Source organism: Pseudaminobacter soli (ex Li et al. 2025), assembly GCF_003012705.1.
GTDB lineage: Bacteria > Pseudomonadota > Alphaproteobacteria > Rhizobiales > Rhizobiaceae > Pseudaminobacter > Pseudaminobacter soli.
This window is the reverse complement of sequence record NZ_PXYL01000002.1, coordinates 341432-398734: the sequence shown is the minus strand read 5'-3', so window position 1 is coordinate 398734 and position 57303 is coordinate 341432. Positions and strand designations below refer to the sequence as shown.

General features: G+C 64.1%; 51 protein-coding genes and 2 riboswitches (2 of these 53 only partly in view). Of the genes, 28 read left to right on the top strand and 23 right to left on the bottom strand.

The window, feature by feature from the left end:
• From C7I85_RS05430 to exbB, 5 genes are all read right to left on the bottom strand, one after another.
• On the bottom strand, positions 1-498 hold the 5' end (the start) of the coding sequence (locus tag C7I85_RS05430; RefSeq protein ID WP_106723093.1) for a hybrid-cluster NAD(P)-dependent oxidoreductase. It extends 600 nt beyond the left edge of the window; only the first 498 of its 1098 coding nucleotides appear in the window; it begins with the start codon at positions 496-498; its stop codon lies off the left edge, out of view.
• A 23-nt stretch (positions 499-521) separates the two neighbouring features.
• The gene (locus tag C7I85_RS05425) at positions 522-1769 is read right to left on the bottom strand and encodes an aromatic ring-hydroxylating oxygenase subunit alpha (RefSeq protein WP_106722914.1); all 1248 of its coding nucleotides are present in this window, start codon (positions 1767-1769) and stop codon (positions 522-524) included.
• A gap of 124 nt (positions 1770-1893) precedes the next feature.
• A riboswitch (cobalamin riboswitch) is annotated at positions 1894-2097 on the bottom strand.
• Positions 2098-2192: 95 nt separating this feature from the next.
• Positions 2193-3155: an energy transducer TonB family protein gene (locus tag C7I85_RS05420; RefSeq protein ID WP_106722913.1), complete on the bottom strand. Its 963-nt coding sequence runs from the start codon at positions 3153-3155 to the stop codon at positions 2193-2195.
• Positions 3152-3586: a TonB system transport protein ExbD gene (gene exbD / locus C7I85_RS05415; RefSeq protein ID WP_106722912.1), complete on the bottom strand. Its 435-nt coding sequence runs from the start codon at positions 3584-3586 to the stop codon at positions 3152-3154. The genes C7I85_RS05420 and exbD overlap by 4 nt, the downstream gene beginning before the upstream one ends.
• An 11-nt stretch (positions 3587-3597) precedes the next feature.
• Entirely contained in the window at positions 3598-4575 is a 978-nt protein-coding gene (gene exbB, locus C7I85_RS05410; protein WP_106722911.1) for a tonB-system energizer ExbB, read from the bottom strand.
• Between the two features lie 153 nt (positions 4576-4728).
• Positions 4729-4845, top strand: a riboswitch (TPP riboswitch).
• A gap of 124 nt (positions 4846-4969) precedes the next feature.
• Here exbB and thiC point away from each other — a divergent pair.
• From thiC to thiD, 6 genes are read left to right on the top strand one after another with little or no spacing between them, the layout of a single operon-like run.
• A complete protein-coding gene (gene thiC / locus C7I85_RS05405; RefSeq protein WP_106722910.1) occupies positions 4970-6796 on the top strand; it encodes a phosphomethylpyrimidine synthase ThiC in 1827 nt (608 codons plus the stop codon).
• The gene (gene thiO / locus C7I85_RS05400) at positions 6793-7782 is read left to right on the top strand and encodes a glycine oxidase ThiO (RefSeq protein ID WP_106722909.1); all 990 of its coding nucleotides are present in this window, start codon (positions 6793-6795) and stop codon (positions 7780-7782) included. Before thiC ends, thiO begins: the two co-directional genes overlap by 4 nt.
• Entirely contained in the window at positions 7766-7963 is a 198-nt protein-coding gene (gene thiS / locus C7I85_RS05395; protein WP_106722908.1) for a sulfur carrier protein ThiS, read from the top strand. The genes thiO and thiS overlap by 17 nt, the downstream gene beginning before the upstream one ends.
• A 3-nt stretch (positions 7964-7966) precedes the next feature.
• Positions 7967-8740 carry a thiazole synthase gene (locus C7I85_RS05390; RefSeq protein WP_106722907.1) on the top strand — a complete coding sequence of 258 codons (774 nt, stop codon included), beginning with the start codon at positions 7967-7969 and terminating at the stop codon, positions 8738-8740.
• Complete coding sequence (locus C7I85_RS05385; RefSeq protein WP_106722906.1) at positions 8737-9342, top strand: thiamine phosphate synthase; 606 nt, start codon at positions 8737-8739, stop codon at positions 9340-9342. The genes C7I85_RS05390 and C7I85_RS05385 overlap by 4 nt, the downstream gene beginning before the upstream one ends.
• Complete coding sequence (gene thiD / locus C7I85_RS05380) at positions 9333-10100, top strand: bifunctional hydroxymethylpyrimidine kinase/phosphomethylpyrimidine kinase (RefSeq protein WP_106722905.1); 768 nt, start codon at positions 9333-9335, stop codon at positions 10098-10100. The genes C7I85_RS05385 and thiD overlap by 10 nt, the downstream gene beginning before the upstream one ends.
• Here the strand turns inward: thiD and C7I85_RS05375 are convergent.
• The 4 genes from C7I85_RS05375 to C7I85_RS05360 are packed head-to-tail and all read right to left on the bottom strand — an operon-like array spanning position 10088 to position 16013.
• Positions 10088-11704 (bottom strand): 5-guanidino-2-oxopentanoate decarboxylase, encoded by a 1617-nt coding sequence (locus C7I85_RS05375; protein WP_106722904.1) that lies wholly within the window; start codon positions 11702-11704, stop codon positions 10088-10090. The two genes, thiD and C7I85_RS05375, sit on opposite strands and share 13 nt — an antisense overlap.
• Entirely contained in the window at positions 11705-12670 is a 966-nt protein-coding gene (locus tag C7I85_RS05370) for a CobW family GTP-binding protein (protein ID WP_106722903.1), read from the bottom strand.
• On the bottom strand, positions 12664-14391 hold the full coding sequence (locus C7I85_RS05365; protein WP_106722902.1) for an amidohydrolase: 1728 nt from the start codon (positions 14389-14391) through the stop codon (positions 12664-12666). The genes C7I85_RS05370 and C7I85_RS05365 overlap by 7 nt, the downstream gene beginning before the upstream one ends.
• A 41-nt stretch (positions 14392-14432) precedes the next feature.
• Positions 14433-16013: a peptidase M20 gene (locus C7I85_RS05360; RefSeq protein WP_106722901.1), complete on the bottom strand. Its 1581-nt coding sequence runs from the start codon at positions 16011-16013 to the stop codon at positions 14433-14435.
• A 184-nt stretch (positions 16014-16197) separates the two neighbouring features.
• Here C7I85_RS05360 and C7I85_RS05355 point away from each other — a divergent pair, with 184 nt between their 5' ends.
• The 8 genes from C7I85_RS05355 (at position 16198) to C7I85_RS05320 (ending at position 24747) form a co-directional block, all read left to right on the top strand.
• Complete coding sequence (locus tag C7I85_RS05355; protein WP_106722900.1) at positions 16198-17133, top strand: LysR substrate-binding domain-containing protein; 936 nt, start codon at positions 16198-16200, stop codon at positions 17131-17133.
• A 70-nt stretch (positions 17134-17203) separates the two neighbouring features.
• Positions 17204-18310, top strand: coding sequence for an ABC transporter ATP-binding protein (locus C7I85_RS05350; protein ID WP_245444816.1), 1107 nt, complete (start codon positions 17204-17206; stop codon positions 18308-18310).
• 29 nt (positions 18311-18339) lie between these two features.
• Positions 18340-19449: an ABC transporter substrate-binding protein gene (locus tag C7I85_RS05345; RefSeq protein ID WP_106722898.1), complete on the top strand. Its 1110-nt coding sequence runs from the start codon at positions 18340-18342 to the stop codon at positions 19447-19449.
• Positions 19450-19506: 57 nt separating this feature from the next.
• Entirely contained in the window at positions 19507-20334 is an 828-nt protein-coding gene (locus tag C7I85_RS05340; RefSeq protein WP_245444815.1) for an ABC transporter permease, read from the top strand.
• Between the two features lie 5 nt (positions 20335-20339).
• Positions 20340-21173: an ABC transporter permease gene (locus tag C7I85_RS05335; protein ID WP_106722896.1), complete on the top strand. Its 834-nt coding sequence runs from the start codon at positions 20340-20342 to the stop codon at positions 21171-21173.
• Between the two features lie 265 nt (positions 21174-21438).
• Positions 21439-22359 (top strand): sulfurtransferase, encoded by a 921-nt coding sequence (locus tag C7I85_RS05330; protein ID WP_106722895.1) that lies wholly within the window; start codon positions 21439-21441, stop codon positions 22357-22359.
• Positions 22360-22468: 109 nt separating this feature from the next.
• A complete protein-coding gene (locus C7I85_RS05325; RefSeq protein ID WP_106723092.1) occupies positions 22469-23683 on the top strand; it encodes a YeeE/YedE family protein in 1215 nt (404 codons plus the stop codon).
• A gap of 455 nt (positions 23684-24138) precedes the next feature.
• Positions 24139-24747, top strand: coding sequence for a DUF6969 family protein (locus C7I85_RS05320; RefSeq protein ID WP_106722894.1), 609 nt, complete (start codon positions 24139-24141; stop codon positions 24745-24747).
• A gap of 52 nt (positions 24748-24799) precedes the next feature.
• Here C7I85_RS05320 and C7I85_RS05315 read toward each other — a convergent pair whose 3' ends face one another.
• The 5 genes from C7I85_RS05315 to C7I85_RS05295 form a co-directional block, all read right to left on the bottom strand.
• Positions 24800-25984, bottom strand: coding sequence for a M20 aminoacylase family protein (locus tag C7I85_RS05315; RefSeq protein ID WP_106722893.1), 1185 nt, complete (start codon positions 25982-25984; stop codon positions 24800-24802).
• Positions 25985-26138: 154 nt separating this feature from the next.
• A complete protein-coding gene (locus C7I85_RS05310) occupies positions 26139-26921 on the bottom strand; it encodes an amino acid ABC transporter ATP-binding protein (protein WP_280954346.1) in 783 nt (260 codons plus the stop codon).
• Complete coding sequence (locus C7I85_RS05305; protein WP_245444814.1) at positions 26918-27859, bottom strand: amino acid ABC transporter permease; 942 nt, start codon at positions 27857-27859, stop codon at positions 26918-26920. Before C7I85_RS05305 ends, C7I85_RS05310 begins: the two co-directional genes overlap by 4 nt.
• The gene (locus tag C7I85_RS05300; RefSeq protein WP_181257093.1) at positions 27856-28743 is read right to left on the bottom strand and encodes an ABC transporter substrate-binding protein; all 888 of its coding nucleotides are present in this window, start codon (positions 28741-28743) and stop codon (positions 27856-27858) included. The genes C7I85_RS05305 and C7I85_RS05300 overlap by 4 nt, the downstream gene beginning before the upstream one ends.
• Before the next feature lie 35 nt (positions 28744-28778).
• Entirely contained in the window at positions 28779-29741 is a 963-nt protein-coding gene (locus tag C7I85_RS05295; protein ID WP_106722891.1) for a nitrate ABC transporter substrate-binding protein, read from the bottom strand.
• A 102-nt stretch (positions 29742-29843) separates the two neighbouring features.
• Between C7I85_RS05295 and C7I85_RS05290 the strand changes: the two genes are divergently transcribed.
• Positions 29844-31178, top strand: a complete 1335-nt coding sequence (locus C7I85_RS05290) for a PLP-dependent aminotransferase family protein (protein ID WP_106722890.1) — start codon at positions 29844-29846, stop codon at positions 31176-31178.
• Positions 31179-31237: 59 nt separating this feature from the next.
• Here the strand turns inward: C7I85_RS05290 and C7I85_RS05285 are convergent, their stop codons facing one another.
• Together C7I85_RS05285 and C7I85_RS05280 are read right to left on the bottom strand one after the other, a co-directional pair.
• On the bottom strand, positions 31238-32044 hold the full coding sequence (locus tag C7I85_RS05285) for an SDR family NAD(P)-dependent oxidoreductase (RefSeq protein WP_106722889.1): 807 nt from the start codon (positions 32042-32044) through the stop codon (positions 31238-31240).
• A gap of 11 nt (positions 32045-32055) precedes the next feature.
• On the bottom strand, positions 32056-32898 hold the full coding sequence (locus C7I85_RS05280) for an NAD-dependent epimerase/dehydratase family protein (RefSeq protein ID WP_106722888.1): 843 nt from the start codon (positions 32896-32898) through the stop codon (positions 32056-32058).
• A gap of 278 nt (positions 32899-33176) precedes the next feature.
• Between C7I85_RS05280 and C7I85_RS05275 the strand changes: the two genes are divergently transcribed.
• Genes C7I85_RS05275 through C7I85_RS05265 form a run of 3 tightly spaced genes read left to right on the top strand, consistent with a single transcriptional unit; the run spans position 33177 to position 35664 of the window.
• A complete protein-coding gene (locus C7I85_RS05275) occupies positions 33177-33821 on the top strand; it encodes a cysteine hydrolase family protein (RefSeq protein ID WP_106722887.1) in 645 nt (214 codons plus the stop codon).
• Positions 33822-33875: 54 nt separating this feature from the next.
• Positions 33876-34406 carry a MarR family transcriptional regulator gene (locus tag C7I85_RS30895; RefSeq protein ID WP_181257092.1) on the top strand — a complete coding sequence of 177 codons (531 nt, stop codon included), beginning with the start codon at positions 33876-33878 and terminating at the stop codon, positions 34404-34406.
• Positions 34407-34461: 55 nt separating this feature from the next.
• On the top strand, positions 34462-35664 hold the full coding sequence (locus C7I85_RS05265; protein ID WP_106722886.1) for an amidohydrolase family protein: 1203 nt from the start codon (positions 34462-34464) through the stop codon (positions 35662-35664).
• 53 nt (positions 35665-35717) lie between these two features.
• Here C7I85_RS05265 and C7I85_RS05260 read toward each other — a convergent pair whose 3' ends face one another.
• Both C7I85_RS05260 and C7I85_RS05255 read right to left on the bottom strand, forming a co-directional pair.
• Positions 35718-36302, bottom strand: a complete 585-nt coding sequence (locus C7I85_RS05260; protein ID WP_106722885.1) for an amino acid synthesis family protein — start codon at positions 36300-36302, stop codon at positions 35718-35720.
• Positions 36299-36883 (bottom strand): amino acid synthesis family protein, encoded by a 585-nt coding sequence (locus tag C7I85_RS05255; protein ID WP_106722884.1) that lies wholly within the window; start codon positions 36881-36883, stop codon positions 36299-36301. Before C7I85_RS05255 ends, C7I85_RS05260 begins: the two co-directional genes overlap by 4 nt.
• A 270-nt stretch (positions 36884-37153) precedes the next feature.
• Between C7I85_RS05255 and C7I85_RS05250 the strand changes: the two genes are divergently transcribed.
• The 6 genes from C7I85_RS05250 (at position 37154) to C7I85_RS05225 (ending at position 43821) form a co-directional block, all read left to right on the top strand.
• Positions 37154-38158 carry a BMP family lipoprotein gene (locus tag C7I85_RS05250; protein WP_106722883.1) on the top strand — a complete coding sequence of 335 codons (1005 nt, stop codon included), beginning with the start codon at positions 37154-37156 and terminating at the stop codon, positions 38156-38158.
• Between the two features lie 113 nt (positions 38159-38271).
• On the top strand, positions 38272-39834 hold the full coding sequence (locus C7I85_RS05245; protein ID WP_181257091.1) for an ABC transporter ATP-binding protein: 1563 nt from the start codon (positions 38272-38274) through the stop codon (positions 39832-39834).
• The gene (locus tag C7I85_RS05240) at positions 39831-40871 is read left to right on the top strand and encodes an ABC transporter permease (protein ID WP_106722881.1); all 1041 of its coding nucleotides are present in this window, start codon (positions 39831-39833) and stop codon (positions 40869-40871) included. The genes C7I85_RS05245 and C7I85_RS05240 overlap by 4 nt, the downstream gene beginning before the upstream one ends.
• Positions 40859-41851, top strand: a complete 993-nt coding sequence (locus tag C7I85_RS05235) for an ABC transporter permease (RefSeq protein ID WP_106722880.1) — start codon at positions 40859-40861, stop codon at positions 41849-41851. The genes C7I85_RS05240 and C7I85_RS05235 overlap by 13 nt, the downstream gene beginning before the upstream one ends.
• A 15-nt stretch (positions 41852-41866) precedes the next feature.
• Positions 41867-42880, top strand: a complete 1014-nt coding sequence (locus C7I85_RS05230; protein ID WP_106722879.1) for a nucleoside hydrolase — start codon at positions 41867-41869, stop codon at positions 42878-42880.
• 11 nt (positions 42881-42891) lie between these two features.
• Positions 42892-43821, top strand: coding sequence for a nucleoside hydrolase (locus tag C7I85_RS05225; RefSeq protein ID WP_106723088.1), 930 nt, complete (start codon positions 42892-42894; stop codon positions 43819-43821).
• A 74-nt stretch (positions 43822-43895) separates the two neighbouring features.
• On the opposite strand, the gene C7I85_RS05220 is transcribed toward C7I85_RS05225, so the two are convergent.
• The 3 genes from C7I85_RS05220 to C7I85_RS05210 all read right to left on the bottom strand — a co-directional run bounded on the left by C7I85_RS05220 (position 43896) and on the right by C7I85_RS05210 (position 47418).
• A complete protein-coding gene (locus C7I85_RS05220; RefSeq protein ID WP_106722878.1) occupies positions 43896-45395 on the bottom strand; it encodes a malonate--CoA ligase in 1500 nt (499 codons plus the stop codon).
• A gap of 127 nt (positions 45396-45522) precedes the next feature.
• Positions 45523-46698 carry an NAD(P)/FAD-dependent oxidoreductase gene (locus C7I85_RS05215; protein WP_106723087.1) on the bottom strand — a complete coding sequence of 392 codons (1176 nt, stop codon included), beginning with the start codon at positions 46696-46698 and terminating at the stop codon, positions 45523-45525.
• Positions 46699-46803: 105 nt separating this feature from the next.
• On the bottom strand, positions 46804-47418 hold the full coding sequence (locus C7I85_RS05210; RefSeq protein ID WP_106722877.1) for a helix-turn-helix domain-containing protein: 615 nt from the start codon (positions 47416-47418) through the stop codon (positions 46804-46806).
• A 194-nt stretch (positions 47419-47612) separates the two neighbouring features.
• On the opposite strand from C7I85_RS05210, the gene C7I85_RS05205 reads away from it, so the two are divergent.
• The 3 genes from C7I85_RS05205 (at position 47613) to C7I85_RS05195 (ending at position 51167) form a co-directional block, all read left to right on the top strand.
• A complete protein-coding gene (locus C7I85_RS05205; RefSeq protein WP_106722876.1) occupies positions 47613-48437 on the top strand; it encodes a creatininase family protein in 825 nt (274 codons plus the stop codon).
• A 74-nt stretch (positions 48438-48511) separates the two neighbouring features.
• Entirely contained in the window at positions 48512-50134 is a 1623-nt protein-coding gene (locus C7I85_RS05200) for an ABC transporter substrate-binding protein (protein WP_106722875.1), read from the top strand.
• Positions 50135-50672: 538 nt separating this feature from the next.
• Positions 50673-51167, top strand: a complete 495-nt coding sequence (locus tag C7I85_RS05195) for an NUDIX hydrolase (RefSeq protein ID WP_106722874.1) — start codon at positions 50673-50675, stop codon at positions 51165-51167.
• 115 nt (positions 51168-51282) lie between these two features.
• On the opposite strand, the gene C7I85_RS05190 is transcribed toward C7I85_RS05195, so the two are convergent.
• Entirely contained in the window at positions 51283-52236 is a 954-nt protein-coding gene (locus C7I85_RS05190) for an agmatinase (protein ID WP_106722873.1), read from the bottom strand.
• A 220-nt stretch (positions 52237-52456) separates the two neighbouring features.
• On the opposite strand from C7I85_RS05190, the gene pehA reads away from it, so the two are divergent.
• A complete protein-coding gene (gene pehA, locus C7I85_RS05185) occupies positions 52457-54001 on the top strand; it encodes a phosphoric/sulfuric ester hydrolase PehA (protein WP_106722872.1) in 1545 nt (514 codons plus the stop codon).
• 34 nt (positions 54002-54035) lie between these two features.
• Here the strand turns inward: pehA and metH are convergent, their stop codons facing one another.
• Positions 54036-57303 carry the 3' portion of a methionine synthase gene (gene metH, locus C7I85_RS05180; RefSeq protein WP_428832824.1) on the bottom strand. 515 nt of this gene lie beyond the right edge of the window, so the window shows 3268 of its 3783 coding nt (coding positions 516-3783); its start codon lies beyond the right edge, outside the window; it ends in the stop codon at positions 54036-54038.

The following is a 57303-nucleotide window of genomic DNA, read 5'->3' as shown; positions in this document are numbered from 1 at the left end:
TTCCGGCCGCCGAGCGCAGTTGACGAAGGCGACGTCCGTCTGCGGTGCAAAATCGTTCAGCCAGCGGGTCATCGACATCATCGGCGTGATGCCCGACCCCGCCGAGATGAACATGTATTTCGCCGCCGGATGGTTGTGCAGCGAGAAATCGCCGGCCGGGCCATATGCCTTGATGTGCATGCCCGGCCGCAAGTTTTCGAACATCCAGCGTGTGCCGATGCTGTCTGCCTGCGCCTTGACCGTGATCGCAATGGAGAACGGCCGCGAGGGGCTGGACGACAGCGTGTAGGTGCGCAGCACGGGCTCCGCTCCCACCGGCAGCTCCAGCGTGACGAACTGGCCTGGCTGGTACCGGAACCAGGTCTGGTTGTCGGAGCGGAAGGTGAAGCTCTTCACCTGCGGCGCCTCGTCCGTCACGCCGATGCATTCCAGCACCTGCAGCTTGTCGTTCCACGGCAGCATCTGGTCCAGATGCCGGTAGAGGCCGATAGCGGTCATGGCGTTCATCGCCTTTCTCCCGTTCAGGCGACGTTGCGCAGCGCGGGCTTTTCGCCCTCGACCAGGCGCGGCTCCATGAAGCCGCAATACCAGTCGACGAACTGGATCACGCCGCCTTCATGCACCTCGGAGTAAGGCCCGGGCTCGTAGGCCGGCGACTTGATGCCGAAGGCATTCTCCTCGACGATCCGGCGGTCCTGGTCGTTGGTCTCGGTCCAGACATGCGTGAGCTCGGCGAGATCGTAGTCGACGCCCTCCACGGCATCCTTGTGGACCAGCCATTTGGTGGTGACGGCCGTCTCGGTGGCGCTGATCGGCAGCACGCGGAAGGTAACCGCATGGTCGCCCAGAACGTGGTTCCAGGTGGTCGGGTAGTGGTAGAGCAGCAGCGAGCCGATACGATCGGTGGAGACCGTGTCGGACAGGTTGCGCTTTACCGCCCGCTTGCCGCTCATGGTGTAGCTGACGGCGTCGCGCAGCAGCGGCGCGCGCGTGGCGCGGTACTGGCCGGCCTGATCGATGCGGAATTTGCTCGGAAGGCCTGCTGCCTCGCACTTGGCCCAATGGGCCAGCATTTCCGGGTCGCGCTCGGCGCCGTTGACGCCGGTCACGGTCGGCGCTTCGGGGAAGGTCTTGCAGAGCTCGGGGTGGTTGCCGGCGCAGTGATAGCACTCGCGGTTGTTTTCCCACACCAGCTTCCAGTTGCCTTTCTCGACGATGGTGCTTTCGAATGCAACCTTTGCGTCGGTCAGCCGGTGCGGCAGGAAATAGGGCTCCATCATCGCGCGGAAGGGGGCGAAATCGGCCGGCTCGTCCGCCAGGCAGATGAAGATGTAGCCGCCCGCACTCTCGCAGGCCACAGGCTTGAGGCCGAACTGGCTGGCGTCGAAGTCGTCGCTCATCTGGCGCGCGAACAGCAGGCGCCCGTCGAGCTCATAGGTCCACTGGTGGTAGGGGCAGACGAGCTTTGCGGTCGTGCCCTTGTGGGCGGTGCAGACGCGGCTGCCGCGATGGCGGCAGGCATTGTGGAAGGCGCGGATGTCGCCCTTCTGGTCGCGCACGATGACGACCGGATAGTCGCCGATCTGGACGGTCATGTAGCTGCCTGTCTTGGGCAGCTCGCAATCATGGCCAATGAAGAGCCAGTCGCGATACCAGATCAGCTCAAGGTCGAGCTTGTAGTAGTCGGGGTCGATATAGAAGGGTTGCTCAAGGCTAAAACCCTCGCGGCGGCTGCGTATCCGCCTCAGCATGTCGGCACGGATGTCCATGTCCTGTCCTCGCATCGCACAAGGACTGAACTGGTGGTGATTTAGGGGGATGATTGCGCAGCCGGCCGCTTCGGGCCTCCTCCCACGCAAGAATCCGCCACTTGACCGCCCACCGCGATCAGTCGGGTTGAAACAACCTCAGGCTGGTTTCCGGGCTAAGGAGCTGGTTCTGCAGAACCGTCACGGACACCTTCCCGGGCTTTCGCCCAGTGGTCTCCCGCCGTGACATACTCCACCACCGTTGCGGGGGCAGCGCCGGATTCTCACCGGCTTCCCAATTCTCCGGCTTCGCTTTCACGACTCCGGCACCTGAAGTGTCCCGATCTAACCATCGAATGCTGACGGCGGGCCACACGATTGCGACATCGCCAAAGTGCAAAGGCGACAGCGACGAAATGGGCAGGCCATCTGAAAGAGAGGCGCTCAGCGCGAGAAAGCCACCGGCAGGCTCATAGTGTGCCTGTTGCGCGCGATTTCCTGCGGCGGCGCGGGAACCGGCGAGGAACGGTTGACCATCTTGATCGCGGCCTGGTCCAGGTCGTCGTTGCCCGACGAACGCGCGATCGTGGCTCTGAGGACGGTTCCGCCGGAATCGATCACGAAGGAAACGGTGAGTTCTCCGTTCCCTCCCGCAGATCGCGGCTTGTGGCGGTTAATCCAGGCGGAGACCCGAGACTTCCATCTCTCCTCCAGGCTGATCCTTTGCGCCGTCGAAACCTGGCTCTTGGGTGCCGGGGCGGCTTCGGGCGTCAGCCGCTTTTCCTTGGACTGCTCGGCGACCTTTTCTGCCTGCTTGGCTTTCGGCTTCTTGTTGACCGGCTCGGTCTTCGGCTTTTCGGCAACCTTCCTGGGCTGTTCAGGCTCGACCTCAGGGCGCGGCGCCGGAATCGGCACGGCTACCTCGGGGGTTACCGTCTCGAGGGTCTCCGGCTCCGTCATCTCGGCTTCCTCCGCCACCGGCTCGGCAACGGATTCGGTGCTCAAATTCTCTGTCACCGGCTCTTCGACGATAGGCTCGGTGCGCTCGAGCGGCGCCTCCTCCAATGTTTCCGAGGTTTCCTGCTGGATCGTCGTGCTTTCGACATCGTCGGCCAAGGTGGACGTGCCGTCCACGGCCGCAACGTCGTGCATGGCAACCTGCTCGGGAACCACTTCGCTTTCGATTTCGCTCGGCGCCACGAACGGTATTGGCGCGAGATTGACGACCATCGGCGCTGCCACCTCGGCTGCCGACTCATCCGGAACCTGCATGCTCTGGTAAACGCCAGCGGCAAGCGCGTGAATGGCGATAACCACCAGCCCCGCGGTCAGCCATCCCACCACCTCGCGGCGGGACGGCAACGAACTGTGAGCCTCGAAGCCCACATGATCGGCAGCCATGGTCATGGCTGCTCCTGGGGCACGGTCTCGATGCCCACCAGCGCGACCTTGAGATAGCCAGCGGCACGCAAAAGGTTCATCACCTCCATCAGGTCGCCATAGCCGACCATCCTGTCCGCGCGCAGGAAGATGCGCGCTTCCTTGTCGCCATCCGTCTGCCGGTCCAGCACGGCCGCAAAGCTCTGGCGCGGCACGGTCTCGTTGCCCAACGCCAGCGACAGGTCTTCCTTGAGGGTGAGATAGACAGGCTTGTCCGGCCGAGGAGCTGCCGCGGCGGTCGAAGCCGGCAGGTCGACATTGACGTCGACGGTGGCAAGGGGTGCCGCCACCATGAAAATGATGAGCAGAACCAGCATGACGTCGATGAACGGCGTCACATTGATTTCGTGGTTCTCTTCCAGCTCGTCGCCGGCGCTCTCGCGAATTCGGGAAGCCATTGTGCTCTCCCTTACTCGGCAGCCAGCGCCTTGGGCCGCACCAGGCGGAAGTCGAGGTCACGGCTGACGAGGCGCTCGACCCCCGCCGAGGCATCGGCCAGCAGTTGGCGGTAGCCGGTGATGGAGCGGGCAAAGACGTTGTAGACGACGACCGCCGGAATAGCCGCTACAAGGCCGATTGCCGTGGCCAAGAGCGCTTCCGCGATGCCCGGCGCGACGACGGCGAGATTGGTGGTCTGCGCCTCCGAGATGCCGATGAAGGCATTCATGATGCCCCAGACCGTGCCGAACAGGCCGACGAAGGGCGCGGTGGAGCCGATGGTGGCCAGAACGCCAGTGCCGCGCGACATGCGCCGGCCGGCCATGGCCTCGATGCGCGACAGCCGCGAGGCGACGCGCTCCTTCAGCCCCTCACCGCCGGCAAAGTCGAGTGCGGTCTGAGAAAGGCTGACCTCCTGCTGCGCCGCGCGCACGAGCAGCGCGCCGGCGCCGCCCCGACCTTCCAGAGCTCGTTCCGCATCGGCAAGGCTACGCGCCGAGATAATAGCCTTCAGTGCCGGGCGGGCTTTCAGGCGCGCGGCCGCAAGTTCGAGCGACTTGGCAAGCCAGACCGTCCAGGTGACAAGCGATGCAAAAGCCAGACCGATCATCACGGCCTTCACCACGATGTCGGCGCTCATGAACATGCCCCAGGGCGATAGGTTGTGAGGCAGGCTGGGGGCAATGGGGTAGTGACTGTTCGATTGGGGAGCCTGGCCCCCCTCGACCGGCACCGCAGCGGGCCTAGGCGCAGACGAATCGGAAATCGCCGGGGTCGGCGTGGCCGCAGCCGGCTGCCCCTGGGCTTCCACAGGCTGTGCGGTCAGCGCGGCCGGTCTCTCGACTGTCGCCGGCTGTGACGGCGTCTGCTCCTGCGCGCGGCTCATGATCGTGCCGGCAAACGAAATGGCCCCCACGAGCATGATGGCCAAAATCCGGTTCTTCAGCATGGCTGTCCCCTCGCTGCGCGGTCGAGATATTTCTGGAGCGAAATACTCATATTAAGCAAGCAATGCAAGATGCCATGCTGAAACCATCCGCTTGTCAACCAGTGTGGGCCGAAGCACCCTGTTGACAAGGCGCCGGCCCTTCGTACAAGCTACCCATCTCACCAGGGGTGTCCCGACAAGGGGCTGAGATACTGCTGGCTTTCGCAGCGCAGTGACCCGTTGAACCTGATCCAGTTCACACTGGCGTAGGGATGGTGCAAGGGCTTCGCGTCGCGTGGCGGCTCGTCCCGGATATTGCGGCGAAGCCGCCCTTTCCGGCACTTGCGAAGTCCGTATCCTCCTTCCGGCACGGAACTGGGTCTCCATTGCAACCCAGCAAGGGAGGTCCGTCCCAATGAATGCCTTGACCCCAACCGTTTCCGTGGGCGCTTTGCCCGCATCGCGCAAGGTCTACAAACGCGGAACGATCCATACCGATCTGCGTGTGCCCATGCGCGAAATCGCTCTTCACCCAAGCGCCGGCGAGCCGCCGGTTACCGTCTACGATCCCTCCGGCCCCTACACGGATGAAAACGCCAGAATCACCATCGAGGAAGGACTGCCGCGCATCCGCGAAGGCTGGATCATCGCGCGCGGTGATGTCGAAGCCTATGATGGTCGAATCGTCCGGCCCGAGGACAACGGTTTTGTCACGGGCGACCGGCTGACGCCTGAGTTTCCCGTCCGTCACCGCGCACTCAAAGCAAGAGACGGCAAGGCTGTTACCCAGCTTGCCTATGCGCGGGCCGGCATCGTCACCCCGGAGATGGAATTCATCGCCATACGCGAGAATCTCGGCCGGGAGGAGATGCGAAAGGCCGTGCGCAACGGCCAATCCTTCGGCGCGGCCATCCCCGACTACGTCACGCCCGAATTCGTGCGCGACGAGGTGGCGCGCGGCCGCGCCATCATCCCCGCCAACATCAACCACCCTGAAACCGAACCGATGATCATCGGCCGCAACTTCCTGGTGAAGATCAACGCCAATATCGGCAATTCGGCCGTCACTTCCTCCATGGCCGAGGAGGTGGAGAAGATGGTGTGGGCCATTCGCTGGGGCGGCGACACCGTGATGGACCTTTCGACCGGCCGCAACATCCACAACATCCGCGAGTGGATCATCCGCAATTCGCCCGTACCGATCGGCACCGTGCCGATCTATCAGGCGCTGGAAAAGGTCGGCGGCGTTGCCGAGGAACTCACCTGGGAAGTCTTTCGCGATACGCTGATCGAACAGGCCGAGCAGGGCGTCGACTATTTTACGATCCATGCCGGCGTGCGCCTTCCCTACATTCCGCTCACCGTGGACCGCGTCACCGGCATCGTTTCGCGCGGCGGTTCGATCATGGCCAAGTGGTGCCTGCACCACCACAAGGAGAGCTTCCTCTACGAGCATTTCGAGGAAATCTGCGACATCTGCCGCGCCTATGACGTGTCCTTCTCGCTTGGCGACGGCCTGCGTCCCGGCTCCATCGCCGACGCCAACGACGCGGCACAATTCGCCGAATTGGAGACACTTGGCGAGCTGACCAAAATCGCCTGGGCCAAGGACTGCCAGGTGATGATCGAGGGCCCCGGCCACATTCCCATGCATCTCATCAAGGAGAACGTGGACAAGCAACTTGCCGTTTGCGGTGAGGCGCCCTTCTACACGCTCGGGCCGCTCACCACCGACATCGCGCCCGGCTACGACCACATCACCTCCGGCATAGGCGCGGCCATGATCGGCTGGTTCGGCACAGCCATGCTCTGCTACGTCACGCCAAAGGAGCATCTCGGCCTGCCCGACCGAAACGACGTGAAGACCGGCGTCATCACCTACAAGATCGCCGCCCATGCTGCCGACCTCGCCAAAGGCCATCCGGCGGCGAAGGCCCGGGACGATGCGCTATCGCGCGCGCGCTTCGAGTTTCGCTGGGAGGACCAGTTCAACCTCTCGCTCGACCCGGATACGGCCCGAGCCTTCCACGACGAGACGCTGCCCAAGGAAGCGCACAAGGTTGCGCATTTCTGCTCCATGTGCGGGCCGAAATTCTGCTCGATGCGGATTTCGCAGGACATTCGCGACGCCGCGCGCGAGCACGGCATGGCCGAGATGGCGGAGAAATACCGCCATGGCGGCGACCTCTACATGCCGGTTGATACGGCAGAAACCGCGGAGAAGGAGGCGCCGGCGCCATGAAAGCGCTGGTGAAAGGGGCCGGCGTTGCCGGCCTGACGGCGGCCTATGAGCTTGCATTGCGCGGGGCGGCGGTCACCGTCGTCGAGCCGCGCAGCGACCCGACGCGGGCGGCCTCGTGGTTTGCCGGCGGCATGCTGGCGCCGGACTGCGAGCGTGAGAGTGCCGAGCCGATTGTCCAGGAACTTGGGCTCGGCGCCGCCGACTGGTGGGATGCCGCCTTGCCAGGCCATGTCGCCCGGGCAGGCACGCTGGTTGTTGCACCGGCACGGGATGCGGCCGAACTGGCGCGCTTTGCCGCACGCACGTCCGGTTTCCGGACACTGGGGGAAGCGGAAATCTCCGAGCTCGAGCCCGATCTTGCCGGTCGGTTCCGTCTGGCTCTGCACTTCGTACGCGAGGCGCATCTCGATCCGCGCGCGGCGCTCACCGCCTTGCGCGGCCGGTTGGAGGCGATGGGCGCTTCATTCGTCGGGGCAGAAGCCGGCCAGGTCAGCCGCTTCGACCTCACGGTCGATTGTACCGGCATGGCGAGAGCCGCATCGGACCCGGCGCTGCGCGGCGTGCGTGGCGAAATGCTGATCCTGCGCACGCCGGAGGTTACGCTATCCCGTCCGGTGCGGCTGCTGCATCCGCGCTTTCCACTCTATGTCGTTCCGCGTCCCGACCACTGTTTCATGGTCGGGGCGACGATGATCGAGAGCGAGTCGGCAAGACCCGTCACGGCCCGCTCCATGATGGAACTGCTCAACGCCGCCTACAGCGTGCATCCGGCTTTCGGCGAGGCCGAAATCGTGGAAACAGGCGTCGGTGTGCGGCCTGCCTATCCCGACAATCTGCCGCGCGTGACGCAGTCGGGCGCGACGATCAGCATCAACGGCCTTTACCGGCACGGCTTCCTGCTCGCGCCAGCGATGGCGCAGCGTGCCGCGCAATTGGCCTTCGGGAATTCCAGGACAAGGGAGCTCGCACATGAAGCTCACGGTTAACGGCAAGGCTCAGGACGTGGCAGCGACGACGCTCGCCGCGCTCCTTGCCGAGCTTGAATATGAGGGCCGCTGGCTGGCCACGGCTCATAATGGCGAGCTGGTGCGCGCCGCCGAGCGCGGCGAGTGTCGCCTTGCCGAAGGCGACCGCATAGAAATTTTGTCGCCGATGCAGGGAGGGTGATCCATGCTTTCGCTCTATGGAAGGCAGCTATCCTCCCGCCTCCTGCTCGGCACCGCGCAATATCCGTCTCCGGCGGTCCTGGCCGACGCGGTACGGGCATCGAAGACAGAGGTCGTGACAGTGTCGCTCCGGCGGGAAATGGCCGGCGGGCAGACGGGCGGCCAGTTCTGGTCATTGATCGAGCAGCTCGGCGTCGCCGTCCTGCCCAACACGGCCGGCTGCCATTCGGTCAAGGAAGCCGTCACCACGGCGCATATGGCGCGCGAGCTGCTTGACACCAACTGGATCAAGCTCGAGGTGATTGGCAATCACGACACGCTGCAGCCCGACGTGTTCGGGCTAGTGGAAGCGGCGCGCATTCTTTCGGGCGACGGCTTTGCGGTGTTTCCCTACACGACCGACGATCTGGTGGTGGCCGAGCGTCTGCTTGAGGCCGGCTGCCAGGTGCTGATGCCCTGGTGTGCGCCCATCGGATCGGCCAAGGGGCCCCTCAACATCGACGCGCTGCGCACATTGCGCGGCCATTTTGCGGATGTGCCGCTTGTCGTCGATGCCGGGCTCGGCCGCCCCTCACACGCCGCAGCCGTGATGGAGCTCGGCTTCGACGCCGTGCTTCTCAACACGGCGGTGGCGAAGGCAGGCGACCCCGTGGCCATGGCGAGCGCCTTCGGCAAGGCGGTGGAGGCCGGGCACGAAGCCTTTCTCGCCGGCATGCTTGAGCCGCGCGACATGGCCGTTCCCTCCACGCCGGTCATTGGCAAAGCGGTGTTTTCATGAAGCTCGACCCGTTCTATCTCATCGTCGACAGCGCCGCCTGGATCGGGCGGTTGGTGCCGCTCGGCGTCAGGCTGGTGCAACTGCGCATCAAGGAGATGGACGAGGCTGGTCTTCGATCCGAGATCCGCGCGGCCAAGGCCATATGCGCCGACAATGGCTGCCAGCTGATCGTCAACGACCATTGGCGGCTGGCGATCGAGGAGGAGTGCGACTTCATCCATCTCGGCCAGGAAGACCTTGCTGCCGCCGACCTTATGGCCATCAGGCGGGCCGGGCTGAAGCTGGGCCTCAGTACCCACGACCACGCGGAGTTGGACACCGCATTGGCCGCAGAACCGGACTATGTCGCGCTTGGGCCGGTCTATCCGACCATCCTGAAGAAGATGAAATGGGCACCGCAAGGGCTTGAGCGCATTGGCGAATGGAAGCGACGCGTCGCACCTTTGCCCCTCGTGGCGATCGGCGGGCTGAACCCCGACCGGCTCGACGGCGTCTTCTCGGCCGGCGCGGACTGCGCCGCCGTCGTCACCGACATCACGCTGAACCAAAACCCGGAAGCGCGCGCCCGCGAATGGCTCCGGCGGACTGAGCCATGGCGATGACGGCGCATGTGCTGATCGTAGCAGGGACGGACTCTTCTGGCGGCGCGGGGCTTTCGCGCGACGTCGAAACCGTCGCCACCTTTGGCCTGCGTAGCGCGATAGCCGTAACGGCGGTGACGGTGCAGACGCATACGAGCGTCGAGCGGATCGAGCCCATGCCGCCGGACCTCGTCGCCGAACAGATGCGCGCCGCACTTGCGTCAAGCCGCGTCGCGGCGATCAAGATTGGTATGCTCTCCGGCAATGCCACCATCGAGGCCGTGGCGGCAGTGCTGCGCGACCAAGACAAGCTGCCGGTGGTGCTAGATCCGGTGCTGGCCTCCTCTTCCGGACGGTCTCTCCTTGGCCCGGAAGCCATCGGGAGTCTGACACGCGAGCTGATGCCGCTCTGCGCGATTGCTACGCCTAATCTGATCGAGCTTGGCATTTTGACCGGCGAGGAAACGGCTCGGGACGAGGCGCAAGTGGAACATCAAGCCCGCCGCCTTCTCGAAACTGGATGCGCCGCCATTCTGGTCAAGGGCGGCCATGCAACTGGCCCCCAGTCAATCGACATGCTTGTAGTACGCCAAGGCCGAGAGCCCATGCACTTCGTCGCGCCGCGCCTGGACAAAAATATGCGCGGCACGGGCTGCATGCTGGCCAGCGCCATCGCGGCCGGACTTGCGCTTGGCAAACCGCTCGAAGACTGCGTCCACGAAGCAAAACGCCATGTCTTCGAGCAGATTGTCAGCCTTGGGAGGCGTCAGCCAGTCTGAGCGGCGACGAAAGCGGTGTAGGCCGCTTCGTCGATCTCGATCACGGTCGGCCGGTTGCGTTGCGTGGCAGCCTTCAGCTTAGCCGGCAAATCGCTCGGGTCTTCGAGCTTTTCGGCCTCGCAGCCGAAGCCGCGTGCGATGGTCAGGAAGTCCGGCGTGTAGATGTCGACACCGATCGGCTCGATGCCGCGCGCCTCCATATAGGCCTTGATCTCGCCATAGCCGTTGTTGTTCCACAGCAGGACGATCAGCGGCAGTTCAGCTTCGCGGGCCGAGCCGAGTTCGGGCAGCGTGAACTGGATGCCGCCATCGCCGGCAAGGCAGACGGTGGGGCGGCCGGAGCCGATCAGCGCACCTGCGGCTGCCGGCAGCGCATAGCCGAGCGTGCCGTAGCCGGTGGCCGAGCAGAACCAGGAGCGCGGCTTGTTGGCTGCGAAGTCGATGCAGCCGGCATAGACCGGCTGGGCCGAGTCGCCCGCAATCACCACGTCGGGCAGCGTGTCGCGCACGACCTCCATGAGGTGAGCGCCGGCACGCAGAACCGGATTGAGCTCGGCGCGCACGCCTTCGCGAGCGGTTTTGGCGCGCTCGGCGCCGTCGCCCGCCGCATGCGGCGAGACGGAAGTGGCCAGCGCCTCAAGCGCAAACTTCGTGTCCGAGATCAGCACCAGATCCGCCGGGCGACCGCGCATGGCCTGCTCGGGATCGATGTCGATGCGGATCAGCTTGCCGGTTATGCGCGCGCCGCCGGTCTCGTAGAAATCGAAGTCGGTGGGACCGAATTCCGTGCCCGCCGCGATCACCAGATCGGCTGCCTCGATGAGCGCCGTGGTGGGCCCCATCGCCGGGCTGCATGGCACGCCGAGCGGATGACCGGCCGGCAGCGTGCCGCGGCCGTTGACCGTCATGACCACCGGCGCGTCGAGCGCTTCGGCCAGCGCGCGCAGCGGTGCGCCAGCATCGGCCGCACCGCCGCCGGCGATGATGACCGGGCGCTTTGCCGCCGCACACATGGCAGCGGCCTCGGCAATCGCATGAGGATCGGGCGCCGGACGCGTCGGCGCGGGGCGCTTTTGCGCCGGCGGAAGATCGGCAGCGTCGAGGGTCAGAAGATCGATCGGCAGTTCGATATGCACTGGGCGCGGCCGCGCCGACGCGAACACGGCGAAGGCCCGCGCGATCACCTGCGGCAGCTCTTCCGCGCGCAGCACGGTGTGGCTGAAGGCGGTGAACTGGCGGCCGACCTGACGCTGGTCGGGTAGCTCGTGCAGGTGCCCCTCGCCCGAGCCCATGCGGCCCGGCGCATTGACGCTGGTGATAACCAGCATGGGCACCGAGTCGCCATAGGCCTGCGCCATGGCGGTGGCGATGTTGGTGAGGCCGGGACCGGAGATGATGAAGCAAACGCCCGGCTTGCCGGTGGTGCGGGCATAGCCGTCGGCCATGAAGCCTGCGCCCTGCTCGTGGCGCGGCGTGATGTGGCGGATGCCGCTGCCGGGCAGGCCGCGATACATTTCCACCGTGTGGACGCCCGGAATGCCGAACACCGTGTCGACGCCATAGGCGGCAAGCAGTTCGACCAGATAGGTTCCAACCGTCTTCATTCAGGCAGTTCCTTTCGCGGCAGGCGCAGCAGGTTCGGCGCAGCCGTCGAGCTGCGCCAGGATGGATTCAAAGGGTGGGCGCTCACCGAAGCCGATGAGCACGAGGATATTGTCCGCGTCGAGGCCTTCCAGCGCTTTTGCCAGTTGCTCGAAGGAAAGACGCGTGCCGACTAGATGCACGGCGAAGCAGCGGCCATCGTTCGCGCGCAAAAAACCCTTGGCGCGAAAGACCGCCGTGGGCAGGCCGGCAAGCACCTTCTGCAGGCGCTTCAGGTCGACTGTGCCTTCGCTTCGCCAGATCGCACTCACCGCCTGTTCGTGGACGGGCTCGGCGACGAACGATGAAGCAACCCTGCGCGGCGAAATCTCGCCGGCGAAGAGGATGTCGAAAGGCACAAGCGCATTCATGGTTTCGACGATGCGGGTGTCCGGAAAGGTCCAGCGCGCGCGCCATGCATCGAGCTGTTCGCGGCCGACCAGATCGGTCTTGTTGAGGATCAGAAGATCAGCCGAACCGATCTGCGCTTCCGCGAGACCGGGCGCAGCGGCAATCGCCTCGTCGAAGCCGGCGGCGTCGACCACCACGACGATGGCATCCGCGCGCAGGCGCGAGGCAAAGCGCGAATAGCGCACCGTGTCCATGATGCGGGCGGGATCGGCCACGCCGCTGGCCTCGATCACGATGTGGTCGATGTCGGCGCGGGCGGCCAGAAGCTCTTCCAGCTGCTCGACAAAGCCCTGATTGAGGCCGCAGCACACGCAACCATTGGACAGGCTGTAGAGGCCGCCCTCGATCGAAGTGATCAGCGCGGCGTCGATGTTGATCGCGCCGAAGTCATTTACCAGCACGGCGACCTTGAGCCCATGGTCGCCGCTCAGAATGTGGTTGACGAGCGTCGTCTTGCCCGCACCCAGAAAGCCGCCGATTACGGTGACCGGCATGGGCGCGGCGCCCTTCGTCACCATAGCTGGGGCGCCTCCCCGTGCCACACGGCATCGGAGTTCTCGTTCAGCCGGTCGTGCACGAGCTGACCCTGCATGAAGGTCAGGTCCACCTTGGTGGAGTGGATGTTGCCCTGCGGCTCGACCTCGAACAGGTTGCGGTCGAGCACGATGATGTCGGCCGACTTGCCGACCTCGAGCGAGCCCGCCTCGTGTTCGATGCCCATCGACCAGGCGCCGTTCTTGGTCATCACGTCAATGGCCTGCTTGAGCGAGATCGGCTCGCCGAACTGGCCCTCGCCCTCGCCCCACGGATTGGCGCGGGTGACCATGGTTTCCAGCGCGATCCACGGATCGAGCGGGCTGACCGGCCAGTCGGTGCCGATGACGGCGACGCCGCCGGCTTCCAGCACGCCCTTGATGTTGTAGGCGCGCGACAGGCGCTCCGGGCCGTAGCCCGAGCGGGCGCCGGACACGAATTTCGACGGATACCACGACACCGGCGAGAACTCGGCGGTGACATTGAGGTCGCGGAAGCGCTTGAGATTGCTGCCGTGCAGGATGGTCGAGTGCGCGCACTGGTGGCGCACGCCCAGCCCGCCCGGACGCCGGCGCGCTTCCTCGACCGCGTCGAGGAAGGTGTCGGAAGCCCCGTCGCCGGTGCAGTGGGCGATGACGCGGATGCCCTGACGGTCCATGTCCCAGATCATGTCGGCAAGATGCTCGGGCGTCAGGTTGAGCTTGCCGCTCCAGGTGGTGTTGCCGCCATCCCAGGGCGTCATCAGATAGGATGAGCGCGGTTCGACCGTGCCGTCGAAGTGGAATTTCACCGCATTGGCGTTGAGCCGAGCCGAGCGGTAGTAGTGGCGCTCGCCGGCCAGCAACTCCCAGCGACGGCGCACCGGGAAGATGTCGTCCTGCCAACTGATCGCGGCCTCGACGCGCAGCGTGAGCTCGCCCGTCTGATCCAGCGACTGCAGGGCGTCGAGCCTGCTTTCGCAGACATGGACATATTTCGTCGACACGACGCCGCGCGCGGACTGATAGTGCACGCCGTCGCGATAGGCGGCGCGCAGCACCGGCACCGGCGTCGGCGGCATCGCCGCATGGATCAGCGCATAGGCGCCGTCGATCAGCAGTCCCGTCGGCTCGCCGCTAACCGGGTCGCGCTCGAGATAGCCATTGGCCGGATCCGGCGTTTCATTGGTGATGCCGGCGCGGCGAAGCGCCTCGCTGTTGACCATCATGGTGCCCCACATGCGGTCGAGCAGCGCGACCGGACGGTCGGGCATCACCGTGTCCAGCCATTCCTTGCCAGGAACGAGACCGGCCTGACGGAAGGTGTAGCGGACGAAATACTGGCCGTAGATCCACTCGCGGTCCGGGTGCTTGGCCGCATAGGCCAGGATCGCATCGCGAACCTGGTCCGGCGTCGGATCGACGATGCCGATGTCGAGATCTTCGGCATAGCGCGGGGCCAGCGCAAGATCCGGATGGGTGTGCATGTCGTAGAGGCCAGGCATGGCGAAGCGCCCGCCGAGATCCATCACTTTCGTCTGCGCATCGATCAGGTGTTCGACATCCGCGCGCTCGCCGCGGGCGACGATGCGCCCGCGCGCCACTGCCAGCGCCTGACACCAGGGCAGGCCCGGATCGCCGGTATAGATGCGGCCGTTGACGAGCACGAGGTCCGCAAAGGCGCTGCGGGCCGAGTGGCTCGGGCGGTGGTCGTAGAGAACGCGCATTTCGGTAAGCTACCTATCAGAAAAGAACGTTGAGTGCCGGCTCAGTAGCCGGCGCTCGGGATCCACCATTCGCGGCCGCGTACGGTGGTGACATATTCGGGCCAACGCAAGCCGATCGGCGCTTCGTAGTCGGCAAGCGGCGGGATCCAGTTCGTGCCGCCGACGCCACCGCCGGTGCGCTCCTCGAACTCCTTGCGGGTAGCGGCGCGCAACTCGGCGTTCTGCATCAGTTCGAGCATCGAGTGGGCGATGGTCTTGGAAGCGCACACCACCATCGGGTCGATGGTCTCTGGAATGCCGCCCAGAGCGTTCATCACCCAGTCCGGATAGGCAAAGCCGGCCGGACCGGTCAGCATCGGACGGGCGATGTAGAGGCGCGCGGTGGGCGCGTGCCAGCACATGTCGGTGTAGTCGTCCGAGGTGTAGTTGATCTGCGACGGCGGCAGGTCCTGGCGCAGGATGCGCTCGGCCTCCTGCGGCGCGATCAGCTTCTCGCAATCAGGCAGGAAAGGCTCGGCCATCGGCTCGAGGCCGACATTGGCCTGGATCTCGCGGGCGATCTCCTTGGCGCGCTCTCCCCACTTCGGCGCGCCGACGGCGGCGAGCTTGCCATAGACCAGTTCGGCCATGGCATGGTTGGCAAGGCCGGGGCGCGACTTCGACACCCAGATCTTCTCCACGCGGCAATGCGCCAGCTTGGCGGCCGCTTCCGCGTTGCGGTCGAGGATCAGCGTCGCCTGCTCGGCCATCTCCACGGTCGGCACGCGGATGATGTACTGGATTTCGGCGAGTCGCGCCGGCAGGTTGTCGGCCGTCGCCTGACCGGCCGTCAGGATCGCCTCGCTGATCGACCAACCGCCCATATGCGGCAGCATCGAATCGCGCAGCGCCTTGGAGGCGTTGTACATGTAGAAAAGCGCGTCGTTGGCGCCCGGCGCGCGCACGGCGCTGTGCGCCTGCGGGATCGGCAGGCCGTCGGCACGCTTCAGCCACGTCTCCGGCTCGTCGCAGACAAAGCGATAGACCATCGCGTAAGCCGCGCCGCAATGCGTGTCCCAGTTCACCGTGTTGCACAGCGGCAGCATGTAGCAGGGGTGGAAGCTGATCATGGCGTCGAGGCCGTCATAATAGCCCTTGGCCGCGTGAATCGGCTTGGAGCCGCGCACCTTCTCGGCCGGCTCGCCGAAGAACTTCAGCGTTCCCGGAATGTTGTGCGCCTGCATTGCTGCCTTGGTGGCAAGCAGGCCGCCGAAGGCGCTCATGCCGAGCGCCGAATGCGGATCGGTGTGGCCGCCGGCATGTTCGTTGAGGCCCGCGCGCGGCTCCTTGACGGTGCTCGCCGCCTGGCAGTTGCCCGGCACGGCGTCGTATTCGGCATAGGAGCCGATGACCGGGCCGCCCTCGCCATTCGACCACTTGGCCGCGAAAGCGGTTGGCATGCCGCCCGAGCCTTCCTCGACCTCGAAGCCTTCGGCGCGAAGGCGCTCGACATACCAGGCTGCGGATTCGTATTCGCGCCAGGCCGTCTCGCCCTTATGCCAGATTTCGCTGGTCCACTTCGACAGGTCGGCTGCGTTTTCGTCGACCCAGTGCGTGGCGGTTTGCTCGACAATATTGGTCATCGGCTGCTCGTATTTGTCCCCGCGTGACTTGCACGCATTGCCGGCAAAGGGGCCGGCAAGATTGATCCTCCGGAGCCGGGCAAGCCTGGCTCATTGCAAATCCATGGTATGGGGTGAATGGGATTTTCAGAAAGTGATATATATTGTCTCCACTGTTGAGACTTTTTCATCTTTGGGAGGAAACATGACCTGGCCGGCCCGAAACCTGCCTTCCATGAGCGCCTTGCGGGCCTTCGACGCGGTCGCCCGCCACGGCAGCCTTTGGCAAGCAGCGCAGGAACTGCATCGCACCCCGAGCGCCATCAGCCACCAGTTGCGCTTCCTCGAGCGCGAGTTGGGGCTCGAACTCACCGAGCGCGACGGCAAGGGCATCGAGCTCACCCCATTTGGCCGCCGCTACGCGCAGGAGGTGCGCACGGCGCTGGGGCTTATCGCGCAGGCGGCCGAGATCGCCGACGATGTGCAGCTTCACGGCCGGCTGACGATCTCCTGCACGCCGGGCTTCGCCACCTTCTGGCTATGCAATCACCTCAGCGACTTCCGCAGCCTCTACCCGCTCGTGCGTATCAAGCTGATGACACCGCGCCGGCTGGACGATGTCAGCGACCCCGAATCGGATGTGTTCATCGCCTTCGGCGCCGGCAGCTGGCCAAACCATTGGTCGGAGCTTCTGGCGCAGGTTGAATTCACGCCGATCTGCAGCCCGGTTCTGCTCAACGCCAACAATATCCACACGCCTGAGGACCTAACGCGGCTCACGCTGCTGCACCTCAACGATTTTCACGACTGGTCGCTCTGGTTCGGCACCTATGGCCTGCCGATGCCAGACCCCGAAAACAGCATCGTCTTTTCCGACGTGTATCTTGCCCAGGCCGCCGCGATCGCCGGGCAGGGCATGGCCATGGGCGACGACATCGTCTGCGGCAAGGCGTTGACCGACGGCGACCTCGTGCGCCCCTTCGACAGCACCATCAAATCGCCGGAGTCCTATTTTCTGGTCTGCGAACGGCACAAGCTCGATCAGCCGATCGTAAGCGCCTTCTGCAACTGGTTGAAAACAAGCCTCGCGGAGAGCCGTCAGTTGCTTCGTTCACGCAATCATGAATCGTTTTCAGCTTAACTACGCAAATTATTCCATTGTGGTGAATTCGGTTTTCAACCTATCGTCCCGCAAAAATAGAAAAGGGGGAGTGGGTTTGGCCCCTCAACGACATCGCGCCTCTCAACTCAGTGCAATCGGCCTCGGCAAGTCCTTCGGTAATTTCGAAGCCTTGCGCAGCCTTGACCTGACTATCGCTGCAGGCGAATTCCTGACCCTGCTCGGCCCGTCCGGCTCGGGCAAGACGACCTTTCTGATGGCGCTCGCCGGCTTCCTGAAGCCGAGCCGCGGGCGCCTCGAAGAGGATGGCGTCGACATTACCGACCGCCCGGCCGACAAGCGCAATTTCGGCATGGTGTTTCAGGGCTACGCGCTGTTCCCTCACCTGTCGGTGACCGACAACGTCGCCTTCCCGCTAAAGGTGCGTAAGGTGCCCGCCGCCGAGATCAAGAAGCGCGTGGGCGACATGATCGAGCGTGTCGGCCTTTCGGCTCATGCCCACAAGAGGCCTGCGCAGCTTTCCGGCGGTCAGCAGCAGCGCGTGGCGCTGGCACGTGCGCTGGTGTTCGAGCCGGGCGTTCTCCTGCTCGACGAGCCGTTCTCCGCCCTCGACAAGAATCTGCGTGAGGGCCTTCAGGCCGAGATGAAGCGCGTACACCGTGAGACCGGCACCACCTTCGTCTTCGTCACGCACGATCAGAGCGAAGCGCTGGCGCTTTCGGATCGCATCGCAATCTTCAACCATGGCCAGCTGATGCAGGCGGCCGAGCCCCGCGCGATCTACACGCGGCCGGACAATCGCTTCGTCGCCGAGTTCCTCGGCCGTATCAATCTCCTCCCGCTCGAAGGCTGCAGCGCTATTGACGGGCGCGCCACCGGCCGCCTTGGCGAGGCGACGCTGTCGGCACCAACCGGTGCCGCTGCGCTTGCCGGTCGGCAGTCCCTGCTTGCGGTTCGTCCCGAGCATCTGCGCATTGGCGCAGCTGGCGCGGACGACAACAGCGTTGCCGGCGTGATTGCCGACAAGATCTTCAACGGCGCGGAAATGAGCCTGCAGGTTGCCCTAGCCACCGGCCAGCGCCTGTTGCTTTCCGTCCCGGATAATTCGGCTGCGGCCGCACTGGCTGTCGGCGCCGAAACCAAAGTGTGCTGGCCCGTCGAGAGCGGCTTCATCCTGCACGACGACCGCAACGCCTGAACCTTTTAATGGGAGTGAAAACCAAAATCATGTCCGATCATTTCAAGCGCGACTGCTTTGAAATCCTCACCCGCCGCGCGGCCGCCGGCGAGATCGACCGCCGCAGCTTCGTCAAGGCCGCTGCCCTCCTGCTGAGCGTGCCGGTGGCGATGCGCGCCAAGATGGCGTTCGCGGGCGACCAGCTCGTCATCGCCAACTGGGGCGGTGACGCCATCGAGGCCTTCCAGAAGGCCTTCGGCGAGCGCTTCACGCAGGAAACCGGCATTGCCGTGCGCATCGACGGCAGCGGCCCGACCGAAGGCGCCATCAAGGCGCAGATCACCTCCGGCAAAGTCATCTGGGACGTCGTCGACGCCGACGCCAATCTCGGCATCGCCTTCGGCAAGGAAGGCGTTCTGGAAGCGCTCGACTACAACGTCATCGACCGCGCCAAGATCCGCAAGGGCTATGACTACGAGTTCGGCACCGCGGGCTACTTCTTCTCCTATGTGCTAGCCTACGACTCCGCCAAGTTCTCGGACGAAGCGCCGAAGTCGCCGGCCGACTTCTGGAACGTCGACAAGTTCCCCGGCAAGCGCACCATGTACAAGTGGATGAACGGTATGCTGGAGGCCGCCCTGCTGGCCGACGGCGTGAAGCCGGAAGAGCTCTATCCGCTCAACATCGAACGCGCGCTCGCCAAGATCGAAGAGCTCAAGCCGCACATCATCTCTTTCTGGGGTTCGGGTGCTGAAAGCCAGCAGCTTCTGCTCGAGGGCGAGGCGACGATGGGCTATATCTGGAACACCCGCGCCATCCTGCTCGGCCGCGACACCAGCGACCAGATCAAGTGGGGCTACGAGGGCGGCTTCCTCAACTCGTCGACCTGGATCACACCGAAGGGCAACCCCGCCGGCCGCGACAATGCCATGCGCTTCATCGCATCCTCCCAGGACGCGCTGAGCCAGGTGGCTCTGTTCGACCTGCTCGGCAACGGCCCGGCCAACCCGCAGGCCGACGCACTGATCCCGGACGACAAGAAGGCGCTGAACTGCGTGTCGCCGGAAGCTGAGGCCAAGCAGGTCACGCTCAGCGCCGAGTGGTATGCCGACAACTATTCGTCCGCGCTGGAAAAGTTCCTGGCGCTGGTTTCCAAGTAAGCGGGAGCGGCGTAAGCCGCTCCTTCATCACCCGAGAGCGTCAGGAGAGCCTCGATCATGACACGATCCTGGATGCGTTATGCGATCCTGCTGGCTCCCCTGCCGCTCTTTCTGGTCGCCTCCTATGTGCTGCCCTTCTTCGTGGTGGCCAAGTGGAGCGTGACCGACCCCGAGCCCGGCTTGGGGCAGTATATCCGTATTTTCACCGACCCGACCGTGCAGGTGGTGCTCATCCGCACGCTGCGCATCTGCGTCATCGTCACGCTGGTGTCGGTGACGCTCGCCTATGCCATCGCCTACAACTGGGTATTCGGCCCGCCGAAGCGGCAGCGGCTGATCGAATATTGCGTGCTTATCCCGTTCTGGATCTCGGTTCTGATCCGCGCCTTCGGCTGGCTGATCCTGCTGCGCAACAACGGCATCATCAATGAGAGCCTGATGAGCGTTGGCGTCATCAAGGAGCCGCTTGCGCTGGTTCGCAATGAACTCGGCAGCATCATCGGCATGACGCATTTCCTCATTCCGTTCGCGGTCTTCCCGCTTGCCTCTGCGCTGCGCCAGGTCGATCCGCGCGTGCCGCAGGCGGCAAGCGGTTTGGGCGCCGGGCGCATGCGCATCTTCTGGACCGTGACGCTGCCCATGACCATGCCCGGCGTGCTTGGCGCCAGCATCATCGTCTTCGTCTTCGCGCTTGGCTTCTTCATCACCCCGGCGATCCTCTCGGGCGGCCGCAGCGTGATGGTGGCGGAGTTCATCTATCTGCAGCTCTTCCAGACCGTGAACTGGGGACTGGCCGCCGCAATCAGCGTGGTTCTTTTGGTCATCGTGGCCGCACTCGGGGCGCTGCTCCACAAGGTCGCGCGTCTCGACAAGCTCGTAGGGTGACATCAATGAGCGCCAACCCGAACAGCACCGACAAGCCCGGCCGCGTCAGCGCAGCTATCGTCTATCTCACGATCGCCTTCCTGCTGATGCCGCTCCTGGCCATCGTACCGGTATCCTTCACCGGCGCGCGCTATCTCTCGATGCCCAAGGGCAACTGGTCGCTGCGCCACTACGAGGCGTTGATTACCAACCCGGTCTGGTTCGACAGCATCAAGCTCAGCCTCGGCATTGCGCTGGCAAGCGCCGCCATCGCCACTATGTTCGCGGTGATGTTCGGGCTGGGGCTCTGGTATGTGCGCAACCGCTTCTCGACGATGCTGGCCGCGCTGGTGTTCCTGCCCATGGTGATGCCGCCGGTTGTGTCGGCAATCATCCTCTACTTCTTCGAGACCTCGCTGATCGACATCGCGCCCTGGATCGGCTTCGACAGCATCGGCGGCGTCATCCTGGCCCATGTCGTAGTGGCAACGCCCTTTGCACTGGTCACCTTCATGGTTTCACTCAGCCAGATCGACAGGCGCATCGACATGGCCGCGCGCGGCCTGGGCGCTTCACTGTGGCAGTCGATTTTCTGGATCATTCTGCCCAATGCCAGGTTCGGCATCATCTCGGCCGCCTTCTTCGCCTTCATCCTCTCCTGGGAAGAAATCTCGGTGACGCTGTTCATCACCAGCTTCAACGTCGTCACCCTGCCTCGCCAGATGTGGAACGGCATGCGCGACAACATCGATCCCGCGATCGCGGCGATCTCGGTGATCCTGATCTCGCTGACAGTCCTGGGCATCCTCGGCCGCGACTTGTGGCGCTGGCAGCGCGCGCGGGTGGCAAAGGCAGCCTGAGGCACCTCAAAGCCTAAAAAGTATCAAGGCCGTTCGCTGCAAGGCGAACGGCCTTTTCGTATGGGCAACTGCCGCGGATTCGGATGATTTATGCTCCGCCGTTCGCCGGCATACATTCCAGATGAAAATTCCTTCCAATTATTGCGTCACATTGGGCAGTTTCTTCCAATGTCTTCCAGAGATTGAAGAACGCTTGCCATGCTTGGCGTTCCCGGCGCGCCTATAAGTGCCATCGAACGCTTTTCCAAAACATCAGGAGCAGTCGATGCGCCTTTCCTTTTTCGCCGCAGCCTTGGGAGCTGCCCTGACCTTCGCCACCGGAGCCCAGGCCGAACGCCTGACCGACCAGCCGCTTGTCGACGCCGCCTGGCTGAAGGCCCATCTTGGCGACAAGAGCCTTGTGGTAATTGACATCCGCGACGCCGACAAGGAAGGCAACCCCTATGACAAGGGCCATGTGCCCGGCGCCGTCAACGCCCCCTACTCCACCGCCGGCTGGCGCGCGGAAGTGAACGGCGTGCCTGGCATGCTGCCGGCAGTCGACCAGATCAGCAAGACCATCGGCGCGCTGGGCATCAGCAACGACAGCCATGTTGTGATCGTGCCGAACGGCACCGATTCCTCCGAGTTCGGCGGCGCGACCCGCGTCTACTGGACCTTCAAGGTGCTCGGCCACGACGCCGTCTCGATCCTCGACGGCGGCGAACGCGGCTGGGAGGCCGCTGGCGGCGAGCTCTCGACTGAAGCCGCGAAGCCGGCGCCCGCCAGCTTTACCGGCGAGCTGCGGAAGGAGCTGCTGGCCACCACGGCCGATGTCGAGCAGGCACGCGCCGAAGGCACCAAGCTGGTCGACGGCCGCCCCGCCGCGCAGTTCAAGGGCGAGGCCAAGAGCCCGGTCGTGCGCATCGCCGGCACCATTCCCGGCGCCGTGAACCTGGAAAACAGCAAGCTCTACGATACCAACAAGGCTTCCTTCGCCTCCAAGGAAGAAGTCGCCAAGCTTTCCAATGCGGTAGGTCTCGGAAATGACGAGAAGAACATCGCCTTCTGCAACACAGGCCACTGGGCTTCGGTCGTGTGGTTCGGCCTGAGCGAGATCGAAGGCAACAAGAACACCAAGATGTATGACGGCTCGATGGCCGAATGGGCGGCCGATCCCGAGCGCCCCGTGCAGCCCGGCTCGTGAGCCTCGCCGCGCCAGTTCGAGATGACCGAGATGTCCGGGAGCGATCCTGGACATCTTATTTTGAACGGACTGCGCAATCCGCATCCGCAAATTCGTGCCCGACCAGACCATGACTGAAATCAACGCAGCACTGCGCGCGCCGGCCGCGCGCTTCAACCTCGACAAGGGGCCGGTCGTCGTGGCCGTCCTCGCCTTCGTGCTCGGAGCACTTGCCCTCGGCGAGGCGATCAGCCCTCGCCAGGCGCTTCTGTTCCTCATCGGCGGCCTGCTCGGCATGACGCTCTATCACGCCTCCTTCGGTTTCACCGGCGGCTGGCGGCGCTTCGTGGTGGAGCGGCGCGGCCGCGCAATCCGCGCGCAGATGCTGATGATTGCGGCGGCTTCCGTGGTGTTCATTCCTCTGCTGGCCGCAGGCAGCATCAACGGGCAGGCGCTTTCGGGCGCATTCGCGCCGGTCGGCATTTCGGTGCTGGTGGGCGCGGCGATGTTCGGGCTCGGCATGCAGCTCGGCGGCGGCTGTGGATCGGGCACGCTGTTCACCGTCGGCGGCGGCAGCGCACGCATGCTGGTCACGCTGATCTTCTTCATCGTCGGGGCAGTTATCGGCACGGCGCACCTGCCCTGGTGGCTGGCGCAGCCTTCCCTGCAGCAGATCAGCCTTGGCAGCGCACTTGGCGTGCCCGGCGGCGTAATAGTGACGCTGGCCGGCCTCGGTGCCGTCGCGGCGATCACCGTGCTCATCGAGCGCCGCACTCATGGCAGCCTTGAAGAGGTGAAACCCTCCTCGAAGCATGGGTTCGCGCGGCTGCTGCAAGGTCCGTGGCCGCTATTCGCAGCCGGCCTCGGCCTCGCCGCGCTCAACATCGCCACTCTGGTAACGGCGGGCCACCCCTGGTCGGTCACCTTCGGCTTCGGACTATGGGGAGCCAAGATGGCGCAGGCCGTCGGCTTTCCGGTCGAGACCTGGGCCTTCTGGAACTGGCCGGGACCGGCCAAGGCGCTCGGCTCCAGCGTGCTGGCCGACGTCACCTCGGTGATGAATTTCGGCATCATTTTGGGTGCCGCCCTTGCCGCCGGCCTTGCCGGAAAATTCGCGCCGAAGGTGCATGTGCCTTTCGCCTCGTTCCTGGCGGCGGCCATCGGCGGCGTACTAATGGGCTATGGCGCGCGGCTTTCCTTCGGCTGCAACGTCGGAGCGCTGTTTTCCGGCATCGCTTCGGGCAGCGTTCATGGCTGGCTCTGGTTCGCCTCGGCCTTCGCCGGAAGCCTCGGCGGCGTCGCGCTGCGTCCCCTGTTTGGCCTCGACGGATTCAACAAGAAATGAGCGCGCGCAACACACTCCTCTTCGGTACCGCCTTCCTCGCCGCCACCTCGGCGGTCGCGGTGGACCACTATCGCTTCGCCGCACCAAAGGCCGCCCCGGCCGTCGCGGCGCCTGCGGCCTCGAGCGCGGCAGGCAATCCATGCGGTGCAGCGAATCCGTGTAGCGCTGCTGCGCCCTGCAGCGCGGCAAGCCCCTGCGCGGCTGCATCGCCCTGTGCTGCTGCATCCCCATGTGCGGCAGTCTCGCCTTGCTCGGCAGTGTCGCCTTGCTCAGCATCGAGCCCCTGCGCAGCCGCCGCTCCATGCAGTCCCGCGCCGGCGCCATGTGCAGCGGCTTCCCCCTGTTCAGCCGCGCCTGCTTCTCCGCGCGCAGCCGCCTCGCCATGTGCTGCAGCCCCGGCTTCCCCTTGCGCGGCACAGCCGCAATAGGCAAGCTGAGCCCGGAGACCCGCGACGATGGACGAGGCAAAGGCGCAGGCGGCACGACAGGCGCTCTTTTGCGAGCAGGTGCTGGCGAAATCAGCCAGTAACGTGCTTCTGGAAACGCTGCGCGAAGCGAAGTCCGTCGCCGCCTGGGAACATTTTCCGGCCGGCGACGTGTTCGATCCGGAGACCGGAGCGCAGTGGTACTACCACAGCCATCCACCGCAGGATGGCCAGGCTGAGCATGGTCATTTTCACTGCTTCGTGCAGCCGGACGGACCCAAGGGCCCGATCCACCATCTCGTCGCGATCGGGGTCGATGCCTATGGCCAGCTGATACGGCTGTTCACCGTCAACCAGTGGGTCGTGGGCGACGAATGGCTCGACGCCGAAGGCACGATCGCCCTTCTGCCACGCTTCGACCCGCATTTCGCGCGGCCATCCTATCTGGTGAACCGCTGGCTGGCGGCCGTGATCGCGCTCTATGCCGACGATATCGCCGGCCTGATCCGCGAGCGCGACCGAGTTCTGGCCGCCCACACGTCTCCAGACGGAAAGCCCGCCCGCGAGGATCGCGCGCAGGAGATGACGTCCGAGCTTGCCGTCGATCTGCGCCGAACGGCCGAGGGCCTAGGCGTTTGAGGCAGCCGGTGCCGGCTGCCCTGATGGCATGGTGATCGGTTGACCTTCAGTCTTACCGCGGCCGCCACAGGAAGCGCTCCGCCAGCCGCGCCCACATGGCGGCACCGACGGCGAGGCTGTCGTCGTTGAAGTCGTATTTCGGGTTGTGCAGGATCGCCGAGTCTACGCCGTTGCCCAGCCGCAGGAAGCAGCCCGGCTTGTGCTCGAGGAAGCAGGCGAAGTCTTCGCTGCCTGGAATGAGCGGGCAGACGGACACATTCTCCGCGCCGACCAGTTCGTTCACCACCTCGGTCGCGAACTCCGTTTCGTCAGCAGAATTGACCACCACCGGATAGCCGCGCTGATAGTCGATCTCCACCGTTGCGCCGTAGGACGCCGCGAGCGTGGCGGTGAGGTCACGGATGCGGCGCTCCAGCAGGTCGCGCACCGCTGGCGAGAAGGAGCGCACGCTGAGCGTCAGCGTGACGCTCTCGGGGATCACGTTGGAGGCCTCGCCGCCATGGATCGAGCCCACCGTCACCACGGCCGTCTCGGTCGGGTCGACATTGCGCGACACGATCGTCTGCAACGACATGATGAGGCTGGCCGAAACCATCACCGGATCGATGGTGAGATGCGGGCGCGAAGCGTGACCGCCCTTGCCGCGCACTGTGATGACGACGGTGTCGGACGAGGCCATCAGCGGCCCGGAGCGCATCAGGAAGCTGCCCGCCGGGGCGCCGGGATGGTTGTGCAGCCCAAAGATCGCGTCGCAGGGGAAGCGCTCGAACAGGCCGTCGTCGATCATCTTCTGCGCGCCGCTCGGCACGCCCGCCTCTTCGGCCGGTTGGAAGATGAGGTTGACGGTTCCCTCGAAATTCTTGGTGCGCGCCAGATATTCGGCAGCGCCGAGCAGCATGGTGGTGTGGCCATCATGGCCGCAGGCATGCATCTTGCCCTGTGCCTTGCTCGCATAGGGAAGGCCAGTCGCTTCGTGGATAGGCAGGGCGTCCATGTCCGCGCGGATGGCGATGCTGCGATTGCCTTGGCCTACGCGCAGCCGCCCGACGACGCCATGGCCGCCGACGCCGCGCGTCACCTCGTAGCCCCAAGCCTCGAGTTTCTCGGCAACGAAGGCGGCCGTCTTCTCTTCCTCGAAGGAGAGTTCGGGGTTGGCGTGGAGATGTTGGCGGATTTCCTTCAGGGACGCCTTCGAGGCTTCGAAATCGGCAAGGGAGGCAAAGTTCGATTGTTGCATTGTCTAGCGACTCGCCACGGAATGACGAGCTCTCCTTCTCATATTCTCTGCGTCAGAGCGACGGGCATTCTGACGAATGCTATGCCGCCGCTCTATCCGTTTTCTTAGCTGCATTTGTGCGACGCCAGACGATTCCGTCTGGCTTCAAAATGCTCTAGATGAAGCGGCTGAGGAAGCTGCGGGTGCGCGGGTGCCGGGGGTTTTCCAGCACGGCTTCCGGCGACCCCTCTTCCACGACGCGCCCGCCATCCATGAACACCACGCGGTCTGCGGCCTCGCGCGCGAAGCCGATCTCGTGGGTGACGACGATCATGGTCAGGCCCTGGTCGGCCAGGCTGCGCATGGTGGTGAGCACCTCGCCGACCAACTCGGGATCGAGCGCAGAGGTCGGCTCGTCGAACAGCATCAGCGTCGGCCGGATCGCGAGTGCGCGTGCAATCGCCACGCGCTGTTGCTGTCCGCCCGAGAGCTGGCGCGGATAGGCGTTGACCTTGTGCGACATGCCGACTTTGGCCAGAAGCTCGCGCGCTTCGGTGATCGCCTCGTCGCGGCTGCGGCCATGTACCCCGATCGGCGCCTCGATGACGTTCTGCAGAACGGTCATGTGCGGATAGAGGTTGAACTGCTGGAACACCATGCCGATCTTGCTGCGCTGGGTAGCGATGGCACGGTTGGACAGCGGCTGTAGCTTGCCGTTCCTGAGCTGATAGCCGATCTGTTCGCCATCGACGAAGATAGAACCCTTGTCGATGGTCTCGAGCCGGTTGATGCAGCGTAGGAAGGTGGATTTCCCCGAACCGGAAGGCCCGAGGATAACGACCACCTCGCCTGCCTTCACGTCGAGATCGATGCCTTTCAGCACCTCGACATGATGGAAAGCTTTGTGGACGTTCCGGGCGCGAACCAGCGGCGCCTGGTCGATGCTTGACGTGGTCACCGGGCGTCCTCCTGCTGCACTGCCTTTTCCGCCGCGTCGTCCTTGCGCACGGCCGCGTCGCGCTCGCCGCGATTGTAGTGGCGCTCGATGGCACTCTGTCCGACATTCAGGATGGAGGTGATGAACAGATACCACAGCACTGCCACCAGCAGCATGGGCATCACCTCGAAGGTGCGGTTGTAGATCGACTGGACGGAATAAAGCAGATCCGCCATCGCAATCACGCTAACCAGCGAGGTTGCCTTGATCATGCTGATAAGCTGGTTGCCCGTGGGCGGCACGATGGAGCGCATGGCCTGCGGGATGATGATGCGACGCAGCGCCCGAGCCCGGGTCATGCCAAAGGCTTCGGCCGTTTCGGCCTGGCCTTTGTCGACCGACAGCAGGCCGCCGCGGATGATCTCGGCCATATAGGCCGCCTCGTTGAGCGCCAGGCCGACGATGGCCGCTGTCACCGGCGATATCAGATCGTTGGTGTTCCAGCTTGCGAAGGTGGGGCCGAACGGAATGCCGATGGAGATTTCCGGAAACAGCGTCGACAGATTGTACCAGAAGATGAGCTGGACCAGCAGCGGCGTGCCCCGGAAGAACCAGATGAACAGGCTGGATACGGAGCTGGCCAGCCTGTCACTCGACATCCGCGCAATCGCCAGCAAAAGGCCGAGCGCAATGCCGATAGCCATGGCAACCACCGTCAGTCCTAGCGTGACATAGAGCCCGTGGATGACCGTGGGGTCGAAGAAATAGGCGGCCACCACCGGCCAGCCGAAATTCGGATTGTTGGCGACGATGTAGGCGAAGTTCGCCGCGACGGCGAGAACCACCACCCACAGGAGCAGCCGCCCCGGGCGGAACGGATGATGCGCCCGGGCTACGTCGTAAAGGTCTGCATCCATGCGGGCTCCCTCTTCCTTTCCGGGAGCCGACAGCGTGCTCATTTCGCGGCCTTCCCGGCGAGATTGATGCCCGGGGCATCGATCATGTTGTTCTCAAGGCCCCACTTCTTCATGATGGCGGCATAGGTGCCGTTATCCATCAGTTCCTTGACGCCGTCGCGCAGCACTTCGCCGAGCGGCGAGCCCTTCGGCACCACAGCGCCCTGGAACAGGTCGTCGAAGCCGTTCTTCTGGCCCGTGCCGGTCAGCTCGAGCTGGCCGTTGGCCTGCTGCACGAAATAGGTGAGCGGAGCCTGTGACGAGAAGAAGGCATCCGAGCGCTTGGAGCGTACGGCCAGGATGGAAGTCGGCTGGTCGGTGAAGGACTGCACCTCGATCGCGCCCTTGCCGTCGGCCGCGCACTTCTCCGCCTGCGCCTTGATGACCTTTTCGGCCGAGCCGCCGGCCATCACGGCGATGCGCTTGCCGCAGGCCGTGTCCAGCGAAACGATACCTTCCGGATTGCCCTTCTGGACGGCGAAGACGACATATTCCTTCACCCAGTCGACGAAGTCGTTGGCTTCCTCGCGCGAGGGGAAATCGCCCACCGGGCCGAAGGCGAGCTGATAGCGGCCGGAATTGATGCCGCTGAGCAGGGCCGGCAGGCCGCCCACCGTGGCGTGCTCGATCTTGATGCCGAGAAGCTGGCCGAGAGCGTCGGTCATCTCGGCGCTCGCGCCGGTCATCTCCGTGCCGGTCACGATCTCATAGGGCGGGAAAGAACCATTGTTGACCGCCACCATGCGGCCGGCCTTGACGATTTCCTCCGGCAGGCGGGCGCGCAGCGTCTCGTTTACGCTCTGCTCCGGAATTTTTGCTTCCTCGGCGAATGCCGTCTGGGCCAGCAGAACGGCGAAAGCCGCGGCGAGGATGGATTTCTTGTACATTATCATCTCCCTGAAGAATCGAATTTGAATGCCGCTCAGGCCTGCGCCGCGAAGAAGGGGAAGAGCTCTTCCACCGTCAGCTTGCGCGAAAGTATGCCCTGGGCGTGAAGTTCGTCGGCGAAGTCGTCGATCATCGGCGTGTTGGCCGCGAGGCCGCTGTCGATCCAGCTTTCCGGCAGGTCGTGCGCCGCCTGGAGCAACTCGTCGATCACCCACGGGCTGGTGTCGGCATATTTGCGACGCTTGGTCGTCCACATGCGCTGGCTCTCGTCGATCAGGTCGCTGAGCTCCTGCGCGATCCACGGATGCTCCTCGACGATCTCCGACTTGATGCCGACGAGATGCATGCCCGGCACGTAGCCGACGGCGTTGAAATAGTCCCGCTCGGCGCCACGGAAATCCGCCAGCACCTGGCGGAAGCCGGAATTCCTGCCGAAGAAGCCGTCCGGCATGAAGGGTGTGAAGACCGCGTCCAGCCAACCTTCGCCAAGCAATTCCATCATCGGCCGCTCGCCCGGCATCGCCTCGATGCGGCCCGGGCGACCGAAGCCGTCCAGCCGGTCGACGATGGGATGCGCCGAGGTGAGCCGGCCAGCGTACCAGTAGGCATCTTCGACGCCGACGCCTTCGCGGCGTAGCGCAGCGCGCGTCCAGGTGTTGCCGGAATCGCGCCAGCCGGTCACGCCGATCCTCTTGCCGGCGAGTTGGTCGAAGCTGACGATCGGGCTGTCGGCGCGCGTGATGACGCAGCGATGACGGAAGCCGCGCATGATGAAGTTGGGAATGCCTACGACACCGCCCTCACCGTCGGCACACATTGAGGTGTAGCGGCTGAAGGACATCTCGGCTGCGTCATGCGCCTCGTCGTGGCGCAGGTCCGAAACCAGCGTGCCGACGCGATCCACGATCAGTTCCAGCCGGGACGAGCGCACATCACCCAGGACCAGCGGCGTCAGATAGTCCCAATCCCTCACGGCGAGCCGCAGCGTGATCGTCATTCTCACTTCCTTGAAATTGCTATTGCGGGCGGCAAACTAAATGTTCAGTTTTGCCCGATCAAACGCTATGACGTTACTGAACATTAAATTGAGGATTCTCTCATGGCGCTCGACTTCCCCACTTCCTGGTTCGCCGACAGGCTGGAAGATCGAAGCACGCGCGGCATAGCGCGCGACACGGCGATGCTGATCCGGCGCGGGACCCTGCCCGTCGGCGCCAAGCTGCCACCGGTGCGCGATATCGCCTATGCGCTGGGCGTCAGCCCCGCGACGATCTCGGAAGCGTGGAGCGACCTGCGCAGGCAGAAGATCATCTCGGGCCGCGGCCGCAACGGAACCTGGGTGAGCGGCGACCGCTTCGTGGCCAAGCCGGAGCGGCTGGCGAGCTTCGGCAATTACGGCCCTGACGTGCTGGATCTGTCGAAGGCCGTTCCCGACGTGACGCTGCTGCCGTCGCTCGAGGAGGCGCTCCGCCACGGCGCGAAAGCGGAGAACCTGAACAGCTACGACCGCACGCGCATCCTGCCCGAACTCGAGGAAGCCGCCCGGCGCGACTGGCCCTACGAGCCCGGGGCCTTCCTCGCCACGAATGGCGGATACAATGCCGTCTACACGCTTCTCCACGCGCTGGTGCCACACGACGCGCCTGTGGCGATCGAGGACCCCACGGCGATGCGCCTACTGGACATCCTGGAAGACCTCGGCGTGCCGATCATTCCCGTCGCCTGCGATCGCGAGGGACCGCTACCAGTCTCGCTGGCCGAGGCGCTGGCGCAGAAGCCGGCGGCCTTCCTATTCCAGCCGCGCATCCATTCGGTGACGAGCCATTGCGTGAGTGCCGCGCGCATGGCTGCGCTGGGCGACGTACTGGAAGGAAGCGACACGTTGATCATCGAGGATGACGGCGTAGCTGATGTCGCACTCACGCCACGGCTGACGCTCGGCAATCGCTTCCCCGACCGCGTCATACATATCTTGTCCTATTCCAAGACGCTGGGTCCGGATATGCGCCTTGCGGTGCTTTCAAGTTCGTCTTCAATCGTCGAGCAGATCCAGTCCTACCGCAGCTTCAGCGCCGGCTGGACGAGCCGCATCCTGCAATCGGCCGTGGCCTGGCTGCTGAACGACGAGAAGACGCAAGTCCAACTCGACCTCACGCGCCGCATCTACCACGAGCGCGCGCGAGAATTCGGAGAGGCCCTGGCAGCGGAAGGCATCACGCCGCCGGGCGGCAGCGGCCTGTGTTGCCTGCTGCCGGTGCCCTCGGAACCCTTCGCCATGGTGACGCTGGCGGCCCGCCGAATTGCCGTTGCCCCCGGCTCGAAATTCTCCCCTCGGCCGCTTTCGGCCGTGCGGATCGCCACCAGCATATTGAGCGAGCAACAGATCGCAGAGGTCGCCTCGGCGGCCGCGCTGGCAAGCCGACCATTTGGGTAGTACTCGCCAGCCAAGAGCAATAGTCGGGTCACACGTGGTGTGCGCGAACCACAGACAGGTTATCTGTGCCGTGGATAGGCATCCGCCTCAGGCGCGTTTGCCCAGCTCTGCAGCGTCTGGCCGCCGTCGATCAGCCAGTCCACACCGGTGATGTGTCGTGCTTCGTCCGAGGCGAGGAACGCGACCGCAGCCGCAACATCTTCCGGCTGGCCGATGCGGCGTAGCGGAATCCGGTCGGCGAACCGCTGAATGCCGGCCTGATAGGCCTGCCGATCTGCGGCTGGTACGCCCAGCGTCGTCTCGATAACACCCGGACAGATCGCGTTGACGCGGATGCCGTAGGGCGCCGCGTCGAGCGCCGCCACGCGCGTCAGGCCAACGACGCCATGCTTGGTCGAGGCATAGCCCGCGCCACCCGAAAGCACGTCCCAGCCCGCCATGGATGAGCCCATGTTGACGATCGAGCCCTCGATCTTGTCGTCGATCATGGCATTTAGCGCCGACTTCAGCACGAGAAACATGCTGCGAAGGTTGACGCGGACGATGGTGTCCCAGTCCTCGACCGGCAGCGCGTGAACCGGCGCCACCTTGCCGGAGATGCCCGCATTGTTGAACACCACATCGAGGCGGCCGAAGGCGGCAACGGTCTTGTCGACCGCGCGTTGCACCTCTGCCTCGTCGGTAACGTCGGCGGCGATTGCCAGCGTCCGCCCACCGAGCGTTGCGACAAGAGCTTCGGCTTTGGCACCGTCGCGATCTACGATGGCGACACGCGCGCCCTCATCGAGAAAACGACGGACGGCCGCGCTGCCGATGGCGCCGGCGCCGCCGGTGACGATGACAACCTTGTTCTCAAAGCGGTTCATGTTCTGCTCCTTCAGGCAGGCTTGTAGGAACGCCAGGAATGGCGCGGCTCGAAGCCGAGCGTGTCGTGCGCATGGGCGTTGTCGATCACCGCGCCATGACCGGGAATCGGCCGAGCAAATGGCACGCGCGGAAAAGCCTTTTCCACCAACTCAGCAGTTTCCTCCTCGGCGTAGCTGTCGGCAGCGCTGAGGAAGGTGCGCAGATGCCCCTCGCCCTGCCACGCCAGCGCCTTGAGGAAGGCGTCGGCGGCGTCGCGCGCATCGAGATAGCTCCAAAGATCGTGTGCCGCATCGGCAAGTTCCCGTCGCGGGCCTACTTCCTTGAAGAAAGTCTCTGGGGTCTGGATCCACGGCATGCGCAGGCTGACTGCCGAAAAGGCGCCACGACGCACTGCTGTTTCCACGATTTCCTCGCCCAGCCATTTCGAGAGGCCATAGGCATCCTGTGCGCCGATGGGGTGCTTTTGGTCCACAGGAAGATAGTGTGGCGCCTGCAGCCTCTCGGCGAACGGATAGCCCAGCACGCTAAAGGACGAGGCATAGATGAGACGCGACGCGCCCGCCTGTGCCGCGGCTTCGACGACGTTGTAGGCGGCCACGAGATTGGTGCGAAACACCTCCGCCGGCGGACGGCCGGTCGGGCGCGGGATGGCTGCGATGTGCAGCACCGCATCGCAGCGGTTGATGAGCTGCAGCGTCGCGCCGAGATCGGTCAGGTCGGCCGTCACGTGTTGCCAACCACTAATCGCCGGCGACACCACATCGATGCCGAGCACGTCGTGGCCGGCCTGTACCAATACCCCGGCAACGTGGCGCCCCAAAAGACCGCTCGACCCGGTTACGACAACTTTCATTTCGGCTCCTCTTGGCAGGCTCGACACCCACCGGCGCTCGCGGACAGACCTGGCGGCCACCAAAGCACCGGCGCAAAATCATTGATGGTCATACAATTCGAAAGACGTAATCAGGAAGATTGTCAATGGCCCGCCGCGCGTTCCAACAACTGACCTCGTCCGTGGTGACAAAGATAGTGGTGCCCTATGCCATCGTCGCGCCACTGGCGGGATTGACTTCGCTCGCGGCAAGGTTTTTGTATGTACACAAACAATCGGCACTTGCGGGAGGTTCACACATGAACACGGACAGCTTTTCGTCGCATCGCCACGACGGCACCATGCGGCTGGAGCCTGCGCGGACAGCGGTCATCGTCGTGGACATGATCAACGAGTTCTGCAAGCCGGGCGGCGCGATGGTCCTGCCGGGATATGAGAAGCTGGTGCCGCCGCAGTTGAGCGTGATCGAAGCGGCCCGCGAGGCCGGCGCCCCGGTGATCTGGGTACACGATGCGCACCGCCGCGACATGCGCCGCGACCGCGAATGGGTTAAGCGCACGCCTCACTGCGTGGAAGGCACCTGGGGCACTGAGATCATCGGGGACCTCGGCGCGCGCGACGACGAGATCCACATCATCAAGCGCCGCTATTCGTCCTTCTTCCAGACCGACCTGGACATGACGCTGAGGGACATGCTGGTTGATCAACTCGTCATCTTCGGCGTCGTCACCAACATCTGCGTTCGCTCGACGGTCCATGACGCGTTCTTCAATGGCTACGAGGTGGTCGTGCCGTCTGATTGCTGCGCCGCTACGGGCCCGCGCGAGCAGGAAAGCAGCCTCTACGACATCGCCACGCATTTCGGCATCGTAAGCGATGCCGAACATGTCGTGGGGGCATTGCGTTCCGGGGCAATTCTGCAGAATCTCAACGTCGCTGGATAGATATCGACGGGACTTGAGCAGCCGGGCGCGAAAAGAAAAACGAAAGGGATCAACGTGACAGCAGACAGCGAAGCGACGGCCGACAAAGCCAAAGCCACGCGAAGGAAGTCACCTCGCGCCAAGCCGATCAGCCGCGTCGACGCTGTCGCCCTCTATGAAAAGTCCGGCTACGACCTGGACGCTCATCCGGCGCACCTCGTTCGCCGCGCCCATCAGCGTGCAACGCTGTGCTTCCAGCAGGTCATGGCAGGAGAAGACCTGTCGCCCACGCAGTACGCCGCACTGGCGACCATTCTGCGTTATGGCGAAGTCTCGCAGAACCACCTCGGCCGCCTGACGGCGATGGACCCGTCCACCATCAGCATCGTGGTGCGCAAGCTGCTCAAGCAGGGGCTGATCAAGCGCAGCAATTCCGACACCGATCAGCGCCTGACTATCATCACGCTGACAGACGCTGGCGCGCACTACACGCTCGAGCGGCTAGAGCGCAGCATGGAGGTCGGCCAAAGGCTGCTTTCGCCGCTGTCGCCGGAGGAACAGGCCACGCTTCTCGAGCTACTGCATCGCATCGGCAGCGAGGACTAACCTCGCCACGGCGGCCGCCGGGACATTTCAAGAGACGTTAGAGAGGAACCTGTGAATGTCGGTTGAACCGAATGGGCACGCCGTTGCCGGCGACAAACTCGTCATCAAGAACATCGGCTTGCTGCTGGGCGGCGACCTCGCCAGCCCGATCCTGGATGCCGATACCATCGTTTGTACCGGCGAGCGCATCAGCGCTGTCGGCAAGGCAGCGGAACTCGACCTTGACGGCGCCAAGACTGTGATCGACGCGCAGGGCTGTGTGGTTACCCCCGGGCTGATCGACAACCACGTCCACCCAGTCGCGGGCGACTGGACGCCGCGCCAGAATCAGATGGGTTGGCTCGACTCGACGCTGCATGGCGGCGTCACCACCGTCATTTCGGCCGGCGAAGCCCACTATCCCGGACGGCCGCGCGATCTCGTCGGCATTAAGGCGCTGGCGATTGCGGCGCAGCGCAGCTTCGCGAATTTCCGCCCGAGCGGCATGAAGATCATAGCCGGCGCACCGATCCTCGAGCCGGGAATGACCGAAGACTATTTCCGCGAGCTCGCCGAAGCGGGCGTGACGCTCATCGGTGAAGTCGGCCTGGGTGGCGTGAAGGACGGCCCTACCGGCCGGCAGATGATCGCCTGGGCGCGCAAATACGGCATGACGTCGATGACGCATACCGGCGGCCCGTCCATCCCCGGCTCGGGCCGCATAGGCGCCGATGTCGTGCTCGAAGTCGACGCGGACGTGATCGCCCACGTCAATGGCGGCCCGACGGCGCTTGCCGACGAAGAGATCATCCGCCTCTGCGAAGAAAGTACGCGCGCGCTGGAAATCGTCCACAATGGCAACTTGCGCACCGGGCTCATGGTGCTGGAGATCGCCAAGGAGCGTAACGAGCTTGCCCGCGTCATCCTGGGCACTGACGGGCCGGCAGGCTCGGGCGTGCAGCCGCTCGGCATCCTGCGCACCATCACCATGCTGGCGTCGCTGAGCGGCGTGGCGCCGGAAGTCGCCTTCTGCTTTGCCACCGGCAATATCGCCCGTGTCCGCAAGCTGGACGATCGCGGCATCATCGCGCCCGGTCGCGCAGCGGACCTGGTGTTCATGGACCAGGCACTTGGCGGGGCTGGCGACGGTTTCCTCGACAGCATCGCGCACGGCAACCTGCCGGGCATCGGCATGATTATGGTCGACGGTCAGGTGCGCACCAACCGCAGCCGCAACACGCCGCCCGCGGCGAGAGTGCCGGCAGTCATTACCACCTGAGGAAACAACTACCGCCGCGACCCAACCGGATCGCGGCGGAAACTTTTCGGAGCTCAGACGAGGCCGTCTTCGCCCTTGATCTGGTCCTTGGCGAGGCCGCCGACCCGAGGGTGCGGGCGACCCGAATCGGTCACGGCGATGGCAACCACAATTTCATCGTCGCGCGGCGCATCCGGAACGCGAACTTCCATCCCGTCGAAATGGCTGCGAACCTTCGCAGCATCCTTGTGGCCGAGCGGGATGTCGAGCGGCACGCCGAGGCCGCCGCGCTTCTTCGATGACGGTATCAGCGCCGCACCCTTGCCCAGTATCTCGCGAAACGGAGCGCCGAGTTTCGGATGCAGGATGGCGGCAGCATGTTCAAGCTCGCCATTGGCGCCGACTGCCGCTGCCTTGCCGAAGCTCTCGACCGTGTCGCCAGGAATGCCGAGCGCCTCGACCGCGCGACGCGGCAGGATGTCGCCGAGTTGCTCGCCGATGTCGCTGAGCTCCGACAGGTCCTCGACGAACTGGCCGGCATAAGGATTTTTAATGACCGCCACCGCGGCGGCGCGACGCGTCGGCGGATCGACCGGGCGGCCACCTTCGATTCGCGTTTCCTCGACGATGGTGATGATACGGCGAATCTCGGCGCTCATCTCAGGCCGTCCTCGCCCTTGATGTCCTTGGCCGCCAGACCGCCGACTCGCGCGTGGATGCGCGGCCCGGTCGTCATGGCCAAAACCAGCACGATTTCATTGGCGCGCGGGGCATCGTTGATGCCGACCTCGATGGCATCGAAATGGCTGCGCACATAGGCGGCGTTGACGTGTGCGACCGGAATGTCGATTCGAGCTCCCGGACCGCCGACCTTCTTGGTGGAGGGAACGATCGCCTTGGTGTCGCCCAGCAACTCGCGCATCGCATAGCCGCCCGGATTGTGCCAAAGCGCGCCATGTTCCACTTCGCCCGCACCACCGACGATGGCGCCCTTGCCGTAAGCCTCAATTTCTGACGCATCGCCGCCGAGCGCGTCAAGCAGACGCCGCGCCATGGTAAGGCCGACCGGCTTCAGCTCCTCCATATAGCCGGCGATGTCCTCGACATAGCGGCCCGCAAACGGGTTTTCGATGACTGCCAGGACGGCACCGCGCTTGAGCGGTTTGTCGGTCCGCGGGCCGCCCTCATGGAATATTTCCTCGACCTGGACGACGAGTTTCTTGATTGGAATGTCTGGCATTTTTGTCCTCTCCGGGAAAGCCGGCCGCGCTAGTGATTTGGCCAACTTGTTAGAGTAGCAACAATTAGACATTGACCACGATTGTCAAGCGGCGGACGCTGCGTCCCAATGCGATCATGGTAATTCGCCCTGTGGGTGGCGCGCGCGTCCCGATTGACAGTTTGTTAGACCACTCATAAAGTCATATGAGCACCAACAAATTGGGTAGCTTCTGGCTGCTACACGTCGGGCTTGAAATAAGTGTTTCCAAGGGAGCGTATGGGGAACGGGATGAGGAATTTGTTCAAGAAATACGTGGTTGCCGGCGCAATGCTCGCCGCTTCGATCGGCACGGCCGGCGCGCAGGACAAGGTGTCCGTCGCCGCCATTTCCGGCTATTTCGCACAGGGCTTCGGCGTCTCGATCGTCAACGGCCTCAACAGGGCCAAGGACGAGTTCGGCATCGATCTCAAGCTGGTCGACACCGGTAATCGCGCCCTCGACTATGAAGAGCAGTTCGCCAACCTCGCCAAGGACGGCCAGTACGACCTCATCTTCGTCATGGGCTGGGAGCTGGTCGATGCGCTGCAGAAGGCCAGCGAGGCCTATCCGAACCAGCGTTTCGTGTTCATCGACGGCGTGCTCGACAGCGACAAGATCGTCTACGCCAACTTCGCTGAGGAACAGGGCTCCTTCGTCGCTGGCGCGCTCGCAGGCCTGATCGAGAACCAGGGCAGCTCCTTCGACAAGATCAGCGACGGCAAGGCCATCGGCTTCGTCGGCGGCCGTGACATCCCGGTCATCCGCAACTTCCTCGGCGGCTATGAGCAGGGCGCGAAATATGCCGCCCCTGAGGTCAAGGTGAACTCCGTGTTCGCCGGCACCTTCGACGATCCGGCCAAGGGCAGCGAGCTGGCGCTGGCTCTCTACGGCCAGGGCACCGACATCGTCTACAACGTCGCAGGCCCGACGGGCGAAGGCGTGATGCAGGCGAGTGCGGCCGCCGACAAATATTCGATCGGCGTCGATGTCGACATGTGTGGCTCGGCACCGGGCAACGTGCTCGCCAGCATGCTCAAGCGCGGCGACATCGCCGTCTACACGCTGATCAAGGACGAGGTCGAAGGCCGCAAGGTGACCCCGGGCACGCGCACGTTCGACCTCGCTTCGGGCGGCGTCGAGGTGAAGGTCTGCGACGACATCGCAGCGAACATCCCCTCCGAGATCACCGCCAAGCTCGACGAGATCAAGAAGGAAATCGTCGACGGTAAGATCGAGATCACGAAGGCCAAGTAAGGTCGGTTCGGCTTTTCGAAGCTTCGTAGCGGCGCCTAGCCTGGCGCCGCTCGAGATTGCGAAACGTCGCTCACCCGTGCAGGTGAGCGACGCAACCAACCGTGAGGTCACACGTGTCGAACGCTCCCTCGGCAGCGGCCGCAGACAACGCCGTCGAAATCATTGGCATCACCAAGCGCTTCGGTGCTTTCACCGCCAATGAGAACGTCAATCTTACCGTCCGCCGCGGCGAGATCCACGCGATCATCGGCGAGAACGGTGCCGGTAAGACCACCCTGATGAACATCCTATTCGGGCTGCTGCAGCCTGACGAGGGGAAGATCCGCATCGACGGAGGGGACGTCGTCTTTACCGATCCGGCCGCGGCTATCGCCGCTGGGCTCGGCATGGTGCATCAGCATTTCAAGCTCGTGCCGTCGCTGTCGGTGGCGGAGAACGTCTTCCTCGGCATGGAGATCGGCCGTAACGGCCTCATCGACCACGCCGCGCAGATCGAGAAGACACGGGGGCTTTCCGAGCGCGTCGGCCTCAAGGTCGATCCGACCGAGCGCGTAGGGCTCTTGTCAGTCGGCATCGAGCAGCGCATCGAAATCCTCAAGGTTCTGGTGCGCGGCGCGCGCACCATCATCCTCGATGAGCCCACCGCCGTACTGACGCCGCAGGAAAGCCGCGAACTGTTCCAGACGCTGCGGCGCTTCGTGGCCGAAGGCATGACCGTGATCTTCATCTCGCATCACCTCGAGGAGGTGATGGAGGTGTCCGACACCGTGACGGTGCTACGCAACGGCAAGCATGTCGCGACACGCTCGACTGCCGAGCTCAGCAAGGCCGACCTCGTGCGCATGATGGTGGGCCGCGATGTCAGCTTCGATCGGCGCCCCCGCGAGGCCACCCATGGCAAGATCGTGCTCGACGTGCGCAATCTCTGGGCCCGCGACGAGCGTCGCCTGCCTGCCCTGCGCGACGTGAGCTTCACCGTACGCGCCGGCGAGATCGTCGGTATCGCCGGCGTCGCCGGTAACGGCCAGACGGAGCTGGCCGAAGTGCTTGCCGGCCTGCGCCCTGCCAGCCACGGCGAGGCACGGCTCAACGGTCGCGACCTGACCACGCTGGCGCCTGCCGAAATCCGCAAGGCCGGCTTCGCCCATGTACCCGGCGACCGCATGGTGCGCGGCGTCGACGGCGGCGCCTCCATCTCGTCCAACCTTCTGATGGGACGGCAGCATAAGGCACCATGGAGCCTTCGCGGCCTGCTGGACTGGAAAGCCGCCGACAAGGAAGCCGAAGCGATGATCAAGCGCTTCGACATCCGCGCGCGCGGGCCGCACGACACGGTCAAGCGGCTGTCGGGCGGCAACATTCAGAAGGTGGTGCTGGCGCGCGAATTCACCAATGACCCGGATTTCCTGCTGATCGATCAGCCGACGCGCGGCGTCGACATCGGCGCGCAGGAGGCAATCCATAGCGAGATCATGAACCAGCGCGCCGCCGGCCGCGCGGTGCTGGTCATCTCCGTCCAGCTCGATGAGTTGCTGACGCTCGCCGACCGCATCCTCGTGCTCTTCAACGGCCGCATCATGGGCGAAGTCGCGGGCGACAAGGCCGCCGACGAAACCATAGGCATGATGATGGCGGGCCTTCAGCCCGCCGGCAAGGAACGGGAGCTCGCCCTATGAGCGACAGATTGCGCGCATTCTACGGCCAGGTCGTCGCGGTGGCGGTGGCGCTGGCCATCGGTGCCATCATCATCCTGATGGTCGACGAAAGCCCGGCGAAGGTCTTTGTGACCCTGGTTCGCGGCGCCTTCGGCGACCAGGCCAAGATCGCCGGCACCCTGCTGCAGACGACGCCGATCCTGATCTGCGGCGTTGCGGCTTGCGTGGGCCTGCGCGGCGGCATGTTCAATGTCGGCATCGAAGGGCAGCTCTTTCTTGGCGGCTTCGCCGCCGCGCTGGTAGGCTTTGCGCTTCCGCTGCCATCCGGCCTGCACATGATCGTGGCGCTGGTGGTGGCCGTACTTGCAGGTGCTGCCTGGGTGTCGATTCCGGCCTATTTTCGTACCCGCTACAACACCAACGAAGTTGTCTCCACCATCCTGTCCAACTATGTGGCGGTGCTGCTGACTTCCTACTTCACCATCTTCCTATTCAAGCGTCCCGGCGGCTGGTCCGAAACCCCACCAATCCTCCCAAGCGCGTATCTGCCGGAGATTTTCTCCTTCTCCCGGCTGAACTGGGGACTGGTCGTCGGGCTGGTGCTGGCGGTTGCCGTCGCCTGGCTGTTCCGCCACACGGCGCGCGGCTACTCGGCCTCCATGGTCGGCTCGGCACCGAAATTCGCCGAATATGGCGGCATCGATGTCAAGCGCCAGGGCTTTATCGTGCTGCTTGCCTCGGGTGCTATCGGCGGGCTCGCGGGCGGCGTCGAAACGCTTGGCGTGCACCACCGCTTCATGGAAGGCTTTGCGCCCGGCTTCGGCTTTGACGGGCTGATCGCTGCCCTGCTCGCCAACGGCTCGCCCATCGGCACGATCTTCACGGCGCTGTTCTTCGGCGCTCTGCGCAGCGGCTCGCTGCTGCTCGAAGTGGACACCAACGCCTCGCGCGAAATCATCACGGTGATCCAGGCACTGATCATCCTCAGCGTGTCGGCTCAGGTTCTGATGAAGCGTCGCGGTGACAGCACCGCAGGGGAACGTCGATGGAAATTCTAGCCAATCTCGTCAACGTCGCGCTCATCGTCGCGATGCTACGGACAACGGCGCCCATCCTGTTGGTAGCGCTCGGCGGCTCCTTCACCACCAAGGCCGGCATCTTCAACATCGGCCTCGAAGGCCAGATGCTGGTCGGTGCCTTCTTCGCCGTGCTCGGTTCGATCTGGTCTGGTTCGGCGTTTGTGGGCGTGGTCTGCGGCGTCGCCGCCGCGCTCGTCTTTGCGCTGATCTTCGCCGTGCTCGTGGTCAGTTTCCGCGCCAATGAAGTCGTCGTGGGCCTTGCGCTCAACATCCTTGCCGGCGGCATGACCATCTCGATGATGAAGGCCATCTTCGGCACGCGCGGCTCGATCGTCGGCCAGGGCATCGTCGGACTGCCCAAGGTGCAGATCCCGGGAGCAAAGGCGCTGCTCGGATCGTGGGCGCCGCTGATCTCGGGCTACACGCCCATGGTCTATGTCGCCTTCCTCGCCGTGCCGCTGTTGATCCTCTTCTACAAGCGCACGCGACTTGGCCTCTACATCCGCGTTGTCGGCGAAAAGCCGGAAGCGGCGGAAGCGCTTGGCATCTCGATCACCCGCATCCGCTACATCGCTTCGCTGCTGTGCGGTCTGTTGGCGGGCCTTGCCGGCGCGCATCTTTCGCTCGGCTACATCACCATGTTCACCGAGAACATGTCTTCCGGCCGCGGCTTCATGGCGGTGGCGATCCTGATCTTCTCGAATGGAGACCCGTTCAAGGTGCTGGCCGGCTGCCTGCTGTTCGGCTTTGCCGACGCCTTCTCACTCAGGCTCCAGACCTTCGGTTTCCCGTCTTACCTGATCCTCGCCGTGCCTTATCTGGTGGCACTGGCGGCGCTGTTCGCCCTCTCCTACCGCAGCCGCCCCAAGATCATCCGCGAGACCGTGGAAACCATGCGCCGGCTGCTGGCCGCCGAAAAGACTCCGGCGGCCGAGCCGGAAAAGACCCTCCCACGCTGAAAGGCCTTTTGACGAATGGAACGCATTATTCTCGACGTGGATTCGGCCGGCGACGACATACTCGCCGTTCTGTTTGCCGCGGCAAACCCCAACATCAAGCTGGAGGCCGTCACCACCGTGACCGGTGCGGCCGGCCCCATCGAGCAGGTGACCAATGTCGTGCTCAACACGCTGTCGCTTGCCGGCCGTGACGACATCCCAGTCCATGCCGGTGCCTGGCGGCCGATCGTCGGCCATTCCAAGGCCGACATGGAAGCACCGGTGCATTTCGAGAAGCAGCTCACGGCGCGCTTCGGTGATCGCCTGAAGAAATTCAATCCGCCGGCGCCGACGCCGAAGCGGCAGGCAACGCCCAGCCACGCGGTGGACTTCATCATCGATACGGTGATGTCCAATCCCGGCGAGATCACTCTTGTCACCACCGGCCCGCTGACCAACGCGGCAATGGCGCTGCTGCAGGAGCCGCGGCTAACGAAGGCGCTGAAGAATCTGCTTGTGCTCGGCGGCAATTTCCAGACGCCCGGCAACATCACGCCGGTGACCGAGTACAACATCTGGGCTGACCCCGAGGCCTCGCGCATCGTGCTCAATGCCGAGGTCGGCAAGATCCTGGTGCCGCTCGACATCTGCGAGGACAACCGCGTCGCCACCTCCATGCTGACGCGCGACGACATCGCCGACATGCAGGCGGGTGCGAAGGACAACCCCGTCCTCGACATGATCGCCGACGTGTTCCCGATCTATATCGACATCTGGCGCGAGTTCTTCGGCCTGGTCGGCTTCCCGCTCGACGACGTGATTACCGCTGCGCTGGCCTTCGACCCCAGCCTTGCCACGCTGACCGAGCCGCTCTTCGTCGACGTGCTGACCGACGGAAGCGTCGCGCGCGGCCAGACGGTTGCCTATCGCGGCTTCCAGATCCTGCCCGGCGGCGGACCCAAGACCACGCGTATCGGCACTGACCTCGACGGCCGGCGCTTCCTCGACATCTTCAAGAAAACCATCGCTCGCTACGAGCGGGCAGCGTGAGCGGCAGCGACATGACCCCTACCCCGATTTTCTACGACTGCGACCCCGGCCATGACGACGCCATCGCGCTGGTGATGGCACATCGTTCGCCGGCTATCGAGCTGCTCGGCGTGACTACCACCTGCGGCAACGCCGAGCTTGAAAAGACAACGACAAACGCCCTGCGCATCCTGGAATATATCGGCGCAGGCGACGTGCCGGTCGCGGCCGGCTGCCATCGCCCGCTGGCGCGGCCGCTGGTTCTCGGCACCGCCGACGGCCCGAGCGGTCTGGAGGGCACGCCCTACCTGCCCCAGGCGACCATCAAGCCGGTGGAACAGCATGCGGTCGACTTCCTGGCTGAGCAGCTGCTGGCGCGCGCCGAGCCGACGCTGGTTGTGGCGACCGGCCCGCTCTGCAACATCGGCCTGCTACTCCTCAAGCATCCGCATGTGCTGCCCAAGATCAAGGAGCTGATCTGGATGGGCGGCGTGTTCTATCGCAAGAGCGAGATCATCACGCCGACCGAGTTCAACGCCTTCTGCGATCCTGAGGCACTAAAGATCGTGTTGGATTCGGGCGTGCCGATCACCATGGTCGGCCTGGACGTGACGATGCAGGTACTGATCGAGGAGCCGCAATATGCCGAGCTTGCCAAGATCGACACGCCGCTCGGCCGGCTCGTGAACGACTGGTTGCTGTTCTACGAAAAGCTGCACCGCAACTCGATGGGTGTCGGCGGCGCCATGCACGATCCGCTGGCGCTGGCGCTGGCGATCGACCCGACGCTGGTCAAGACCCGCCCGGCCCACATCGCTGTCGACCTCAAGGGCACCTACACCTTCGGCGCCACGGTGGCCGACTTCTGGGGCGAACGCGGCGAGAAGGACAACGCGAAGATTGCTTACGAGGTCGATGCCGACCGCTTCTTCAAGTTGATGTTCGACCTGCTGAGAGACTAGTCGGGGCAGCCAGCCTCTCGAGCTGAGTTGAACTCAGGGCCCCGGTCGCTTCTTGCGCCGGGGCCTTTCATTCGTCAGTTCGAAAGCAGTTCGCCATACTGTTTGCGCAGTTCGGCCTTCTGCACCTTGCCCATGGTGTTGCGCGGCAGTTCCGTCACGAAGACGAGCTGTCGGGGCTGCTTGAAGCGCGCAAGGGAGGTAGCAAGTGCGGCCTCCACCGCTGGCCGTGCGGCCTCGTCGCCAACGATGACCGCGATCGGCGACTCGCCGAAATCGGGATGCGGGACGCCGATGACCGCGCTTTCCACCACGCCCTCGACCTGGTCGATCACCAGCTCGATTTCTTTGGGATAGATGTTGAAGCCGCCCGAGATGATGAGATCCTTGGCGCGGCCGACGATGTGCAGATAGCCGTCCTTATCGATCATGCCGACATCGCCGGTGATGAAGTAGCCGTCCGGGCGGAACTCTGTCTTGGTCTTTTCCGGCAGGCCCCAATAGCCGACGAAGACGTTCGGCCCGCGCACCTCGATCCCACCGATCTCGCCTTGCGCCAACCGATTGCCGTCGGCATCGGCGATGCGGACTTCAGTCCCCGCTAGCGGGAAACCGACCGTGCCGGCACGCCGCTCGCCCTCATAGGGATTCGACGTGTTCATGTTGGTTTCGGTCATGCCGTAGCGTTCGAGGATGCGATGGCCGGCGCGCGCCTCGAACTCGACATGGGTTTCGGCCAGAAGCGGCGCGCTGCCGGAAACGAACAGGCGCATATGGCCGACCAGATCGCGGTTCAGGCGGTCGCTGGCCAAAAGCCGCGTGTAGAAAGTGGGCACGCCCATCAGCGCGGTCGCGCGCGGCAAATCGTCGAGAATGGCGTTGGCGTTGAATGCCTGGTGGAAGATCATGCTGCCGCCGGCGGCCAGCATGACATTGGTGGCGACGAACAGGCCGTGTGTGTGGAAGATCGGCAGCGCATGGATCAGCACGTCGTCGGCCGTGAACCGCCACTCGGCCATCAGCGCGCGCGTGTTGGACAGAAGGTTGTTTTGGGTCAGCATGGCGCCCTTGGAGCGCCCGGTGGTGCCCGAGGTGTAAAGCAGCGCGGCGAGATCGTTATCGTCCCTGTCCGCCACATCCTTCAACGGCTCAGCCTTAGTTATCGCATCGGCGACGCTTCCGGTGCTGTCGGCGGAAATGGTGAGCGCGCGGCCGCTGCCCTCCAGCAGCGCGGCGATGTCGGCCTCCTCCTCCGGCGAACAGATGCAGAGCTTTGGTTGAGCATCACCGAGGAAAAAGCGCAGTTCCTCCAGCGTATAGGCGGTATTGAGCGGCAGGAACACCGCGCCGATCTGCGCACAGCCGAAAAACAGCGCCAGCGTTTCCGGCGTCTTGGCGGCATGGACGGCGACGCGGTCGCCTGCTTCCACGCCGTTGTCACGCAACACCGTGGCAATGCGCCCAACAAGGCTGGCGAAATCCGAATGGCTCAGCACCCGCCCGTCCTGGAGATACAGGAACGGTTTCGCGTTGCCGCGATGGATGCCGACAAGCGCGTCGTAGATCGGATTGGCCATGCTTTGACTCCAGAACGGTCGGCGCCCCCTCAATTGAGGGGGCAGCGAAACAACTCTCGCCCCTCGGGTCGCATCAAAGCGGAAGGACAGTCAATCCCTCTGTTGTCGGCCAGTCTTCGGGAGTTGGTCAGCCGACAGTGCCATTCAGCCGCTTCGGGCTGAGTTGCGCTTCGCTGAGGCCAAAATCCGCGATCCGCTGTGGCAAGGGCTTTCCGCGCACCAGTGCGGCGCAGGCTTCGCCCATCGCAGCGGAGGTCTGGATGCCGTAGCCGCCCTGCGCCACGACCCAGAAGAGCCCGGAGACCGCGGGATCGAAGCCGCCGATGAGGTCGCCATCGCTGACAAAGGAGCGTAAGCCCGCCCACACGCGGATGGGGCGGCCGACCGAAAGCGTCGTCATTTCCTCGATGCGATGGATGCCGAGGGCGATGTCCAGTTCCTCCGGCTGCACGTCCTGCGGCATAGTCGGGTCGGCGTTCGCGGGCGAGCCAAGCAGCACGCCAGCGTCGGGCTTCACATAGCAGCTTTCGTCGGCGCTCATGAACAGCGGCCAGCGGGTCACATCCATCCCGGCCGGCGGCGCAAAGACGAAGGCCGTACGGCGTCGCGGCTCGAGTCCCAGAGGGCGCGCGCCGAAGAGTTGCCCGGCGACGTCGCCCCAGGCGCCGGCGGCGTTCACCACGATGGGCGCGATGTAGTCCTGACCCGACGCGGTGACGCGCCAGTCGCCGCCAACCCGCTCGGCGGCAGTGACTTCGGCATTGCTCACCACGGTGCCGCCGGCCTGCCGCAAGCCGCGCAGATAGCCCTGGTGTAGGGCGTGAACGTCCATGTCCTCGGAGTCAGGGTTGTAGACCGCGCCGACGACCGCCTCTGGCTTCAGCACCGGCACCCAAGCCTTCGCGGCTGCGTAATCCAGCCGCTCACCGGGCAGTCCCATGGCGCGCACGGCCTCCTCATGTTCCTCTAGCAGATGCGCCTGCTCGGCCGAGGCAACCACGAGTGTGCCGCGCGGCGACAGGATGGGATGATCGGTGAATCCCGCCGGCGGCGATTGCAGAAAGGCGCGGCTCGCCATGGTCAACGCGCGCACCTGCGCGGTGCCGTAGCTTTCGCTGAACAGCGCGGCCGAGCGGCCAGTGGAGTGATAGCCGGGCTGGCTCTCACGCTCCAGCAGCACGACCTTTAGATGCGGCGCCAGCCAGTAACCGATCGAGGCGCCAGCAATACCGCCGCCGACGATCACCACATCCGCTTTAACAGGCTCCCGTCCCTCGCGCTGGCTGGCATGTTCCGATGTCATGAAAAGTCCCTCGGCTTGTGCATGCCGGGGCGAGGCCTGCGGCACATGATTTTCCTAAAGGAAAACACTTTCAAAATTTGAAAATGACGTCAAACGTCGGGCCCGTCACTTTTCCCGGTCGAACATCTCGATCAGCGCCGACTGAAAATTCGGCTGCGCACTGGAGCAGACGCCGAGCACGAGCGCGTCGCCCTCGCCGACGGCGAGATAGGCATGGCCCATCGTGCTGTCGATATAGATGCTTTCGCCCTTCTCCAGCCGCACCGGCGCGTAGTGCTCCGTATGCACCTCGATGGCGCCTTCCAGCACGAAGATGAACTCCTCGCCGGAGTGCCTTATCAGCGGCCCGAACTCCTCCAGCGTGCGCGCCGTGGCCCGCGTCAGCACCGGCACCATACGCTTCTTGGTGATGTCCGTGCTGAGATAGAGATAGTCGTAGTTCTGAGTCTGTTGGCGCAGGCCGTTGCCCTGGAAATTGACCGAGCGGCGCGCCAGCCGGTCGCCATTCGCCTCGGGCTGCGCGAACAGCTCGGCCATGTTCAGCCCCAGCCCCTCGCTGATCTGCAGGAGCTTGTCATAGGACAGCGACATCTGGTCGTTCTCGACCTTGGACAGCGTCGACACGGCAACGCCGGTCTTGTGGCTGACGTCGCTCAGCTTCCAGCCGTGTTTCTGGCGCAAGGCCTTCAGGCTTGGGCCCAGTTTCGGATGCTCGGCCATCTATCCCCAATCGTTGGTCCAATTTCCACAGTGTGACGATAGCCATTGACTTTGCCGGCAACAAGGAAAATCAATTAGCGGATTGGAAAGTGAATGACATGATCGGAAAGGCACTGTGCCTTGCCGAGAACCTGCGGAAGATGCGCTCCTGAGGAGCCTTTTGCCGGCAATTGTTTTCGAGGAAAGGAGAATCGATGGCTCGCGAAGTGGAATGGGCACGCATGACGGCACCGGAACTGCGTGAGATCGCCGCGCGCGGCAACGCGCTGGCGATCCTGCCGGTCGGCTCGCTGGAGCAGCACGGGCCGCATCTGCCGGTCATCACCGACACGGCCAGCGCTGTCGCCGTTGCCGTGCGCGCCGCGCAGCTGGTGAACGAAAGCGTGCCGCTGGCGGTGCTTCCCGGTTTGTGGCTCGGCATGAGCGAGCATCACCTGCCCTTCGGCGGCACCATCACCGCCGACTATGCGACCTATCACGCCATGCTGCGTTCCGTCACCCGCTCGCTCAAGGCCATCGGCTTCAAGCGCCTGCTGATCGTCAACGGCCATGGCGGCAACATGGACCCGCTGGCGGTGGCTACGCGCGAATTGGCGGTTGAGTTCGACATGCCGATCGTGGCGACCACGCCGTGGTTCCTCGCAGCGGAAGAGACCGCTGCGCTGTTCGAAGCCGACGACGGTCCCAAGCATGCCTGCGAGGGTGAGGCTTCGGTAATGCTCGCCATTGCCGGCGACTGCGTGAAAACCGACAAGTTCAAGGACGCCGAAGCCATACCGGCCGGCCAGAACGAGGCCCCGTACGGCGCCTCGCGTTTTTATTCCTTCTCCGAGCGTGCGCCGACCACCGGCACCTGGGGCTTCCCCAGCAAGGGCACGGCCGAAAAGGGCGAAAAATTCCTGGCGCTGCAGGCGCGCGAGGTCGCCAAATTCATCACCTCCGACATCCTCTGGACCCGGCCGGACCCGGTCTGGCGTGCGGGGCGCGGCCTAGAAACCACCGCAGGTCGAGCGGACTAATCGAGAGCTGCCAAACTGAAAGCGGCCGCCTGCGGCGGTCGCCGTCAACTGCCCACAAGCAAAAGGGAGAAGACATGAAGAATTTTGTTCGCGGCAGGTTTGCCGCAAAGCTGGCTTCCGGCGTCGCCATCGCCCTGCTGTCGGGGCTGCTCGGCAGCCAGGCCTTCGCCAAGACCCTCGTCTATTGCTCGGAGAGCTCGCCGGAAGGTTTCGACCCCGCGCTCTATTCCGCCAACAGCACCTGGGACGCCTCGTCCAAGCCGGTCTACAACCGCCTGGTCGAGTTCGAGAACGGCACCACCAATGTCGTGCCCGGCCTGGCCGAAAGCTGGACGATCTCCGCCGACAATCTCGAATACACCTTCAAGCTGCGCCAGGGCGTGAAATTCCAGACCACGGATTTCTTCACGCCGACGCGCGAGCTGAATGCCGACGACATCCTCTTCTCGCTGAACCGCCAGCGCCTGAAGGACGACCCGTGGTACGATTACGCCGCCGGCACGAGCTGGGAAATGTTCGACGGCATGGAGATGCCGGCTCTGATCAAGGACATCGTGAGAGTCGACGACCACACGGTGAAGCTGGTTCTCAACCAGCCGAGCTCTTCGATCCTGGCCAGCCTTGCCATGGACTTCGGCTCGATCATGTCGAAGGAATATGCCGACAAGCTGGCCGCCGAGGGCATTAAGGACAAGCTGAACCAGCAGCCGGTCGGCACCGGCCCGTTCCGCTTCGTCGATTACCAGCCGGATGCAGTCATTCGCTATCAGGCCAATCCTGACTACTGGGCCGGCAAGCCGAAGATCGACGACCTGATCTTTGCCATCACCGTCGATGCGACCGCGCGCATCCAGCGCCTGCAGGCCGGCGAATGCCAGGTTGCCGCCTATCCGGCGCCGGCCGACATTGCCGGGCTGAAGGCCGACGCCAACCTGACGGTGATGGAGCAGCCAGGCCTCAACATCGCCTATCTCGCCTACAACACGCTGATGCCGCCCTTCGACAAGCCCGAAGTGCGCAAGGCGCTGAACATGGCGATGAACAAGAAGGCCATCATCGACGCCATCTTCCAGGGCACGGGCCAAGTCGCAAAGAACCCGCTGCCGCCTTCGATGTGGGGCTATAACGACGCGGTCGAGGACGAGAAGTACGATCCGGAAGCGGCCAAGAAGATGCTAGACGAAGCCGGCGTGAAAGATCTGAAAATGAAGATCTGGGCGATGCCGGTCAGCCGGCCCTACATGCCCAATGCCCACCGCACGGCCGAGTTGATCCAGGCCGACTTCGCCAAGGTCGGCGTCGATGCCGAGATCGTCTCCTACGAGTGGGGCGAGTATGTGAAGCGAGCCCGCGACAAGGATCGCGACGGCGCTTTGATCCTCGGCGGCACCAGCGACAATGGCGACCCGGACAATCTGCTCAGCTACTTCTTCAGCTGCGCGGGCGTGGGCGGCGCTAATTTCGCAAACTGGTGCTACCAGCCGGTGGAAGAGCTGATCCAGAAGGCCCGCACGACCTCCGACCAGACCGAACGCGCCAAGATCTACGAGCAGATGCAGGTTCTGATCAAGGAACAGGCGCCGTGGGCAACGCTAGACCACTCGACGGTGGTGCTGCCTATGTCGAAGAACGTGACCGGCTATGTGATGGACCCACTCGGTTCGCACCGCTTCGAAAACGTCGATATCACCGAGTAGATCGCTGACTAAGCTCCGTGGGCCCCGGTCCACGGAGCAGATCGACGAGAGCCATACGTGGGTTCGATCGAGAATTTCTGCCACTTCTGGCAGCCACTCGATAGTTCTACCCTTGCTTCTAGCTCAACTAAGCCGTCGCTGCGACCGAAAGGCGCGTGCTCGCGGCAAGTTTGGCTACGTCCTTGTATAATAAATTCCTTCGACTAGATTGGAGGTATGTGCATGGAAACTTTCATCAAGATTTCGAGGCTTGCCGGGGAAGCGCGTGGTTTCTCCCGGAGCGACTTGATTACGAACTGAACACCGCACAGGACTTTCCGCTCCGGGACCCCACTTCGAAGTCGAATTGCGGTGGAGTTGTTTGCGCATCGCGCGCCAGTTCCGGAGCTGACAAATTGATTTATCGACTACCATTTCCAAGCTGCAAATCCTGTCATCGCCGTTTGCCGCGTGCTGCCGTGCGTTGTCCATGGTGCGCTGACGGTCAGCGTGCGCCGATACGGCCTGGACTGGCTGCCGACCTGCTGGGAGGGCGCGCATGAATGCAGTATCGGCGCGGCCTGCCTCGAATCCGGGCGCCATTCTGTCAGAGCACGTTCTCTATGCCGTGCTTCCCTGGCGTCGCACGAAGCGGGCCGAGATCAAGGTACTGCTTGTCGCGCCTCGCGGTAGCGAACAATGGTCGTTGCTCAGCGGCCTGCCGAGCAGTGGCAAGACACCACGCCAGGCCGCGATGAGCGAGGCGTTCGAACAAGCCGGGGTGGTCGGCCTTCTCGATGCCAATCCCATCGGCTGCTATTCCAGCCAAGCGACGCCAACGGAAGGTTCGACTGTGTCGTGCGAGGTCGCGGTCTATGGGCTGAAAGTGCGCGGAACGCTGACTCACTGGCCAGGAAGCACGCAATACAAGCGGCGCTGGTTTCGTTTGGACGATGCCATACAGGCCGTTTCGAACGCGGGCCTCAAGCACTTGTTGGCGTCCACCGGTGTGAATGACACGTTTCATGGAGCGGCCAGGAAGGCAGCAGCCTGATCTTCTGGCTGCCTCGGACCTGATGCCGAGGTCGCGGCAGGGCGTCCGGCCGGCCAATGGCATCTGGGGGATGCGGCCCGAGAGGTTGCCCCACCCCTGCTCGGCCTGCCTGGCTTCAGCGCTTGAAATATCCGGCGCGTACCGCAGCACCGATAGTGTTCAGGATGATGTTGCCGGCCGTGATCGAACTGACATCGTTGAGATCGCGCGAGGGCGTTATCTCCACGATGTCCATGCCGACCAGTCGACCCTTGCGGATCAGGCCCTTGATGAGGTCGATGGTCTGGCGATAGCTGATCCCGCCCGGAGACGGCGCGGCCACTGCCGGCATGACCGACGGATCGAGCCCGTCTGCATCGAGCGTGAGATAGTAGCGCCCGCCATCGGGAATGCGTTTCAGAATCGCGGCGGTACCTTCCTCCTCCCACTGGGCCGGCGTGATGATGTCGACGCCATAGGCGCGCGCGGCCTCGACCTCCCCGATGCGCGCACTACCCTGCCCGCGAATGCCGAGCTGGAAGATGCGGTCGACATGCGCCATCTCGGACGCGCGGCGCATGTTGCTCGAATAGCCGTCCTTCACGCCGTTTCTTTCGTCGCGCCAGTCGAGATGCGCATCGATCTGGATCACCGTGATCGGTCCCTCGCCGTCCAGCGCGCGGAAGACCGGGATAGGGATGCCATGGTCGCCACCAAGAATGATCGGCATGGCGCCGGCTGCAAGGATCTTGCGGATCGCCGACTCCGAACGCCGGTAATGGCCGCCGATGTCGGCCACATCGCCCGGCACGTCGCCGACATCGACCACCTTGATGTCCTGCCCGTCGAACAGGGTGCCGCCTATCTCGAAGTCGTAGCTATCGAGCCCAAGGCTGATGCTCTGCGAGGCGCGACGCATGGCGGTGGGGCCATTCGTCTGGTCGTTGGTCATCTCGTCGATCGAATAGGGGCTGCCATAGGGCATACCGATGATCGCGATATCGGCCTTCAGCGTGTCGAGGTCCTCGACCAGCGGAAACCCCATAAAGGTCTGGTCGATCTTGCGCGGCGGAACGGTTAGCTTGGACATGTTCTCTCCCTTGGGCGCTATGATTGTGGCGCCAGCAGAACGCTCACTATGCCGGTCGCGGCACCCCGGGCAACCACCCGTCATGCCAGGACCAACGCTCTGCCAAGTCTGGTCTGCCGCGCACGCTGAGCATGACACCGGCCGTCATCAAACTTTTATGCAAGCTTCACCGCACTGACATGGCCCGTGCCTAGACCGCCTCGCGCATAACGAGGCAGACATGGCACGCAAGAACGTACTTCTCATCGTCGTCGACCAGTGGCGGGCGGATTTCGTCCCGCATCTCTTGCGTGCCCAAGGGCGCGAGTCCTTCCTGAAGACACCGAATCTCGACCGGCTCTGCCGCGAGGGTGTCACCTTCCGCAACCATGTCACGACCTGCGTGCCCTGTGGTCCGGCGCGCGCCAGCCTGCTGACCGGGCTCTATCTTATGAACCACCGCGCCGTACAGAACACAGTGCCGCTCGACCAGCGCCACACGAACCTTGGCAAAGCGCTGCGCACGATCGGCTACGATCCTGCGCTGGTTGGCTACACCTCCACCACGCCCGACCCGCGCACCACCTCGACCAATGATCCGCGCTTCCTTGTGCTGGGCGACATCATGGAGGGATTCCGCTCGGTGGGCGCCTTCGAGCCCAACATGGACGGCTATTTCGGCTGGGTGGCGCAAAACGGCTTCGGGCTGCCGGAAAAGCGCGAGGATATCTGGCTGCCCGAGGGCGAGGATTCGGTTCCGGGCGCTACCGACAAGCCTTCGCGTATCCCCGCCGAATTCTCCGACTCGACCTACTTCACCGAACGGGCGCTGACCTATCTCAAGGGCCGCGCCGGAAAACCTTTCTTCCTGCATCTCGGCTACTATCGGCCGCATCCTCCTTTCGTGGCGTCGGCGCCCTACCACGCCATGTACCGGCCGGAAGACATGCCCGCCCCGGTGCGCGCCGCCGACCCGGAAACGGAAAGCGCCCAGCACCCGCTGATGCGCTTCTATGTCGACAGCATCGAGCGAGGCTCGTTCTTCCACGGCGCGGAAGGCTCCGGCGCGACGATGGACGAGGCTGAACTGCGCCAGATGCGCGCCACCTATTGCGGGCTGATGACCGAGATCGACGACTGCCTCGGCCGCGTGTTCGACTATCTCGACGAAACCGGCCAATGGGACGACACGCTGATCATCTTCACGAGCGATCATGGCGAGCAGCTCGGCGACCATCACCTGCTTGGCAAGATCGGCTACAATGACGAGAGCTTCCGCATTCCGCTGGTCATCAAGGACCCGTCGGCCGGCGAACGCGCAGGCACCATCGAGGAGGCTTTCACCGAAAGCATCGACGTGATGCCCAGCATCCTCGACTGGCTGGGTGGCGAGGTGCCGCGCGCATGCGACGGACGCTCGCTGGTGCCGCTGGTGAAGGGCGACCGGCTAGACGACTGGCGCACCGAGCTGCACTACGAGTTCGACTTCCGCGATGTGTTCTATTCGCAGCCGCAGGACACTCTGGGGCTCGACATGGACGATTGCAGCCTCTGCGTCGTGCAGGACGAGAACTACAAATATGTGCACTTCGCGGCCCTGCCGCCGCTCTTCTTCGACCTCAAGAACGATCCGCGCGAATTCGTCAATCTGGCCGACGAGCCAGCTTACGCGGCGCTGGTGCGCGATTATGCGCAGAAGGCGCTTTCCTGGCGGCTGCGCCATGCCGACCGGACGCTAACGCACTATCGCTCAGGCCCGCACGGGCTGATCGTCAAGGACCGCTAATCCTGCCCCAGCAGGCGGCGGCCTGGGCTGTTCTTTAGGCCCCGGCCGCTCGCACCGGCACATAGTTGAGGATCGGCCCCAGCCACCGTTCGACTTCCAGCACCGTCATGCCCTTGCGGCGAGCATAGTCCTCGACCTGATCGCGCTCGACCTTGGCGACGCCAAAATAGTAGCTTTCTGGGTGCGCCAGATAGAGGCCCGAGACGGACGATCCCGGCCACATGGCGTAGCTCTCGGTCAGGCTGACCCCCGCATTCTTCTCGGCCTCGAGCAGGCGGAACAGCGTCACCTTTTCGGTGTGGTCGGGCTGGGCCGGATATCCGGGCGCCGGACGGATGCCGCGATAGGCCTCGCCGACAAGCTCGTCGCCAGAGAGATTTTCGTCCGGCGTGTAGCCCCAGAATTCCTTGCGCACGCGCTCATGCATGCGCTCGGCAAAGGCCTCAGCGAAGCGATCGGCCAGCGCCTTGACGAGGATGGACGAGTAATCGTCATTGGCGCGCTCGAAGCGCTCGGCGATAGCCACTTCCTCGATGCCGGCCGTCACCACAAAGCCGCCGACATAGTCCTGCTTGCCGCTCTCCAGTGGCGCGACGAAGTCGGACAGCGCCACATTGGCCCTGCCGTCGCGCTTTGTCAGCTGCTGGCGCAAGGTGAAGAAGGTGGCGAGTTCGCCATCGCGGTTCGTGTCGGTGAACAGCCTTATGTCGTCGCCGACGGCATTGGCAGGCCAGAAGCCGATGACGGCCTTGGGCGCGAACCACTTTTCCTCGATGATCTTCTTCAACATCGCCTGGGCATCGCCAAAGAGTTGTCGTGCTGCAGGCCCCTGCTTCTCGTCTTCAAGGATCTTTGGGTAGCGCCCCTTCAGCTCCCAGGTCTGGAAGAAGGGCGTCCAGTCGATGTAGCGGGCAAGCTCGCCGAGGTCCCAGCTTTCGAACACGCGCGTGCCGAGGAAGGATGGCCTTGGCGGCTCGTAGCCCGCCCAGTCTATCTTGTGGGCGTTCGCGCGCGCCTTGGCGAGCGGCAGCCGCTGCTTCTCGGCTTCGCTGCGGGCATGGGCGTCGGCGACCTTCCTGTATTCCTCGCGCGTGGTCTCGACATAGCCGTGCTTCGCATCCGGCGACAGCAGGCTGGAGACGACGCCCACCGCGCGGCTGGCATCGGTCACATAGACCGCCTGGCCGCGCTCGTATTTCGGGTGGATCTTCACTGCCGTATGCACGCGGCTGGTGGTGGCTCCGCCGATGAGCAGCGGAATGTCAAAACCCTCGCGCTCCATCTCGGTGGCGACATGCACCATTTCGTCAAGTGACGGCGTGATCAGGCCGGAAAGGCCGATAATATCGACCTTCTCAGCCCGAGCGGTTTCGAGGATCTTCGACGCCGGCACCATGACGCCCAGGTCGATGATCTCATAGTTGTTGCAGGCAAGCACGACGCCCACGATGTTCTTGCCGATGTCGTGGACATCGCCCTTCACCGTCGCCATGAGGATTTTGCCGGCGCTCTGGCGCTCGTCGTTCCCGCCATTTGCGGCCTTCTCGGCCTCCATATAGGGCAAGAGCACAGCGACCGCCTGCTTCATCACGCGGGCCGATTTGACCACCTGCGGCAGGAACATTTTTCCGGATCCGAACAGGTCGCCGACGACATTCATGCCGGCCATCAGCGGGCCTTCGATGACATGCAGCGGCCGCTCGGCATTTTGCCGCGCCTCCTCGGTGTCGAGCTCGATGAACTCGGTGATGCCGTCGACCAGCGCATGCTCTAGCCGCTTTGCGACCGGCCATTCGCGCCAGGCGAGGTCCTTTTCCTTGGCTTCCTTGCCGGCCGCGCCCCGGAAGCGCTCGGCCAGTTCCAGCAGCCGCTCGGTGGCCGTGCCGCCGGCCTGGGGAGCGCGGTTCAAAACCACGTCCTCACAAGCCTCACGCAAATCCGGATCGATGGATTCGTAGACCGCCAGCTGGCCGGCATTGACGATGCCCATGTCCATGCCTGCCTGGATGGCGTGGTAGAGGAAGACGGCGTGCATTGCCTCGCGCACCGGCTCGTTGCCGCGGAATGAGAAGGACAGGTTCGACACGCCGCCCGAGATATGGACATGCGGCAGGTTCCGCGTGATTTCGCCGGCAGCACCGATGAAATCGAGGCCGTAATTGTTGTGCTCCTCGATGCCAGTCGCCACCGCAAAAATGTTGGGGTCGAAGATGATGTCTTCCGGCGCGAAGCCTGCCTTCTCTGTCAGCAGCTCGTAGGCACGGGTGCAGATCTCCACCTTACGCGCCTCGGTGTCGGCCTGCCCCTGCTCATCGAAGGCCATGACGACTACGGCCGCGCCATAGGCATGGCAGAGCCTCGCATGGTGCAGGAACGCCTCCTCGCCTTCCTTCATAGAGATCGAGTTGACGATGGGCTTGCCCTGCACACATTTCAGGCCCGCTTCGATCACCTCCCATTTGGAGCTGTCGATCATGACCGGCACGCGCGCAATGTCCGGCTCGGCAGCGACGAGGTTCAGGTATTCCACCATCGCCTTCTTGGAGTCGATCAGCCCCTCGTCCATGTTGACGTCGATGACCTGCGCACCATTGGCCACCTGGTCGCGGGCGACGTCCAGTGCGGCGGCATAGTCGCCGGCGGTGATGAGCTTGCGGAATTTGGCCGAGCCGGTGACGTTGGTGCGCTCGCCGACATTGACAAATGGAATTTCGGGCGTGAGCGTGAAAGGCTCAAGGCCGGACAGCTTCATCAGCGGCTTGTGCTCGGGCATCTGCCTCGGCGGATATTTCTTCACCGCTTCGGCGATGGCGCGGATATGCTCCGGCGTCGAGCCGCAGCAGCCGCCGACGATATTCACCAGGCCTTCGCGGGCAAACTCCTCGATCTGCTCGGCCATATATTCCGGCGTCTCGTCATAGCGCCCGAATTCGTTCGGCAAGCCGGCATTGGGATAGGCGCAGACCAGCGTGTCGGCCACATCGGAGATTTCGGCCAGATGCTCGCGCATGGCGCTGGCGCCCAGCGCGCAGTTGAGCCCGAAGGTGAACGGGTTCGCGTGTCGCAGCGAATGCCAGAAAGCGGTCGGCGTCTGGCCCGACAGCGTACGGCCGGACCGGTCGGTGATCGTGCCGGAGATCATGATCGGCAGATCGACGCCCTTCTCCTCAAAGACCTCGTTGCACGCAAACACCGCGGCCTTCGCGTTCAGCGTGTCGAAGATGGTCTCGATGAGGATCATGTCGGCACCACCGTCGATCAGGCCGCACAGTTGCTCGGCATAGGCGATACGCAGGTCGTCG

Coding starts and splice junctions, on each gene's coding strand:
- C7I85_RS05390 (WP_106722907.1), top strand. CDS start 7,967: ATGCTTTCGCTCTATGGAAGGCAGCTATCCTCCCGCCTCCTGCTCGGC.
- C7I85_RS05200 (WP_106722875.1), top strand. CDS start 48,512: ATGAAGAATTTTGTTCGCGGCAGGTTTGCCGCAAAGCTGGCTTCCGGC.
- C7I85_RS05275 (WP_106722887.1), top strand. CDS start 33,177: ATGAACACGGACAGCTTTTCGTCGCATCGCCACGACGGCACCATGCGG.
- C7I85_RS05340 (WP_245444815.1), top strand. CDS start 19,507: ATGACACGATCCTGGATGCGTTATGCGATCCTGCTGGCTCCCCTGCCG.
- C7I85_RS05300 (WP_181257093.1), bottom strand. CDS start 28,743: ATGTACAAGAAATCCATCCTCGCCGCGGCTTTCGCCGTTCTGCTGGCC.
- C7I85_RS05225 (WP_106723088.1), top strand. CDS start 42,892: ATGACCCCTACCCCGATTTTCTACGACTGCGACCCCGGCCATGACGAC.
- C7I85_RS05420 (WP_106722913.1), bottom strand. CDS start 3,155: ATGACCATGGCTGCCGATCATGTGGGCTTCGAGGCTCACAGTTCGTTG.
- C7I85_RS05235 (WP_106722880.1), top strand. CDS start 40,859: ATGGAAATTCTAGCCAATCTCGTCAACGTCGCGCTCATCGTCGCGATG.
- C7I85_RS05265 (WP_106722886.1), top strand. CDS start 34,462: ATGTCGGTTGAACCGAATGGGCACGCCGTTGCCGGCGACAAACTCGTC.
- thiD (WP_106722905.1), top strand. CDS start 9,333: ATGGCGATGACGGCGCATGTGCTGATCGTAGCAGGGACGGACTCTTCT.
- C7I85_RS05315 (WP_106722893.1), bottom strand. CDS start 25,984: ATGCAACAATCGAACTTTGCCTCCCTTGCCGATTTCGAAGCCTCGAAG.
- thiS (WP_106722908.1), top strand. CDS start 7,766: ATGAAGCTCACGGTTAACGGCAAGGCTCAGGACGTGGCAGCGACGACG.
- exbD (WP_106722912.1), bottom strand. CDS start 3,586: ATGGCTTCCCGAATTCGCGAGAGCGCCGGCGACGAGCTGGAAGAGAAC.
- C7I85_RS05205 (WP_106722876.1), top strand. CDS start 47,613: ATGGCTCGCGAAGTGGAATGGGCACGCATGACGGCACCGGAACTGCGT.
- C7I85_RS05210 (WP_106722877.1), bottom strand. CDS start 47,418: ATGGCCGAGCATCCGAAACTGGGCCCAAGCCTGAAGGCCTTGCGCCAG.
- C7I85_RS05240 (WP_106722881.1), top strand. CDS start 39,831: ATGAGCGACAGATTGCGCGCATTCTACGGCCAGGTCGTCGCGGTGGCG.
- C7I85_RS05360 (WP_106722901.1), bottom strand. CDS start 16,013: ATGACCAATATTGTCGAGCAAACCGCCACGCACTGGGTCGACGAAAAC.
- C7I85_RS05215 (WP_106723087.1), bottom strand. CDS start 46,698: ATGACATCGGAACATGCCAGCCAGCGCGAGGGACGGGAGCCTGTTAAA.
- C7I85_RS05250 (WP_106722883.1), top strand. CDS start 37,154: ATGAGGAATTTGTTCAAGAAATACGTGGTTGCCGGCGCAATGCTCGCC.
- C7I85_RS05305 (WP_245444814.1), bottom strand. CDS start 27,859: ATGAGCACGCTGTCGGCTCCCGGAAAGGAAGAGGGAGCCCGCATGGAT.
- C7I85_RS05425 (WP_106722914.1), bottom strand. CDS start 1,769: ATGGACATCCGTGCCGACATGCTGAGGCGGATACGCAGCCGCCGCGAG.
- C7I85_RS05365 (WP_106722902.1), bottom strand. CDS start 14,391: ATGCGCGTTCTCTACGACCACCGCCCGAGCCACTCGGCCCGCAGCGCC.
- C7I85_RS05320 (WP_106722894.1), top strand. CDS start 24,139: ATGGACGAGGCAAAGGCGCAGGCGGCACGACAGGCGCTCTTTTGCGAG.
- C7I85_RS05190 (WP_106722873.1), bottom strand. CDS start 52,236: ATGTCCAAGCTAACCGTTCCGCCGCGCAAGATCGACCAGACCTTTATG.
- C7I85_RS05230 (WP_106722879.1), top strand. CDS start 41,867: ATGGAACGCATTATTCTCGACGTGGATTCGGCCGGCGACGACATACTC.
- C7I85_RS05280 (WP_106722888.1), bottom strand. CDS start 32,898: ATGAAAGTTGTCGTAACCGGGTCGAGCGGTCTTTTGGGGCGCCACGTT.
- C7I85_RS05385 (WP_106722906.1), top strand. CDS start 8,737: ATGAAGCTCGACCCGTTCTATCTCATCGTCGACAGCGCCGCCTGGATC.
- thiC (WP_106722910.1), top strand. CDS start 4,970: ATGAATGCCTTGACCCCAACCGTTTCCGTGGGCGCTTTGCCCGCATCG.
- pehA (WP_106722872.1), top strand. CDS start 52,457: ATGGCACGCAAGAACGTACTTCTCATCGTCGTCGACCAGTGGCGGGCG.
- exbB (WP_106722911.1), bottom strand. CDS start 4,575: ATGCTGAAGAACCGGATTTTGGCCATCATGCTCGTGGGGGCCATTTCG.
- C7I85_RS05220 (WP_106722878.1), bottom strand. CDS start 45,395: ATGGCCAATCCGATCTACGACGCGCTTGTCGGCATCCATCGCGGCAAC.
- thiO (WP_106722909.1), top strand. CDS start 6,793: ATGAAAGCGCTGGTGAAAGGGGCCGGCGTTGCCGGCCTGACGGCGGCC.
- C7I85_RS05195 (WP_106722874.1), top strand. CDS start 50,673: ATGAATGCAGTATCGGCGCGGCCTGCCTCGAATCCGGGCGCCATTCTG.
- C7I85_RS05335 (WP_106722896.1), top strand. CDS start 20,340: ATGAGCGCCAACCCGAACAGCACCGACAAGCCCGGCCGCGTCAGCGCA.
- C7I85_RS05370 (WP_106722903.1), bottom strand. CDS start 12,670: ATGGTGACGAAGGGCGCCGCGCCCATGCCGGTCACCGTAATCGGCGGC.
- C7I85_RS05285 (WP_106722889.1), bottom strand. CDS start 32,044: ATGAACCGCTTTGAGAACAAGGTTGTCATCGTCACCGGCGGCGCCGGC.
- C7I85_RS05345 (WP_106722898.1), top strand. CDS start 18,340: ATGTCCGATCATTTCAAGCGCGACTGCTTTGAAATCCTCACCCGCCGC.
- C7I85_RS05295 (WP_106722891.1), bottom strand. CDS start 29,741: ATGACGATCACGCTGCGGCTCGCCGTGAGGGATTGGGACTATCTGACG.
- C7I85_RS05260 (WP_106722885.1), bottom strand. CDS start 36,302: ATGAGCGCCGAGATTCGCCGTATCATCACCATCGTCGAGGAAACGCGA.
- C7I85_RS05355 (WP_106722900.1), top strand. CDS start 16,198: ATGACCTGGCCGGCCCGAAACCTGCCTTCCATGAGCGCCTTGCGGGCC.
- C7I85_RS05325 (WP_106723092.1), top strand. CDS start 22,469: ATGACTGAAATCAACGCAGCACTGCGCGCGCCGGCCGCGCGCTTCAAC.
- C7I85_RS05255 (WP_106722884.1), bottom strand. CDS start 36,883: ATGCCAGACATTCCAATCAAGAAACTCGTCGTCCAGGTCGAGGAAATA.
- C7I85_RS05290 (WP_106722890.1), top strand. CDS start 29,844: ATGGCGCTCGACTTCCCCACTTCCTGGTTCGCCGACAGGCTGGAAGAT.
- C7I85_RS05330 (WP_106722895.1), top strand. CDS start 21,439: ATGCGCCTTTCCTTTTTCGCCGCAGCCTTGGGAGCTGCCCTGACCTTC.
- C7I85_RS05375 (WP_106722904.1), bottom strand. CDS start 11,704: ATGAAGACGGTTGGAACCTATCTGGTCGAACTGCTTGCCGCCTATGGC.